The sequence below is a fragment of the Citrobacter braakii genome, assembly GCF_002075345.1.
GTDB lineage: Bacteria > Pseudomonadota > Gammaproteobacteria > Enterobacterales > Enterobacteriaceae > Citrobacter > Citrobacter braakii.
On the sequence record NZ_NAEW01000008.1, the window covers coordinates 57672 to 114777 of the forward strand.

Below are 57106 nucleotides of genomic sequence, written 5' to 3' on the forward strand. Positions count from 1 at the left end.
CGGATACCGTAGGGTTTATCCGTCATTTGCCGCACGACCTGGTGGCGGCGTTTAAGGCCACCCTGCAGGAAACGCGTCAGGCGACATTGCTGCTGCATGTTATTGATGCTGCAGATTTTCGTGTGCAGGAAAACATCGAGGCCGTCGACACGGTGCTCGAAGAGATCGATGCGCATGAGATCCCGACTCTGCTGGTGATGAATAAAATCGATATGCTGGATGATTTTGAACCACGTATCGACAGAGATGAAGAGAATAAACCCATTCGCGTTTGGGTTTCAGCGCAAACGGGAATAGGTATACCACAGCTTTTTCAGGCTTTGACTGAGCGACTTTCCGGTGAGGTGGCGCAGCATACGTTGCGTTTGCCGCCGCAGGAAGGGCGTCTGAGAAGCCGGTTTTACCAACTTCAGGCAATAGAAAGAGAGTGGATGGAGGAGGACGGCAGCGTAGGTCTGCAGGTTCGTATGCCGATCGTAGACTGGCGTCGCCTCTGTAAACAAGAACCGGCACTGGAAGACTATATTGTCTGACCTGACGGATATGGCCTGAAGATTTTTTCGCCTCTATACCTTGTGGGTTTTGTGCAGCATGAAGGTGGCAAGTCCTGAAATCTTCAGGAGCATAGTCAACTATGTGACTGAGATTAAAGGGCGTAGCCAACGCATCGGCAGCGCAAAATACGCAGGTATAGCATCGCATAACAAATATGGAGCACAAAAATGGCGTGGAATCAGCCCGGTAATAACGGACAAGACCGCGACCCGTGGGGAAGCAGCAAACCTGGCGGCAACCCTGAGGGAAATGGAAACAAAGGTGGTCGCGATCAGGGACCTCCCGATCTGGATGATATCTTCCGCAAACTGAGTAAAAAGCTCGGTGGTCTGGGTGGCGGTAAAGGTGCTGGTTCTGGCGGCGGTAGCTCATCGCAAGGCCCTCGTCCGCAATTGGGTGGTCGAGTCTTTACTATCGCAGCGGCAGCTATCGTCATTATCTGGGCGGCCAGCGGTTTCTACACCATTAAAGAAGCGGAACGCGGCGTGGTGACACGCTTCGGTAAATTCAGCCATTTGGTTGAACCGGGTCTGAACTGGAAACCGACCTTTGTCGACGAAGTGACTCCGGTCAACGTGGAAGCCGTGCGTGAACTTGCCGCATCCGGCGTGATGCTGACCTCTGACGAAAACGTCGTACGCGTTGAAATGAACGTGCAGTACCGCGTGACCGATCCGCAGCGTTACCTGTTTAGCGTAACCAGCGCGGATGACAGTCTGCGTCAGGCAACCGACAGCGCCCTGCGTGGGGTTATCGGTAAATACACCATGGACCGTATCCTGACCGAAGGGCGTACCGTTATTCGTAGCGATACCCAGCGTGAACTGGAAGAAACGATCCGTCCGTACAACATGGGTATCACCCTGCTGGACGTCAACTTCCAGGCAGCACGTCCGCCGGAAGAAGTAAAAGCCGCGTTTGACGATGCCATTGCAGCACGTGAAAACGAGCAGCAGTACATCCGTGAAGCAGAAGCGTACACCAACGAAGTTCAGCCACGTGCTAACGGTCAGGCGCAGCGTATTCTGGAAGAAGCGCGTGCTTACAAAACGCGAACCATCCTGGAAGCACAGGGTGAAGTGGCTCGTTTCGCAAAAATTCTGCCGGAATATAAAGCCGCACCGCAAATTACTCGCGAGCGTCTGTATATCGAAACCATGGAAAAAGTGCTGAGCAATACCCGCAAAGTCCTGGTTAACGATAAGGGCAGCAATCTGATGGTTCTGCCGCTGGATCAAATGCTGAAAGGCGGTAGTGCGCCAGCAGCAAAGAGTGACAGCAGTTCAAACCTGCTGCGTCTGCCGCCAGCAACGACGTCCGGCACTGGAGCAAGCAATACCTCGTCCACCAGTCAGGGCGATATTATGGACCAACGCCGCGCGAACGCGCAGCGTAACGACTACCAGCGTCAGGGGGAATAACGATGCGTAAGTCAGTTATTGCGATTATCATCATCGTTCTGGTAGTTCTGTTCATGTCTGTCTTTGTGGTCAAAGAAGGCGAGCGCGGGATTACTCTGCGCTTTGGTAAAGTTCTGCGTGACGATGAAAACAAGCCGCTGGTTGTGGCACCAGGCCTGCACTTCAAGATTCCGTTTATTGAATCTGTGAAGATGCTGGATGCGCGTATTCAGACCATGGACAACCAGGCCGATCGCTTTGTTACCAAAGAGAAGAAAGACCTGATCGTTGACTCCTACATTAAGTGGCGCATCAGTGACTTTAGCCGTTACTACCTGGCAACGGGCGGTGGCGATGTTTCTCAGGCGGAAGTCCTGCTGAAACGTAAGTTCTCTGACCGTCTGCGTTCTGAAATTGGTCGTCTGGACGTGAAAGACATCGTTACCGATTCCCGCGGTCGTCTGACGCTGGAAGTTCGTGATGCGCTAAACTCCGGTTCTGCTGGCACGGAAGATGAAGTCGCGACTCCGGCGGCAGATAGCGCGATTGCCGAAGCGGCTGAGCGTGTTCAGGCTGAAACAAACGGTAAAGTACCGGTCATCAACCCGAACAGTATGGCGGCATTGGGCATCGAAGTGGTTGACGTGCGTATCAAGCAAATCAACCTGCCTGCTGAAGTGTCTGAGGCTATCTACAACCGTATGCGCGCTGAGCGTGAAGCGGTAGCGCGTCGCCATCGTTCACAAGGTCAGGAAGAAGCGGAAAAACTGCGTGCCACGGCGGATTATGAAGTGACTAAAACGCTGGCAGAATCTGAGCGTCAAGGCCGCATCATGCGCGGTGAAGGCGATGCAGAAGCCGCTAAACTGTTTGCCGATGCGTTCAGCCAGGATCCTGACTTCTACGCCTTCATCCGTAGCCTGCGTGCTTACGAGAAGAGCTTCGAAGGCAACCAGGACGTGATGGTCATGAGCCCGGACAGCGATTTCTTCCGCTACATGAAGACACCGAGCACTACGACACGCTAATAAAGTTCCAGCGGTTTTAAACCAGCAAAACCACCGGCATCCCCAGGGATGCGGTGGTTTTCTTTTTATAAAAGGACGATGGATGAATTCAACAATTTTGCTGGCGCTCGCGCTGGTTTTGGTGCTGGAAGGCCTGGGCCCTATGCTTTATCCCCGCGCGTGGAAGAAAATGATTTCCGCAATGGCGCAACTTCCCGAAAATACTTTGCGTCGTTTTGGTGGAGGTCTTGTGGTTGCGGGCGTTGTGGTCTACTACATGTTGAGGAAAACGATTGGCTGATCAATAAGTAGCCTATTTTGCGGATTTTCGCATGCAAAAAGTGCTGTATATCTGAAAAAGCGGTGGTAGAATCCATTTTTAAGCAAACGGTGATTTTGAAAAATGGGTAACAACGTCGTCGTACTGGGCACCCAATGGGGTGACGAAGGTAAAGGGAAGATCGTCGATCTTCTGACTGAACGGGCTAAATATGTTGTGCGCTACCAGGGTGGTCACAACGCAGGCCATACTCTCGTAATCAACGGTGAAAAAACCGTCCTCCATCTTATTCCATCAGGTATTCTTCGCGAGAATGTCATCAGCATCATCGGTAACGGTGTTGTACTGTCTCCGTCCGCGCTGATGAAAGAAATGAAAGGACTGGAAGATCGTGGCATCCCGGTTCGCGAGCGCCTGCTGTTGTCTGAAGCTTGTCCGCTGATCCTTGATTATCACGTTGCGTTGGATAATGCTCGTGAGAAAGCGCGTGGCGAGAAAGCGATCGGTACTACCGGTCGTGGCATCGGTCCGGCTTATGAAGACAAAGTAGCTCGTCGCGGTCTGCGCGTTGGCGATCTGTTTGATAAAGCAACCTTCGCTGAAAAACTGAAAGAAGTGATGGAATATCACAACTTCCAGCTGGTGAATTTCTATAAAGTTGAAGCAGTTGACTACCAGAAAGTGCTGGATGATGTGATGGCGATTGCCGACATCCTGACCTCTATGGTTGTTGATGTTTCCGATCTGCTGGACCAGGCGCGTAAGCGTGGCGATTTCGTCATGTTCGAAGGCGCACAGGGTACCCTGCTGGATATCGACCACGGTACCTATCCGTACGTAACGTCTTCCAACACCACCGCAGGTGGCGTGGCGACCGGCTCCGGCCTGGGTCCACGTTATGTGGATTACGTTCTGGGTATCATCAAAGCTTACTCTACACGCGTAGGCGCGGGTCCGTTCCCGACTGAGCTGTTTGATGACGTTGGCGAGTTCCTGTGCAAACAAGGTAACGAGTATGGCGCGACCACCGGTCGTCGTCGTCGCACCGGTTGGCTGGACTCCGTTGCGGTACGCCGTGCAGTACAGATTAACTCCCTGTCTGGCTTCTGCCTGACCAAACTGGACGTACTGGACGGTTTGAAAGAGGTGAAAATCTGTGTCGCTTATCGTATGCCGGATGGCCGTGAAGTAACGACTACCCCGCTGGCTGCAGACGACTGGAAAGGTATCGAGCCGATCTACGAAACCATGCCGGGCTGGTCTGAATCCACCTTCGGTGTGAAGGAACGTAGCGGTCTGCCGCAGGCAGCACTGAACTACATCAAGCGTATTGAAGAACTGACCGGTGTGCCGATTGATATTATCTCAACTGGCCCAGACCGTACTGAAACCATGATCCTGCGCGACCCGTTCGACGCATAATTCTGGTTATAGCGTGGCGTCGAATGGCGCTGCGCTTGCATTATCTTAGGCCGGATGAGGCACTTTGCATCATAATCCGGCTTAAAATCACGTAAGTTCCTCGCTTTTTTCCTTCCTGAACTGAAATAAATTAGCGACCTGGCTGGTGGCTGGTTTATCATCAATGTAATTAATACCACCAGGTTTATCCGTTTTATCCCTTTTCCTGAGGTTGATGTGCAGTTAACAAGTTTCACCGATTACGGATTACGTGCGCTAATCTACATGGCGTCACTTCCCGAAGGACGTATGACCAGTATTTCTGAGGTGACAGAAGTCTACGGCGTGTCCCGTAATCATATGGTCAAAATAATCAATCAACTTAGCCGTGCGGGCTTCGTTACTGCTATTCGAGGAAAAAATGGCGGTATCCGCCTGGGTAAACCAGCTAAGGATATTGGTATTGGTGATGTGGTTCGCGAGCTGGAACCACTATCGTTGGTCAATTGTAGCAGCGAGTTTTGCCACATTACCCCAGCCTGTCGACTTAAACAGGCGCTTTCTAAGGCAGTGCAAAGTTTTCTCACGGAACTGGACAACTACACACTTGCTGATTTGGTTGAAGAGAATCAACCGCTTTATAAATTATTGCTGGTGGAGTGACGAAAATCTTCATCAGAGCTGACAATGGAGGAACCTCGATGTCACAAGATCCTTTCCAGGAACGCGAAGCAGAAAAATACGCGAATCCTATCCCGAGCCGGGAATTTATCCTCGAACATTTAACTAAACGTGAAAAACCGGCCAACCGCGATGAGCTGGCCGCTGAACTCAACATTGAAGGTGAAGAGCAGCAAGAAGCGCTGCGTCGCCGCCTGCGCGCCATGGAGCGTGACGGGCAACTGGTCTTCACTCGTCGTCAGTGCTATGCGCTGCCGGAGCGTCTTGACCTGCTGAAAGGTACCGTTATTGGCCACCGTGATGGCTACGGCTTTCTGCGCGTTGAAGGCCGCAAAGATGACCTGTACCTGTCCAGCGAGCAGATGAAAACCTGTATTCATGGCGATCAGGTGTTGGCACAGCCGCTGGGAGCGGACCGTAAAGGTCGTCGCGAAGCGCGTATTGTGCGCGTACTGGTACCGAAAACCAGCCAGATTGTCGGTCGCTACTTCACCGACGCTGGCGTTGGGTTTGTCGTCCCTGACGACAGCCGCCTGAGCTTTGATATCCTGATCCCGCCGGAAGAGGTGATGGGTGCTCGTATGGGTTTCGTGGTCGTGGTTGAGCTGACCCAGCGTCCGACGCGTCGCACTAAAGCGGTGGGTAAAATTGTTGAAGTCCTGGGCGACAACATGGGAACCAGCATGGCCGTTGATATGGCGCTGCGTACTCATGAAATCCCGTATATCTGGCCTCAGGCGGTCGAAAAACAGGTCGCCGGACTGAAAGAAGAAGTGCCGGAAGAAGCGAAAGCCGGGCGTGTCGATCTGCGCTCCCTGCCGCTGGTCACTATCGATGGCGAAGATGCGCGTGACTTCGATGATGCGGTTTACTGCGAGAAGAAGCGCGGCGGCGGCTGGCGTTTATGGGTGGCGATTGCTGACGTAAGCTATTACGTTCGCCCGCCGACTCCGCTGGACCAGGAAGCGCGCAGCCGTGGCACATCCGTCTACTTCCCATCGCAGGTTGTTCCGATGCTACCGGAAGTGCTGTCTAACGGATTGTGTTCGCTCAACCCGCAGGTGGACAGGCTGTGTATGGTCTGTGAAATGACCATTTCGTCGAAAGGCCGCTTAACAGGCTTTAAATTCTACGAAGCGGTTATGAGCTCCCATGCGCGTCTGACCTACACCAAGGTCTGGCACATGCTGCAGGGCGATCAGGAACTGCGTGAGCAGTACGCGCCGTTGGTTAAACACATTGAAGAGCTGCATAACCTCTACAAAGTGCTGGATAAAGCGCGTGAAGAGCGTGGCGGTATCTCGTTTGAAAGTGAAGAAGCGAAGTTTATCTTCAATGCTGAACGCCGTATTGAGCGTATTGAGCAGACGCAGCGTAATGACGCGCACAAACTGATTGAAGAGTGCATGATCATGGCGAACATCTCAGCGGCGCGATTCGTTGAGAAAGCCAAAGAGCCGGCACTGTTCCGCATTCACGATAAGCCGACGACCGAAGCGATTAATTCGTTCCGTTCGGTGTTGGCGGAGCTGGGGCTGGAGCTGCCCGGCGGTAATAAACCCGAGCCGCGTGATTACGCCGAACTGCTGGAGTCGATTGCTGACCGTCCTGACGCAGAAATGCTGCAAACTATGCTGCTGCGTTCAATGAAGCAGGCGATTTACGATCCGGAAAACCGCGGTCACTTTGGCCTTGCGTTGCAATCTTATGCACACTTCACCTCGCCGATCCGTCGTTACCCGGATCTCTCCTTGCACCGGGCGATTAAGTATCTGCTGGCGCAGGAGCAGGGCCATAAAGGCAACACCACGGAAACGGGGGGCTACCATTATTCGATGGAAGAGATGCTGCAGCTGGGTCAACACTGTTCGATGGCCGAGCGCCGTGCTGACGAAGCCACACGCGACGTCTCTGACTGGCTGAAGTGCGACTTCATGCTGGATCAGGTAGGTAATGTCTTCAAAGGCGTGATCGCCAGCGTTACCGGGTTTGGTTTCTTCGTCCGTCTTGATGAGCTGTTTATCGACGGTCTGGTGCATGTCTCCTCCCTGGATAACGACTACTATCGTTTTGACCAGGTTGGGCAGCGTCTGACGGGGGAATCCAGCGGTCAAATGTATCGCCTGGGCGATCGCGTGGAAGTTCGCGTGGAAGCGGTCAACATGGACGAGCGTAAAATTGACTTCAGTTTGATCTCCAGCGAACGTGCACCACGCAATGAAGGTAAAACCGCGCGTGAAAGAGCGAAAAAAGGCGATGCGGGTAAAAATACCGGTAAGCGTCGTCAGATGGGCAAAAAAGTGAATTTCGAGCCGGATAGCGCTTTCCGCGGCGAGAAGAAAGGCAGAGCCAAACCTCAGGCGGATAAAAAAACGGCTGAGAAGAAAGGCGATAAAAAAGCGAAAAAACCATCGGCAAAAACGCTTAAAATCGCTGCCGCCACCAAAGCTAAACGCGCGACGAAAAAGAAAGTCGCGCAATAACAGCCATAAACAGTAAGTCGGGCAACCTCGCGTTGCCCGCGTTACGCATAAACTATTAACGAGTACATTCATGAGTGAAATGATTTACGGCATCCATGCGGTGCAGGCTCTGCTGGAACGTGCGCCTGAGCGCTTCCAGGACGTCTTTATTCTCAAAGGTCGTGAAGATAAACGCCTGCTGCCGCTGATCCACGCACTGGAAGCACAGGGTGTTGTCATTCAGCTGGCTAACCGCCAGTTCCTGGATGAGAAAAGCGAGGGTGCGGTACATCAGGGAATTATTGCTCGCGTGAAGCCGGGTCGTCAGTATCAGGAAAACGATCTGCCGGATCTGATTGCTACGCTCGATCAGCCGTTCTTTTTGATCCTCGATGGTGTTACCGATCCGCATAACCTGGGGGCATGCCTGCGTAGCGCCGATGCTGCTGGCGTCCATGCTGTTATCGTACCGAAGGATCGTTCTGCGCAGTTGAATGCAACGGCGAAAAAAGTGGCTTGCGGCGCGGCAGAAAGCGTACCGCTGATCCGTGTGACCAACCTGGCGCGCACTATGCGTATGCTGCAGGAAGAGAATATCTGGATCGTCGGAACCGCAGGTGAAGCTGACCATACTCTCTACCAGAGCAAAATGACCGGACGTCTGGCGCTGGTGATGGGCGCAGAGGGTGAAGGTATGCGTCGTTTGACCCGCGAACACTGTGACGAACTGATCAGCATCCCGATGGCTGGGAGCGTTTCGTCGCTGAACGTTTCAGTTGCGACGGGCATCTGCCTGTTTGAGGCTGTACGCCAGCGCGGCTAAACTATCTCCCTCATTTCTCTCTTCTCTCAAGCCATCCTTCGGGATGGCTTTTTTGTGACCGTTGTCCCATGCGTGCAGCCCTCTGCCTGACCATACTTAAGGTGACGGCCATTGACGGAGGGAGACACAATGCACTGGCAAACGCATACCGTTTTTAACCAACCTGTACCGCTCAATAACAGCAACTTATATCTGTCCGATGGCGCGCTGTGTGAAGCGGTTATCCGTGAAGGCGCTGGCTGGGATAGCGATCTTCTCGCCAGTATTGGTCAGCAGCTAGGGACTGCCGAGTCGCTTGAGCTTGGCCGTCTGGCCAATGCTTTTCCACCCGAGTTGTTGCGCTACGACTCGCAGGGTCAGCGGCTGGATGATGTGCGTTTTCATCCTGCCTGGCATTTGCTGATGCAGGGATTGTGCGCCAATCGAGTACATAATCTGGCCTGGGAAGAAGACGCGAGGCAGGGAACATTTGTTGCCCGGGCGGCCCGTTTCATGCTGCATGCGCAGGTGGAAGCGGGCACGTTGTGTCCGGTTACCATGACTTTTGCCGCCACGCCGTTGTTACTTCAGATGTTACCTGCCCCCTTTCACGACTGGTTTACGCCGCTGCTAAGCGACCGTTATGACTCGCATTTACTGCCAGGAGGGCAAAAGCGTGGGTTATTGATCGGCATGGGAATGACCGAGAAGCAGGGGGGGTCAGATGTGCTGAGCAATACCACTCAGGCAGAACGTCTTACAGACGGCTCGTATCGGCTGGTGGGACATAAGTGGTTTTTCTCCGTGCCGCAAAGCGATGCCCATCTGGTGCTGGCTCAGGCAAAGGGAGGTTTATCCTGCTTTTTTGTACCGCGATTTTTACCCGACGGGCAGCGTAATGCTATTCGTCTGGAGCGGCTGAAAGATAAGTTAGGCAATCGCTCCAACGCCAGCTGCGAGGTTGAATTCCACGATGCGATTGGCTGGCTATTGGGTGAAGAAGGGGAAGGTATACGTCATATCCTGAAAATGGGTGGGATGACGCGTTTTGACTGTGCGCTCGGCAGTCATGGCATGATGCGACGTGCTTTTTCTGTCGCGATTTACCATGCGCACCAGCGACAGGTTTTTGGCAAACCATTGATTGAACAACCGATGATGCGCCAGGTATTAGGTCGGATGGCGCTCCAACTGGAAGGTCAGACGGCGTTACTGTTCCGACTGGCGCGGGCCTGGGACCGTCGCGCTGATGCCCAAGAATCTCTGTGGGCCAGGTTGTTCACACCAGCAGCGAAATTCTCTGTTTGCAAGGCCGGTATGCCGTTTGTTGCAGAGGCGATGGAAGTGCTCGGCGGGATTGGCTACTGCGAGGAGAGTGAATTGCCGCGCCTGTATCGTGAGATGCCGGTAAACAGTATCTGGGAGGGCTCTGGCAACATTATGTGCCTCGATGTATTGCGGGTGCTGACAAAACAACCCGGCATATACGATATGCTCAGCGAAGCCTTTGCTGAGGTAAAAGGGCAAGACCGACATTACGATCGAAGGGTACGTCAACTACAGCAGCGTTTACGTAAACCCAGCGAGGAGTTGGGACGGGAGATTACACAGCAGCTTTTCCTGCTCGGTTGCGGGGCGCAGATGTTGCGCTATGCCTCTCCGCCAGTGGCGCAGGCCTGGTGTCAAATGATGATCGATACGCGTGGTGGACTACGATTGTCCGAGCAGGTGCTGAACGACTTGCTCCTGCGGGCAACGGGGGGATTACGGTAATAATATGCCTGATGGCGACGCTGGCGCGCCTTATCATGCCTACATTCAATGTAGGCCGGATAAGTTTACGCCATCCGGCAATCTGTTAAGCATAGAGAATGGCCTGTACGCGCCAGTTGTCGGGCTGCTGGTCTTCGTACATCTGAATGATCCGATACCATGAGGCACCCTGTTCATCCGCTTTTAACGCGACTACTCGTTCTACATCCTGCGGATTCCCTGCAATGTTACTGACAGATATCAGGCCAATTTCGTTCAGGCCTGTAACGCAGTCAGCACTGGCGAACTCGGCAGACTGCGCCGTAGTACCTACCAGTCCGGCAGAAAGCAGCAGTGAGGATAAGGCAAGTGATTGTTTCATCGTCAGCTCCATTATTCGTACCCCTACACACGGCAGGGCATTCCATCGCGATCATAAACCTCAAGCTTCCTGCTGTTGGTTTATTGTGCACAGGTAAACGCATAGCGGCGCAAAGCAATGTAAAGCTGACTAAATTCCAACCCAATGTTATTTACGATACAAAATAGCTTGTGAATACCATTGGCCTGTCACGATGGTTTCATCCACTAATAAAACCACGTAGTAATCAGCTTTAGCCGCGACGGCTTTGTCACGGATCTCTGCCAGCGCATCATCCGGAGAGCCTCTTACCAGCGAGCTGACCGTTCCTATTCGCTGTAACCCATTACTCTGGTCACGGCGGATCTCCTGCGGGTGGTCGGCAACGGGCGGTGCGGGTTGGGGCGTTCCCTGTAGCACGCTACAGGCGCTTAAAAGCATCACCAGCAATAAAGAGGCAAACCGACGCATAACTCTATCTCGTTTCCTGATAGCCATAGTGTAGTGCCTTATTAATTTCCCTTTAGGGGAATGTTCCCGAAGTGTTATCTCTCACGCGATTTTCGAATGAAAATGTTGCGAAAGCGTAACCCAGTTCTCAACATTATGAATCATTGCCGAACACATTCGCTTGCGTTAAGTATTGCTGCATGGCATACCAGAAAAAAAGAGGCGACAAATGATCGAAATTGAAACACGACAGTTGGCTGGTATCCCTGTCTTGCACGCCGTTCCGGCTGGCAAACGCGAGTGTTCACTCCCTTGCATTATTTTCTATCACGGGTTTACATCTTCAAGTCTGGTCTATAGCTATTTTGCCGTTGCTCTGGCTCAGGCCGGATTCCGGGTTGTCATGCCAGATGCGCCCGACCATGGTGCCCGCTTCAAAGGTGATGCTCAGGAGCGAATGTTCCGCTTCTGGCATATATTGCAGCAAAACATGCAGGAGTTTACGACGTTACGTGCGGCGCTGGTGGCGGAAAATTGGCTATCAGATGAAAGACTTGCTGTTGCGGGGGCGTCGATGGGAGGCATGACGGCGTTGGGCATTATGGCCCGCCATTCCGAGGTTAAATGTGTAGCCAGCCTGATGGGTTCGGGCTATTTTACCCGTCTTGCACAGACGCTTTTTCCCCCTTTACGAGTCCAGACGCCAGAGCAGCAGGCGGAGTTCGATGCCGTTATCGCACCGCTCGCCGAATGGGACGTTACGCATCAACTACAACGCCTGGCCGACAGACCGTTGCTGTTGTGGCATGGACAGGAGGACGATGTGGTGCCCGCGGTTGAAACCTTCCGCTTACAGCAGGCGCTGATTCAGGCAGGGCTGGATAACAATTTAACCTGCCTGTGGGAAGCGGGCGTACGCCACCGCATCACGCCAGAGGCGCTGGCAGCGACGGTAACGTTTTTTCGCCAGCACCTTTAAACGCGCACGATGCTTACGCCCTGAGCTTCAAGTTGTTGCAGAATCTCAGGGTTAGCATTTTTGCCGGTAATGAGCATATCGATTTGATCGGCGCGACTGAACAGCATCCCCGCGCGTTCACCGACCTTACTGCTATCGACCAGCACCACCAGTTTACCCACTACGTTAAGCATCTTCTGCTCAGCCATCGCGGTTAGCATATCGGTTTTATACAATCCGTCCGCGGTCAACCCTTTACCGCTGGTAAACATCCAGTGTCCGGCATACAGGCTATTTTCGCTGCCTTGCGGACTAAGCGTGATGGACTGGCTTTTGTTGTATTGCCCTCCCATGATGATCACGCTGTCATGCTCCTGGTCGATCAGATAGTTCGCCAGCGGCAGATAATTGGTGATGATCTGCACCGGCTTGCCGCACATTTCACGACCAAGCAGGAAGGCGGTTGATCCGCAGTTGATCACCACGCTTTCACCCGCATTTACAAGTTGGGATGCGGCCTTGGCAATGCGAACTTTTTCATCGTGGTTCTGCGCCTGATGCAGATTCATAGGTGTCCAGCGCGGACGTTGCTGGGTAATGGCTTCTGCGCCATTGCGGACTTTCTTGAGTTTGCCGCTTTCGTCGAGTTTATTGATGTCCCGGCGTGCTGTGGCTGGTGAAATCCCCAGACGCTCAATCACGTTCTCAACGGTAACAAAGCCCAACTGCGCCAGCATATCCAGCAATATTTGATGTCTTTGTGCTTCAGTCATGAGCTATTCCGATACAAATTGATTTGAAAAGATGATATTTGAAATAGCCTGGAAATACTAAAGTAAATGGGAAAAAATGCCGGAATAGCCCGGCATTTTGTAGGGGTCACAAGAAGGATTTAAACGGCAGATCCGGTTCAATCGTGAAGCAGTCATCAAAGCCGCGCGGATAATGATATTCAAAGTTATCTTTGTCCAACGGCCAGGTGAACTTACCGCCCACCTGCCAGATAAACGGCTTAAAGCCATACTTCAGTCGATCTTTTTTCATCTCCCACAGTACGCGGATCTCCTGAGGGTCGGCCTGGAAGTTTGACCAGATGTCATGATGGAAAGGGATCACCACTTTCGTATTCAACGCTTCCGCCATGCGCAGCATGTCGGAGCTGGTCATTTTGTCCGTAATCCCGCGCGGATTCTCACCATAGGAGCCGAGCGCAACATCGATCTGGTGCTCGTTGCCATGCTTTGCGTAGTAGTTAGAGTAGTGCGAGTCTCCGCTGTGGTACAGCGTTCCGCCCGGTGTTTTGAACAGGTAGTTTACCGCACGTGCATCCATACCATCCGGCAGCACACCTGCCGCTTTTTGATCGGCAGGTAGCGTGATTAATGCCGTACGATCAAACGCGTCAAGCGCATGAATTTCAATATCTTTCACTTTCACCACATCGCTTGGTTTTACCACGATGCAGCGCTCTTTTGGCACACCCCAACCGATCCACAGATCCACACAGGTTTGCGGCCCGATAAATGGTACGTCATCGGCGCAGTTTTGCATGACGGCGGCCGCGACATTCACGTCGATGTGATCGTTATGATCGTGTGTCGCCAGCACCGCATCGATCTGTCGAATTGCAAACGGATCAAGAACAAACGGCGTGGTGCGCAGGTTTGGCTGCAGTTTCTTCACCCCAGCCATGCGTTGCATCTGGTGGCCGGTTTTCATTAGCGGGTTACCGTGACTCTGTTTACCCGTCCCGCACCAGAAATCGACGCAGATGTTCGTCCCGCCTTCCGACTTCAGCCAGATGCCGGTACAGCCAAGCCACCACATAGCGAATGTGCCCGGGGCGACCTGCTCCTGTTCGATCTCTTCATTCAGCCAACTTCCCCACTCCGGGAATGTGCTCAGGATCCATGATTCACGCGTGATGCTTTTTACTTTACTCATCGCATTTACCTTCATATTTATTCAGATTAAGTCAATTTGTGATTTGTTTTGATTGATATTGACATCATTTTTTCAAGAAGGCAATGCGTTGATTTTTGGTGTTCAGCGGGGAAATGTGAGCAAATCACAGCGTGACAGGATGGTTTACTTGAGTGTTTGTTTTGTATTTTATTGTTTTAATAGAGTTTATTTTGGAAATGATGAATTAGAAGTAAAGCCACTCCACAAGTGTGTGAATTATTTGCGTACTGCATCACATTTAATCAAATTCAATCTTGTTGTGATTACTTTTGAAAATTAGAGTGAGGGCACAACATCCTGGGCATCTGTAATGAATGTTCAGCAACTTCGTCTACTGGAGATCGTTATGGAGATCCTCTACAACATCTTTACCGTCTTTTTTAATCAGGTTATGACCAACGCGCCCTTGCTGTTGGGTATTGTGACCTGTCTTGGTTACATCCTGCTGCGTAAAAGCGTCAGCGTTATTATCAAAGGCACGATCAAAACGATTATCGGTTTTATGTTGCTGCAAGCGGGATCGGGCATTCTGACCAGCACGTTTAAACCGGTGGTGGCGAAGATGTCCGAAGTTTACGGTATCAATGGTGCGATTTCCGATACCTATGCCTCCATGATGGCAACCATCGAACGTATGGGCGATGCCTATAGTTGGGTGGGTTATGCTGTGCTGTTGGCGCTGGCGCTGAATATTTGTTACGTACTGCTACGGCGTATTACCGGCATTCGCACCATCATGCTGACCGGCCACATTATGTTCCAGCAGGCGGGCTTGATTGCCGTCTCTCTCTTCATCTTCGGTTACCCGATGTGGACCACCATCATCTGCACCGCGGTGCTGGTGTCCCTCTACTGGGGTATTACCTCCAATATGATGTACAAGCCGACGCAGGAAGTGACCGACGGCTGCGGTTTCTCCATCGGTCACCAGCAGCAGTTCGCTTCATGGATTGCCTACAAAGTCGCGCCTTATCTGGGTAAGAAAGAGGAGAGTGTTGAAGATCTGAAGCTGCCGGGCTGGCTGAATATCTTCCATGACAACATCGTTTCTACCGCGATTGTTATGACCCTCTTCTTCGGCGCGATCCTGCTCTCTTTCGGCATTGATGTGGTTCAGGCGATGGCGGGTAAAACCCACTGGACGGTCTATATTCTGCAGACCGGTTTTTCGTTTGCCGTCGCTATTTTCATCATCACTCAGGGCGTACGTATGTTCGTTGCTGAGCTTTCAGAAGCGTTCAACGGTATCTCTCAACGTCTGATCCCGGGTGCAGTGCTGGCTATCGACTGCGCGGCGATTTATAGCTTTGCGCCCAACGCGGTGGTCTGGGGCTTTATGTGGGGCACCATCGGCCAACTGATTGCGGTGGGCATCCTGGTGGGTTGCGGCTCTTCTATTCTGATTATCCCTGGCTTTATTCCGATGTTCTTCTCGAACGCGACTATCGGCGTGTTTGCTAACCACTTTGGCGGCTGGCGCGCGGCGCTCAAGATTTGCCTGGTGATGGGGATGATTGAAATCTTCGGCTGCGTCTGGGCGGTGAAGCTCACCGGGATGAGCGCCTGGATGGGCATGGCGGACTGGTCAATTCTGGCGCCGCCGATGATGCAGGGCTTTGCCTCCATCGGCATCGTGTTTATGGCCGTTATTATTCTGATTGCACTGGCTTATATGTTTTTCGCAGGACGCACCTTGCGCGCTGAGGAAGACGCAGAAAAACAACTGGCAGAACACTCTGCTTAATAAGGAGTTCCGATTATGACCGTACGTATTTTGGCTGTATGTGGCAATGGGCAGGGGAGTTCCATGATCATGAAGATGAAGGTGGATCAGTTTTTAACCCAGTCAAATATTGACCATACGGTAAACAGTTGCGCAGTAGGTGAATACAAAAGTGAACTGAGCGGCGCGGATATCATCATCGCTTCTACCCATATCGCCGGTGAGATTACCGTATCGGGCAATAAATATGTTGTTGGCGTACGCAACATGCTGTCTCCCGCCGATTTTGGACCAAAACTGCTGGAAGTGATCAACGCGCATTTCCCTCAGGACGTGAAGTAAGGAGGCGGCCTATGAAATTACGTGATTCGCTGGCAGACAATAACGCCATCCTTTTACAGGCCGAGGCCAGCTCCTGGCAGGAAGCGGTAAAGCTGAGCGTGGATCTGCTGGTTAAGGCTGATGTGGTTGAACCACGCTACTACCAGGCCATCCTCGACGGAGTCGAACAGTTCGGCCCGTATTTTGTGATTGCGCCCGGCCTGGCAATGCCGCACGGCCGTCCGGAGGAAGGAGTCAAGAAAACCGGTTTTGCGCTGGTGACGCTGAAAACACCGCTGGTGTTTAACCACGAAGATAACGACCCGGTCGACATCCTGATCACCATGGCGGCAGTAGACGCCAACACACATCAGGAAGTCGGCATCATGCAGATCGTGAATCTCTTTGACGACGAAGCCAATTTCGACCGTTTACGTGCCTGCCGTACCGCGCAGGAAGTGCTGGATTTAATTGATAACGCCACTGCGGCGGCTGTTTAAAAGGATACCAAAATGTCATTACCTATGTTGCAGGTTGCGCTGGATAACCAATCAATGTCTTCCGCCTATGAAACGACGCGTCTGATTGCCGAAGAGGTCGATATCATTGAGGTGGGCACGATTCTTTGCGTGGCTGAGGGGGTGCGCGCCGTACGCGATCTGAAGGCGCTTTATCCGCATAAAATTGTGCTGGCGGATGCCAAAATCGCCGACGCGGGTAAAATCCTCTCGCGCATGTGTTTCGAAGCCAACGCTGACTGGGTTACCGTCATCTGCTGCGCGGATATCAACACCACCAAGGGGGCGCTGGAGGTGGCGAAAGAATTTAATGGCGACGTGCAGATTGAACTGACTGGTTACTGGACCTGGGAGCAGGCGCAGGAGTGGCGTGACGCGGGCATTGGGCAAGTGGTATATCACCGCAGCCGTGACGCGCAGGCGGCGGGTGTGGCGTGGGGAGAGGCAGATATCAGCGCCATCAAACGCCTTTCTGATATGGGCTTTAAGGTCACCGTCACCGGCGGCCTGGCGCTGGAGGATCTGCCGCTGTTCCAGGGGATCCCTATCCACGTCTTTATTGCCGGACGCAGCATTCGCGATGCTGCCTCTCCGGTAGACGCTGCGCGTCAGTTCAAACGTTCCATCGCCCAACTGTGGGGATAAGGAGCGACTATGTTGTCGAAACAGGTCCCGCTCGGTATCTATGAAAAAGCGCTCCCCGGCGGGGAGTGCTGGCTGGAACGCTTGCAGCTGGCGAAGGAACTGGGCTTTGATTTTGTCGAAATATCGGTTGATGAGACCGACGATCGCCTGGCGCGTCTTGACTGGCGCCGCGAGCAGCGACTGGCGCTGGTGGCCGCTATCGCCGAGACAGGGATACGCGTACCGTCCATGTGCCTGAGCGCTCATCGTCGTTTCCCGCTTGGCAGTGAAGATGATGCGGTGCGCGAACAGGGGCTGGAGATCATGCGTAAAGCCATTCAGTTTGCGCAGGATATCGGTATTCGCGTTATTCAACTGGCGGGTTACGACGTCTATTACCAGCAGGCCAATAACGAAACGCGTCGTCGGTTTCGCGATGGGCTGAAAGAGAGCGTGGAGATGGCGAGCCGCGCGCAGGTGACGCTGGCGATGGAAATCATGGATTATCCGCTGATGAATTCGATCAGCAAGGCACTGGGTTATGCCCACTATCTCAACAATCCGTGGTTCCAGCTGTATCCCGATATTGGCAATTTGTCGGCGTGGGATAACGACGTGCAGATGGAGCTGCAGGCTGGGATGGGTCATATCGTTGCCGTACACGTGAAGGATACCAAACCCGGTGTATTCAAAAATGTGCCGTTTGGTGAAGGGGTTGTTGAGTTCGAACGTTGTTTTGCGACGCTCAAACAGAGTGGGTACTGCGGACCATACCTGATTGAGATGTGGAGTGAAACGTCGGACGACCCGGCACGTGAAGTCGCGAAGGCGCGCGACTGGGTGAGGGCGCGAATGGCCAGCGCAGGTCTGGTGGAGGCGGTGTAATGCAAAAACTTAAACAGCAGGTTTTTGAGGCCAATATGGATTTGCCGCGCTACGGGCTGGTGACGTTCACCTGGGGGAACGTCAGCGCCATTGACCGCGAGCGCGGTCTGGTGGTGATTAAGCCTAGCGGCGTCGACTACCAAACGATGCAGGTAGATGACATGGTGGTTGTGGATCTGGCCGGCAACGTAGTGGAAGGGCGCTATCGTCCTTCTTCTGATACCGCCACCCATCTGGAGCTGTATCGCCGCTATTCTTCTCTCGGCGGCGTGGTGCACACCCACTCAACCCACGCGACGGCATGGGCGCAGGCGGGTCTGGCAATTCCCTCTTTCGGCACGACGCATGCGGATTACTTCTTTGGCGATATTCCCTGCACCAGGGCGTTAACTGAAGCTGAAGTTCAGGGCGAGTATGAGCTAAATACCGGCAAGGTGATTGTCGAAACGCTGGGGGAGGTGGAACCTTTGCATACGCCTGGCGTAGTGGTGTACCAGCATGGCCCGTTTGCCTGGGGCAAGGATGCTCACGATGCGGTACATAACGCCGTGGTGATGGAGGAAGTGGCAAAAATGGCATGGATTGCGCGTGGTATTAATCCGGCTCTTAGCCCCATCGACTGTTATCTGATGAATAAGCATTTCATGCGTAAGCACGGTCCAAACGCCTATTACGGACAGAAGTAACGACTAAGTCCTGGAGCCCAATCATTCAGGGGATGTTATTGATCTGGCTGTGGGACTTTGTTGCAAAAAAAGCCCCCTGTGAAGGGGGCAAATTAAACTGCGGCAATGTTCTCGTTGGTTATTTCTGGTGCTAGCGGTAAATATCTGCACTGGCGTGCATATTTCCGTTACTACCGGGTTCCCTGGTGAGGATCACGTGGTAGTAGGTTGCGCCTTGCGCATCGGTCTCTTCATTCAGGGCCTGAGTGGCTTCACTTTCAGTGGCGAAGTTATGATTTATGTAAATGACGCCTAAGCTCTGCACATCATCCATATTCCTGGCCTGATGATTGTCAATTTTGATGGCTGCCGTTGCATTTGCACTAAGCAAAAGCATAGCCAGAAGGGTCAAAACACGGGCTCGCATATGTACCTCCTCGACTGCGGTCTCTGGTTGCCTCTCTCCTGTGAGTGATTAGCTTCTGATGTAATTTTAACCGTTACCGGCGCAGTCGATAGCGACCATTTCTGATGCAGTTGTTCAAAAAATTACCGCATGACCATCTTTTCTTTTATTAACAGGCCGCTGGTGTGTACCGCGCGGTGAAAAATACCTGTCTTTCGCGCATAAGCACTTACCAAATAGTCAATTTAATCGGGTGAGTACGCCGTTTATAGTGAGCCGGATAATTAATATAACTTTATGATAATAAGGCAAAAACTTATGGATACTTCATTCATGGATTTCAGCTACTTTGTGACCATGTTTATGGTCGCGCTGGTGGCAGGCTTTATTAACGTGGTGTCGGGCGGCGGTGGTTTTCTCTCGATTGGCGCACTGTTAATTTCTGGTTTACCCCCGGCGAATGCGCTGGCAACCAATAAAATTCAGGCGCTGGGCAGCTCGCTGACCTCCGGGATTTATTTTTTACGCCGGGGGCATATCAACGTGCAGGAGCACAAGTATGTGTTTTTATCTGCCTTTATCGGTTCTGCGATGGGAACGACGCTTATCCAGTTCATTGAACCGGAGCTGCTGAAGAAACTGCTCCCGATCCTGATTATCGCGGTCGCTATCTACTTTATTTTTGCGCCAAATCTCAGCGAACCGAAAAGAAAGCAGCAGGTATCCCTGTTTCTCTTCTCGTTGATCGGCGGGGGATTCATTGGCTTTTATGACGGCTTTCTCGGTGCCGGGGCTGGCTCCTTTTATACCCTCAGCTATATCCTGCTGTGGGGATACAGCATCGATAAGGCGCAAATTCACTCGAATTTTATTAACCTGGCGTCCAACATCGCCTCGATATTGTTCTTCATTTTTGGCGGTAAAATGATCTGGTCACTGGGGCTGGTGATGTTTGCCGGGCAGTCCCTCGGCGCACGTCTTGGCGCGACGGTCGTACTAACGCGCGGCAAGAAAGTTATCCGACCCATGATTGTCATTGTCTCCATTTGCATCAGCGTCAAAATGCTGCTGGATATGTATTAATGGCGACATGATAAATAATCGTACAATTACCTTGAGTTTAGTGGCAGGCGCCAGTATTATGACGCGTCAATTTTTCAGCCGACCTTTAACACGTTCCTTGCCTCCCCGGGCCTCGGCTGACCCAGACAGGAGGCTGAATAATCCGTAAGGAGCAATTCGATGCGTCATTACGAAATCGTTTTTATGGTCCATCCTGACCAGAGCGAACAGGTTCCGGGTATGATCGAACGCTACACTGCTGCCATCACTGGTGCAGAAGGCACGATCCACCGTCTGGAAGACTGGGGCCGCCGTCAGCTGGCTTACCCGATCAACAAACTGCACAAAGCTCACTACGTTCTGCTGAACGTTGAAGCGCCGCAGGAAGTGATCGATGAGCTGGAAACTACCTTCCGCTTCAACGATGCCGTTATCCGCAGCATGGTTATGCGTACTAAACACGCTGTTACCGAAGCATCTCCGATGGTTAAAGCGAAAGACGAGCGTCGTGAACGTCGCGATGATTTCGCTAACGAAACCGCAGATGATGCTGAAGCTGGGGATTCTGAAGAGTAATTTCTGATGACCAACCGTCTGGCGTTGTCCGGCACCGTGTGCAGGGCTCCCCTTCGAAAGGTCAGTCCATCAGGAATTCCTCATTGCCAGTTCGTGCTTGAGCATCGTTCTGTGCAGGAGGAAGCCGGGTTTCACCGGCAGGCGTGGTGCCAAATGCCCGTTATTATTAGCGGACACGAAAACCAGGCCATTACTCACAGTATAACGGTCGGTAGCGCAGTGACCGTTCAGGGGTTCATCTCTTGCCACAAGGCAAAGAACGGCCTGAGCAAAATGGTTCTGCATGCCGAGCAGATTGAATTGATAGATTCTGGAGACTAGCCATATGGCACGTTATTTCCGTCGTCGCAAGTTCTGCCGTTTCACCGCGGAAGGCGTTCAAGAGATCGACTATAAAGATATCGCTACGCTGAAAAACTACATCACCGAAAGCGGTAAGATTGTCCCAAGCCGTATCACCGGTACCCGTGCAAAATACCAGCGTCAGCTGGCTCGCGCTATCAAACGCGCTCGCTACCTGTCCCTGCTGCCGTACACTGATCGTCATCAGTAATCGGTCACGGTCCATTAATACGACTTTGAGAGGATAAGGTAATGCAAGTTATTCTGCTTGATAAAGTAGCAAACCTGGGTAGCCTGGGTGATCAGGTTAACGTTAAAGCGGGCTATGCTCGTAACTTCCTGGTACCACAGGGTAAAGCTGTTCCTGCTACCAAGAAAAACGTTGAATTTTTCGAAGCGCGTCGCGCTGAGCTGGAAGCTAAACTGGCTGACGTTCTGTCCGCTGCTGAAGCTCGTGCTGAGAAAATCAACGCACTGGAAACCGTAACCATCGCGTCTAAAGCTGGCGACGAAGGTAAACTGTTCGGTTCCATCGGTACTCGCGACATCGCTGACGCTGTAACTGCAGCTGGCGTTGAAGTAGCTAAGAGCGAAGTTCGTCTGCCGAACGGCGTTCTGCGTACCACTGGTGAGCACGAAGTGAGCTTCCAGGTTCACAGCGAAGTGTTTGCTAAGCTGACTGTAAACGTAGTTGCAGAATAAGTTTTTATTCTGATTACCGCGTAAAAGCGCCGGCCTTGTGTCGGCGTTTTGCTTTTCTGTTCCCTCCGCTTTTCGCTCTGGCTATTCTTTATCCTTTTCGGGATAATCATAAAAATAAAACATTATTTTAAAATGGTGATGGAATGGAACCAACGCACCAACCTCTGTTTGCGCGTAAAAATGTTGTCTACCTGAGCGCAGCGTTCTGCTGTCTGCTGTGGGGGAGCGCCTATCCGGCGATCAAAAGCGGATATGAGATCTTCCAGATTGCCACGGATGACATTCCCTCAAAAATTGTCTTTGCCGGCTATCGCTTCCTGTTTGCTGGATTATTGCTGCTATTGCTGGCGGTGGCGCAGCGTAAACCGATTGGCCGGTTAAGCCCGCGTCAGTACGGTCAGCTCACGCTGTTGGGACTGACGCAAACCTCGCTGCAATACATCTTCTTCTATATTGGCCTGGCGTTCACGACGGGGGTGAAAGGGTCGATCATGAACGCGACCGGCACCTTCTTCAGCGTGCTTCTGGCCCATTTTATCTATCAGAACGACAAGCTGAGCTACAACAAAGTGCTGGGCTGTATCCTGGGCTTTACCGGCGTAATGGTGGTGAACTTTAGCAGCGGACTGGATTTTAACTTCAGCCTGTTAGGGGACGGTTCAGTGGTGATGGCGGCCTTTATTCTTTCTGCCGCCACGTTATACGGTAAACGCATTTCTCAGACGGTAGACCCGACGGTAATGACAGGATATCAGTTGGGTGTCGGCGGTCTGGCGCTGGTTATCGGCGGCTACGCTTTTGGTGGCACGCTGACCGTACACGGCGCGTCTTCAGTGGCGATTCTGGGCTACCTGACATTACTCTCTTCGGTCGCTTTTGCGTTGTGGAGTATTCTGCTCAAGCATAACCGCGTGGGGATGATTGCGCCGTTTAACTTCCTGATCCCGGTTTCGGGGGCGGTTCTGTCGGCGATATTCCTCGGCGAAAACATTCTCGAATGGAAATATGCGCTGGCGCTGGTGCTGGTCTGTTCCGGGATCTGGTGGGTGAACAAGGTGAAGCGCTGACGCTTCACCTTGATATCTGATGCGCTGTGTTTATCAGGTCTACAGGTGTGCCGGTTAACGGGCGCGAATAAAACTGCCGTTAGGTTGTCGAGTAAACAGTACCTGCTGACCATTACCGGTATCAATGGTTAATCCCGTTACCACGCCGTTGGCATTCTGCCTGATTTGTACCATCTGGCCGTCTTTCAGGTTGCTCAGCGGTTTTCCGGCACCTTCAACCTGCGCCATTGCGTATACATCGGTTGGCGGGAGGTTATGGTCGCGGAATACCTGCGCCAGTGTTTTGCCCGAGTCTACGCGATAGGAGCGCCACTGTTGCTCAATTCCACTATCCTGTTGGAAAGGTTGCGTCTGCGGCTGAGATTGCTGAGCCTGCGGCTGCGCGTCTGGTTCTCCTTCCTGGATTGGCTCAGGCGCAAGCGGAGCGACCTGGCCCGGATCGTTTTGCGGGGCGACCAACTGTGCCTGCAGTTGAGCTTCGGTCGGCGGCTGCGACTGTGACTGTAAATCCAGCTGGGCAGTACGCGTAACCACAGGGGCATCGCTGGTGTCACTGGAGGGCAGCAGGAAGCCTATCACCAGCACGATAGCAGCAATTATAATGCCGCGTCGGTGCATAGGCGGTAGCGGATCCATAATGCGAAAATTGTCCGGTGCATGCCAGATTTTCGCCAGGGTTGGTTTTAATTCAAAGCGCCCGGGCATGGCTTTCCTCCTGCTCCGCGTCTCGTTCCTCGATCATAGAGTATAGATGGCTAATGCTATGATGTTCGTCATATTACCCGCTTTCGTGACGTCAACGCGGGGTATTCCTATTGTTTATGTTTCCTCGCGATTTGTCATCTGTTCCCGAGACAAAGTTTTACCGGATGCGGCATGGCTGATATGCTGCCCGCTACTTTACATCCGATGAAAGGAAATATGATGGCTAACCCGACTTTTGACACTATCGAAGCGCAAGCAAGCTACGGCATTGGTTTGCAGGTAGGACAACAGCTGAGTGAATCCGGACTGGAAGGACTGTTGCCTGAAGCGCTGGTAGCGGGTATCGCTGACGCGCTGGAAGGTAAGCACCCGGCAGTGCCGGTTGATGTTGTGCATCGCGCACTGCGTGAAATCCACGAACGCGCTGATGCAGTTCGTCGCGAGCGTTTCCAGGCTATGGCGGCTGATGGCGTCAAATATCTGGAAGAAAACCGTGAGAAAGACGGTGTGAACAGCACTGAATCCGGTTTGCAGTTCCGTGTGCTGACTCAGGGCGAAGGTGCTATTCCAGCGCGTACTGACCGCGTTCGCGTGCACTACACCGGTAAACTGATCGACGGTACCGTGTTTGACAGCTCTGTCGCACGCGGCGAACCGGCTGAATTCCCGGTTAACGGCGTGATCCCTGGCTGGATTGAAGCGCTGACCCTGATGCCGGTAGGTTCCAAATGGGAACTGACTATTCCTCAGGAACTGGCTTACGGCGAGCGTGGCGCTGGTGCGTCCATTCCTCCGTTCAGCACGCTGGTGTTCGACGTTGAGCTGCTTGAGATCCTGTAAGCAGTGACTTCTGTTCCCTCCGAGGCCGGGGGGAACAAAAAAATAGCGTGAAAAGCTATAGTTACGTGGTTGTCGATATTTTATTTTGCAAATGCCTCGTTAGCGTGTATTTTTGTGAGCTGATTCGCGCTATCAGAGTGATATGACACTCACTTTAAACATTAAATTAACATTATATCTAAATCTTAGTATTCATCCCGCCAATTCTTACCTAATATCGATGAGTCCTGATAATCAGGAACGTCGTATCATAGACACACTAAAGGCCGTAGAGCCTGAACAACACAGACAGGTACAGGAAGAAAAAACATGGTAGATCAGGTAAAAGTCGACGCCGCTGAAGAGGCTTCGTCTGAACAGTCGCTACGGCGCAATCTCACAAACCGTCATATTCAACTTATTGCCATTGGTGGTGCTATTGGTACCGGCCTGTTTATGGGCTCTGGTAAAACCATCAGCCTCGCCGGACCGTCGATCATCTTTGTGTATATGATTATCGGTTTTATGCTGTTTTTCGTGATGCGTGCAATGGGTGAATTGCTGCTCTCGAATCTGGAGTACAAATCTTTTAGTGATTTCGCCTCTGATCTGCTCGGGCCATGGGCCGGGTATTTTACCGGCTGGACTTACTGGTTCTGCTGGGTTGTTACCGGGATGGCAGACGTTGTCGCCATTACGGCGTATGCGCAATTCTGGTTCCCCGAACTTTCAGACTGGGTCGCCTCGCTGGCGGTGATCGTGCTGCTGCTGAGCCTCAACCTTGCCACTGTAAAAATGTTCGGTGAGATGGAGTTCTGGTTTGCGATGATCAAAATCGTCGCCATCATCGGCCTGATTGTCGTTGGTCTGGTGATGGTGCTGACGCACTTCCAGTCGCCAACCGGCGTTCAGGCATCGTTCACGCATCTGTGGAATGACGGTGGCTGGTTCCCGAAAGGTCTGAGCGGCTTCTTTGCTGGCTTCCAGATAGCCGTGTTCGCGTTTGTGGGTATTGAGCTGGTGGGAACGACCGCAGCGGAAACCAAGGACCCGGAGAAATCTCTACCGCGCGCCATTAACTCGATTCCGATCCGTATCATCATGTTCTACGTTTTTGCGCTGATCGTGATTATGTCCGTAACACCGTGGAGCTCGGTAGTGCCAACCAAGAGCCCATTCGTTGAACTGTTTGTGCTGGTCGGTCTGCCTGCCGCGGCGAGCCTGATCAACTTTGTGGTGCTGACTTCAGCAGCCTCTTCCGCAAACAGTGGCGTGTTCTCTACCAGCCGTATGCTGTTCGGCCTGGCACAGGAAGGCGTAGCGCCTAAAGCGTTTGCCAAACTGTCTAAACGCGCAGTTCCGGCGAAAGGTTTAACCTTTTCCTGTATCTGTCTGCTGGGCGGCGTGGTGATGCTTTACGTGAACCCGAGCGTGATTGGCGCGTTCACCATGATCACTACCGTGTCGGCGATTCTGTTCATGTTCGTCTGGACCATCATTCTTTGCTCGTACCTGGTGTACCGCAAGCAGCGTCCGCACCTGCATGAAAAATCAATCTACAAGATGCCGCTAGGCAAGCTGATGTGCTGGGTATGTATGGCGTTCTTCGTCTTCGTACTGGTACTGCTGACGCTGGAAGATGATACCCGCCAGGCGCTGATCGTGACGCCGCTGTGGTTCATCGCGCTGGGTCTGGGTTGGTTGTTTATCGGTAAGAAACGTATGGCAGGTATGCGTTAATTTTAGTGCCCGGTAGCGCGATGCTTACCGGGCCTGAATTCCGTAGGCCGGATACGCGTTAGCGCTATCCGGCGATATCTTTACTCCCCGGCGAGAGCTCGCGGGAACAACACATTATTTTCCAGACTGATGTGTTCCATCAAGTCGTCGATCATCTCGTTAATGCCGTTATACATGGCTTTCCAGGTGGTGCAGGCTTCTGGCGGCGGCGTCACGTTATGGGTGATGTGTTTGATCACTTCGACCAGTTCACCGGCATCGTCATGTTCGCTTTCCATCACGCTGATTGGTCCCATCGCCTGGCTACCCATGCCCTGTTTGATCATCGGGAACAGGATCTGCTCTTCTTTCATCATGTGGCTGGACAGCTCTTCATGCAGCATGGTCAGGTTTTTCGCCAGACCGCGTGGTACGTTCGGTTTATCTGCGTGAACGCGTTCAACTTTCGTGGCCTGCAGAATCAGTTCCGGCAGCTGTTCGCGGTGTCTGTCGTGATAACGCACGATGATATGATCGATGATTTCAGCCAGTGCCACGGTACGCCAGTCTTTCTCCAGCGGCTGTTCAGCCAACTGCGCGAGCTGTGCCTCAATAACGTCTAAATCCAGCTCTTTACGCGCAGCAGCGCGTGCCAGCGTTTGCTTACCGCCGCAGCAGTAATCCATATCGTATTTACGAAACAGGGCCGAAGCGCGAGGAATAGAGAGCGCCAGTTCACCTAAAGGTTGATCGCGATAAGACATTGCCGTTACCTCATTCTCAATAATATAAGATGTATATTAAATGCAACTTATAGCGAAGGATATAACCCTTTCGGGGTGGGGTGTTTTGTAAGGAATGTCACGAAAATTTCTTGTTTCGTTAAGGTGCTGAATCTTATTAGAAAGGAGAGGGGCGGCGAAAAAAGCCGCGCGACAGGATTAAATAAGCGCACGCCGCTGCCGATAGTTAGACCTCAGACAATACCTGCATAATAAAAGGCTACAGATGTTTAAACGAATCAAAGTGATAACCTTACTTATCACCGTGTTACTCGCCCTGGGCGCGATGCAGCTCATCTCCGCGGGCGTCTTTATTGGCGCGCTCAATAACGATAAGCAAAACTTTAACGTCTCTCAGCTTTCCAGCCAGAACGTGGCCGAGTTTACCGATGCGTGGATTAGCCTGAACCAGGCTCGCGTCACGCTCAACCGGGGCATGTTGCGTTTACAGGGAACGATGGCTAGCGAGATTAACGGCGGTCAGTTGAAGGAACTGGTGAACACGGCAAATCGCCTGTTGGCCGAATCGAAAGAGCATTACGATAAATACTACGCCCTGCCGGAAACGCCGGGGCTTGATGAACATCTGGCCGATCGACTGGAAGAGCAGTACGGCATCTATTCTGCGACGCTGGCTAAAATGAACGCGCTGCTGGCTGAAGGTAAGCTGGAAGAGATGTTCAAGCAGAATGCCGAGCAAAAGCAAACGGCCATGCAGGAAGTCTATCGGGAATGGCGTAGCGCGCAAACGGCGCTGGCCACTGCCGGAGTGCAGGACAATGAGAGTGATTACCAGAAGATAATCTGGCTGTTATCCGCCGTGATGCTGATTGTCGTCACCGTGATTATCGCCAGCTGGCTGGCAATGCAGCGAGTGCTGCTCAAGCCTCTCCACGAAGTGATGGGGCATATTCGCCACATTGCTGCGGGTGATTTGACGCACAGCATCAACGCCGATGGCAGCAATGAGATGGCGCTGCTGGCAGTCAACGTTCGCGACATGCAGCAGGCGCTGGCGAACACAGTCAGCGTGGTGCGTGACGGGGCTGACACCATCTATACCGGCGCAGGTGAAATTGCCGCCGGCAGTAACGATCTCTCTTCACGTACCGAGCAGCAGGCCGCCTCTCTGGAAGAGACTGCTGCCAGCATGGAACAGCTCACCGCTACCGTGAAGCAGAACGCGGATAACGCGCGTCAGGCGACCAGTCTGGCAAAAAATGCCTCACAGACGGCGCAGAAAGGCGGAACCGTGGTTGATGGCGTAGTGCGTACGATGGATGAAATTGCCACCAGTTCCAGCAAAATCGCGCAAATTACCAATGTTATCGACGGCATTGCCTTCCAGACCAATATTCTGGCGCTGAACGCGGCAGTAGAAGCGGCGCGTGCGGGCGAGCAGGGGCGCGGGTTTGCCGTGGTCGCTGGCGAGGTCCGTACACTGGCACAGCGTAGCGCTCAGGCGGCGAAAGAGATTAAGGCGCTGATTGATGACTCGGGGAATCGGGTAAATGCCGGTACGGCGCTGGTGCATGAAGCGGGTGAAACGATGGCGGAAATTGTGAGCGCCGTGACCCGTGTGACCGACATCATGGGCGAGATAGCCTCGGCCTCTGATGAACAGAGCCGGGGTATCGATCAGGTAGGTCAGGCGGTTGCCGAGATGGATCGCGTGACGCAGCAAAACGCCTCGCTGGTGGAGGAGTCCGCTTCCGCCGCCGCTGCGCTCGAAGAGCAGGCAGCACGACTGAATCAGACCGTAGCGGTGTTTAAAGTTTAACGTCTAATCCGACCTACAAAATAATATCTTGTAGGTCGGATTAGCGCAGCGCCGTTCGGGCCATTATGATTGTGGAACCACGACGACGCTTGGTTTCTGTGGTTTGGCTCTGACGGCTATCACCACCCCAACAATCAGCAGCGCAATGCCGCTTACCGTCAGCAGCGGCGGGAATTCCTGGCGCAGGATAAAGGTGTACACCAGGCCAGCCAGCGTTTCGAAGACAATCAGCGGGCCGAGGATCACCGTCGGCAATTTTTGGCTGGCGACGTTCCAGCACAGTGCGCCAACCCACGAACACAATACCGCAATCGCTATCATCAGGCCGATAAACACGCCCGGACGTGGGCCGAAGGGCAGGGCAAAGTCCGGCGTTTGCCCGTTCAGCCACAGGCAGGCTGCAATATAACCGAGCAGAGAAACAGGTAACGTTACCAGTGCCTGGGCCGTCGCCCACATCATCGGGTGCTTATCTGGATTCTCGCGCAGCCAGCGGGCATTACGCAGCGCATACCACGCCCAACACACTACCGAGATCAGCGCCAGCGCGATTCCAGAACCATAACGCCAGCCGCTAAAGTCGGGTAAGCCTTGATTCAGCTCCGAGATATTCACGCACAGCAGACCGATACCAATCAGCACCAGCGCAGGCGACAGACGCCACCATGATAATTTGCCGTCGCGCTGGCTGTAGAGCAGGTTAGCGAAGACCGGGATCACAACCGGCAATGTACCAATAATCATCGTTGAAACCGGCGCGCCAGTGCGCTGGATGGCGCTTGCCAGGCAAACGTAATAAATCAGATTACCCATCATCGTTAGCGCCAGCGCAGTGACCCAGTCTTTGCGCGTCAACTGACGCAAGCGCACACGCCCCAGCCAGGCAATCGGCAACGCTATTAGCCCCAGCGCCAGATAGCGCCCCATCGACTGCAATACCGCCGGATATTCCGGTACGATCAGCGGCCCAACAAAAATTAATCCCCACATCAGCCCAGCCAGCAGGGCATACAACACGCCGCTAATCATTTTTGACATCCACATCGCTTAACAATAAGTCGAGTGTAGGCAGGAAAAATGCAGCCGTATTGTATGAGATTGCTGTTCAACGCCGGACGACTTGTTTCTGATAACGTACCGGCGTAATACCGTAGCGATGGGTAAACGCGCGGGTGAGATGCGACTGGTCGGTGAGGCCGGTTGCGGCAGCGACCTCCGCGGCGGGCATTCCGTGAGTGAGAAAACCTTTGGCTCGCCACAGGCGGATCGCCATCAGCATCTGGTGCGGCGTGACGTGGAAATGAGATTTAAACTGGCGCTGAAAATGCCAGGGACTCAGCGCTGCAACCCGCGCCAGTTCGTCGAGCGTGACCGGGTGCATATAATTATCGTGCAAATACTCACGTACCCGCTCAAAGCGATGCGCTCCCTCCGGTAATACCGGCGCATGGCGGGCCAGCGGCTGGAACGTGTCGATCAGATCGAGTAATAACCCTTTTTGCGCCAGCGGATCCTCAGTGTTCCACAGGCCATGGATCAGCGAGCAGATCTGGCGCGAGCGTAGCGGATCGTGACGCGTTACGTCATGAAACCACCAGTGGCGGATCCCGGTGACTTCTTCCAGAAGATCGGGCTCAAGATAGATCATCCGATAGCGCCAGCCGTCGGCGGTTTCCGCTTCGCCGGTATGTAGCTCATCGGGATTCATGGTGACGACGGAATGGGCGGGGGCCACGTACTGCGTGCCGCGATAGCGAAAACGTTCGGCTCCGGCTTCTATCGCGCCAATACCAAATGCTTCATGGGTGTGGGGTTCAAAGGCGTAACGCGAGATGTGCGCATGATACAGCTCAACGCCCGGCACCTGTGCCAGATGGCGAAAGCGGGCGCTGTCTTTCTCATCAATAAACTGCTCAGGTACACCTTGCACGTATTCTCTCCCCACGCATCATCATGTCATTATCAGAGAGGATGCGCGGGGATGCCACCACAATTAACTAATTTTTAACACTTACACGATGCCTTTGACGCTGTCTGCCAGCGACGTGGTTGGACGACCAATCAGTTTGCTCAGCGTATGGCTGTCGTCGAAGAGGCCACCTTTAGAGGCACCAACGTCTGAGTCAGCCAGCATGTCCGCCAGTCCGGCAGGCAGACCAACACCTTTCAGCGCGGCCGCAAAATCAGCTTCGCTCAGGTTTTGATACACCACTTTTTTACCGCTCTGTTTTGCCAGTTCGGCCGCCAGTTGGCTCAGGGTCCAGCCTGCGTCGCCCGCCAGTTCATAGATTTTACCGGCATGACCGTCTTCACTGATGACGCGCGCGGCGGCGGCGGCATAGTCGGCACGGGTCGCCGAGGCGATTTTGCCTTCTCCCGCCGCCCCAATAAACACGCCGTGTTCCAGCGCGGCTGGTGCGCTGGCGAGATAGTTTTCGGTGTACCAACCGTTACGCAGCAGCGCGTACGCGATACCGGATTCAGCCAGCATCTTCTCGGTTGCGACATGCTCATCAGCCAGCCCCAGCGGGGAGCGATCGGCGTGCAGCAGGCTGGTGTAGGCGATAAATTTCACGTGGGCCGCTTTCGCCGCGTTAATCACGTTGCGATGCTGCGGGGCACGTTGTCCCACTTCGCTGGAGGAGATTAGCAGTAACTTGTCTATCCCCTGTAAGGCCGTGGTAAAGGCAGCTTCATCGCTGTAATCCGCCTGACGAACGGTAATGCCCTGCTGGCTAAGCGCCGTCGCTTTAGCAGGATTACGCACAATAGCCACAATCTGGCTGGCAGGAACGGTTTTCAGTAGCGTTTCAATAACGTGTTGGCCCAGTTGGCCAGTGGCACCAGTAATCGCGATCATAGGATAACTCCTTTGGTATTGGTCTTGTGTTTAATCACATTAACACCTAAACTTACTTTTAGTAAGTACGTACAAAAAGGTTAGTATGAAAATGACAGCTTTGACGCTCTCCCAGCAATTACGTGATGGCAACTTGTTTGCCGAGCAGTGTCCCTCCCGCGAGGTGTTAAAACACGTCACCAGCCGCTGGGGTGTATTGATTCTGGTGGCGCTGCGCGACGGTACGCACCGTTTCAGCGATTTGCGCCGTAAGATGGGCGGCGTCAGTGAAAAAATGCTGGCGCAATCCCTGCAGGCGTTAGAACAGGACGGGTTTATCAATCGGGTGTCATATCCAGTGGTACCGCCGCATGTGGAGTATAGCCTGACACCGTTGGGTGAGCAGGTGAGCGAAAAAGTCGCAGCGCTGGCGGACTGGATAGAGGTGAATTTGCCGCAGGTTTTGGCAAATCATACCGTTAAGAACGAAGACGTCCCGGCATCAGCGTAAACGACCCGGTCGGGCTTGCCGGATGGCGCAGCGCCACCCGGCGTGGTCTTACTTACTCAAATCCAACTGATAAATGGCGAAGCCGATGTCATCGGTAGCGACTTTCTTCAGTGGATACTGGCCTTTCTCTTTGATAAACGCAGCGGCTTTATCAGACGGTGATGTTTCAAAGCGAATATCCAGTTGTGTCTCGCTGTGAATCGGCGCCAGACGCCAGTTGTTATCTGCCGCTGGATGAATTTCGCCTGCGCTCTTTGTCTGGGAACCTATCCATGCTGCCAGCACCGAGCGGTTTTCATCTGGTGATGCAAACGCGATGTGGCTGTCGCCGGTCCCGGCAAACTTACCGCCGTAGGCGCGGTAGTTGTTGGTCGCGACGAGGAAGGTTGCGTTCGGATCGATCGGTTTGCCGTTAAAGGTCAGATTTTTAATACGCTCCGCTTGCGGGTTAATCGTCTGGCATTCACCGTCATAGCGAGCGGGTTGTGAAACATCAATCTGATAATTCACGCCGTCAATCACGTCGAAGTTATAGGTACGGAAGCCATCCCAGTTAATTAACGACTGCGGTTTGCTGCTGTGGATATCAATCTGATTAAACTGCCCGGCAGAACATTCCAGCCACTCTTTCACCTCTTTACCGCTGGCTTTCACCACGACCAGGGTATTGGGATAGAGATACAAATCAGCGGCGTTACGGAAGGTAAGCTGACCTTTTTCGACTTCGACAAAGCTGGCCGGATCGTTCTTGCGTCCACCGACTTTAAACGGCGCAGCGGCGGAAAGTACCGGTAGTTTTGCCAGGTCCGGATCGCCCTGGATAAAATGTTCCACATAGGCTTTCTGCGCGTTATTCACCACCTGCACGGTCGGGTCGTCCTGAACCAGCGCCAGATAGCTGTACATGTTGTCGGCAGATTTACCGATTGGTTTGCTGACAAATTCACGCGTGGCATCGTGATCGGCTTTTAGGATCTCAACGATTTTTTGGTCTTCGCCAGCCAGTGATTTTTTGGCCGCGGCGTCATAAATCGGGCGCGCCTGCGCTTTCCCCTGCGTAACCTGCCATTTACCGCTATCGTTATTCAGCACTAAATCTACTACGCCCAGGTGATCGCCCCACATGCCCGGCATCACCGCAGGAACGCCATTGAGCGTACCTGTTGTGATATCTGCGCCTTTGATGTTGGCAAAGTCTTTCCCCGGGAAAACGGCGTGAGCGTGACCAAACATAATGGCATCCACGCCCGGAACTTCACTGAGGTAGTAAACGGAGTTTTCCGCCATCGCCTGGTATGGGTCGGCAGAAAGCCCGGAGTGAGCAACCACCACCACGACATCGGCACCTTTGGCTCGCATTTCCGGCACGTATTTACGTGCGGTTTCCGTAATGTCATTCACGGTCACTTTGCCGCTGAGGTTGGCTTTATCCCAGGTCATGATCTGCGGCGGCACAAAACCGATATAGCCAATTTTCAGCGTCTGCTTGTTTCCTTCCTGATCGACAACCTCAGTCTCTTTGATCAGATAAGGAGTAAACAGCGGCTTTTTGGTCTTAACGTCGATGATATTGGCGTTAACGTAAGGGAACTTCGCCCCGGCTAGCGCGTTGTGCAGATACTCAAGACCGTAGTTAAATTCATGGTTGCCAAGGTTACCGACTGCGTAATCCAGCGTATTCAGTGCCTTATATACCGGATGCGTTTCGCCCGCTTTCAGCCCCTTGGCCGCCATATAATCCCCGAGCGGGCTGCCCTGAATCAGATCACCGTTATCAACCAGCACGCTGTTTTTGACTTCACCACGTGCTGCGTTGATCAGGCTTGCCGTACGAACCAGGCCAAATTTTTCAGTCGGCGTATCTTTGTAATAATCGAAATCCATCATATTGCTATGTAAATCAGTGGTTTCCATTATGCGCAGATCGACGGTCGCGGCATTGACGCTGGCTGCAATCAGCGTGGCCAGAAACGTTGCACTAAACTTAATCATCAGGGGCATCCTTTTAAGATCTAAGCCACAAAAGAAAATGTATATAAATCTTCTTGCTTACAGAACTGTGAATCATGACATGAATATAGCGTTTAAAACCGCAGACGCTATCACAGTTGGCGGATCCTTTGGCGATCGGGTATAAGTAAAACAACGAGTTAACACCACGACAGAAACGAGGTGGAGAATGTTAGAACATGTATGCCAGCTTGCACGGAATGCGGGCGATGCCATTATGCAGGTCTACGATGGAATCAAACCAATGGAGATTACCAGCAAGCAGGACGATTCTCCGGTCACGGCGGCGGATATCGCCGCGCATACGGTGATCCTCGAAGGATTACTGGCGCTGACGCCGGATATTCCGGTCCTGTCTGAAGAAGCGCCTCCTGGCTGGGATGTTCGCCAGCACTGGCAGCGCTACTGGCTGGTAGACCCGCTGGACGGTACCAAAGAGTTCATTAAGCGTAACGGTGAATTCACCGTCAATATTGCGCTTATCGAGCAAGGAAAGCCGGTACTGGGCGTGGTTTACGCGCCGGTGATGAAAGTGATGTACAGCGCGGCAGAAGGTAAAGCGTGGAAAGAAGAGTGCGGCGTGCGCAAACAAATCCATGTTCGTGACGCGCGTCCGCCGTTGGTGGTGATTAGCCGCTCGCATGCTGACAATGAGTTAAAAGAGTATCTGCAACAGTTGGGTGAGCACCAGACCACGTCGATTGGCTCATCGCTGAAGTTCTGCCTGGTGGCGGAAGGGCAGGCACAGCTGTACCCACGTTTTGGGCCAACTAACGTATGGGACACTGCCGCTGGCCACGCCGTTGCCGCCGCAGCCGGGGCGCACGTTCACGACTGGCAGGGGAAATCTCTGGATTACACCCCACGTGAATCATTCCTCAACCCCGGCTTCCGCGTCGCTATTTACTGAGTAATTTGTGCAGCAGGGCAATAACCTGCTGCACCTCTTCCTGCGTCAACGCACCATCTTTTGCCCACTGAACGCGTCCGTCCTTATCAAGTACGGCGATAGCGGAGCTCTCTTCATCCAGTTGCCAGGCTTTACGCGCAATGCCATTGCTGTCGACGATAAATTGTGACCACGGGTAGAGCTTCTTATTGCTCTCCAGACTGCTGCGCACAAACATACCGGAGCCAGGAATGGCGTCATCGGTGTTGACGATCGTGGTGGTCTGGTATTTGTCGTGCGGCAGGTTGGCCGCCTTGATTGCCTCGATCAGCGTAGCATTTTTCTCTTTGGCGGAGGTGCGTCCGGCAATGTGTTGCACAATTCGCACTTTCCCTGGCAGCTGCGCGCTATTCCAGCTTTTGTAGCTAAACTTATCGTTATCGAGAATCAGTTCGCCACGATCGGCGATCCCCACCGGCGGTACGCGCTGGTTGGTCTCAAACGAATGCGCACAGGCAATCATCGGCAGCAGCAGGCATGACAGCGCCAGCAGTTTTTGTAAGGTCATAGGTTTTCCTTCTTTCTTTATTTTGCAGGTGATCCGACCACTTGGGTCTGGAATTTAATCATATGTGCGATTGATGCTTTTTCCCGCAAGCGCGATGCCAGTTTGCGGACGGGCGCACAAATCCTGCGAAAAATGAAGGCTTATACTGAAGACAGCGAAGCGTTGAAAAGATAATTCTGAATATTTGTAACCTGAAGGTAAATAAACTTATACACGCTGGAAACATGAGCGAGATAGTCTATAGTCATAGGGCATTAAAATTTGCGCCTGAGGATTGTCGGACCGATTGTGGTACCGCAAAGGCGTAATGCTCAGCAGGAGACAACAATGAAAATTTTCCAACGATACAACCCGCTGCAGGTGGCGAAGTACGTGAAGATCCTGTTTCGTGGACGGTTATATATCAAGGATGTAGGCGCTTTTGAATTTGATAAGGGTAAGATTCTTATCCCAAAAGTGAAGGACAAACTGCATTTTTCCGTGATGTCCGAAGTTAACCGTCAGGTCTTGCGTCTGCAAACTGAGATGGCTTGATCAAAGTGCTATGCGGTAGTTAAAAAAACGGCTCCTGGATGGGAGCCGTTGATGTTTCTGCAGGACGTTAAGACGCCTTTGCCTCTTCTTTTGCATCCGGCAGTTTCGGTACCAGTACGGTAGGTTTACTGTCCAGACGCGTCACCAGCAGCTGATCGATCTTGTAGTTATCGATATCCACCACTTCAAATTTGTAGCCTGAATACTTCACCGAGTCGGTGCGTTTCGGGATTTTACGCAGCATGAACATCATAAAGCCGCCGATGGTTTCATAGTTGCCGGACTGCGGGAACTCATCGATATCCAGGACGCGCATAACGTCATCAATCGGCGTACCGCCATCGACTAACCATGAGTTTTCATCGCGCGCCACGATCTGCTCTTCCAGACCCTGACCGACTAAATCGCCCATCAGCGTAGTCATAACGTCGTTGAGCGTGATAATCCCCACCACCAGCGCGTACTCGTTCATGATGACGGCAAAGTCTTCGCCTGCGGTTTTGAAGCTTTCCAGCGCTTCAGAGAGCGTCAGCGTATCCGGCACAATCAGCGTATTGCGGATCTGTACGCCACTGTTCAGCGCCATGCTTTGGTTCGCCAGTACGCGGTTGAGGAGATCCTTTGAATCGACATAGCCAATGATGTGGTCGATATCTTCGTTACACACCAGGAATTTGGAGTGTGGATGTTCCGCCACCTTGTTCTTCAGGCTTTGCTCATCTTCGTGGAGATCGAACCAGATAATATTCTCGCGCGAGGTCATGGAAGACGGTACGGTACGGGATTCCAGTTCGAACACATTTTCAATCAGCTCATGTTCCTGCTTACGCAGAACCCCAGCTAACGCACCCGCTTCGACCACGGCGTAAATATCGTCCGAGGTGATGTCGTCTTTACGCACCATCGGGATCTTAAACAGACGGAAGATGTTATTTGCCAGACCGTTAAAGAACCACACCAGCGGGCGGAAGACGAGCAGGCAGAAGCGCATCGGGTTGATGATACGCAAAGCCACAGCTTCTGGCGCAATCATACCGATGCGTTTCGGAGTTAAATCCGCGAACAGGATGAACAGGCCAGTAACCAGCGAGAACGACAGAATAAAGCTTAACTGTTCGGACAGCTCTGGAGTGAAGTACTTCGAGAAAAGGCTGTAAAACGCCGGGGAGAATGCCGCATCACCGACAATACCACCGAGAATAGCGACCGCGTTAAGGCCAATTTGCACGACGGTAAAAAACATGCCGGGGTTTTCCTGCATCTTCAAAACACGTTGTGCGTTTACGTTGCCTTCATCGGCAAGCAGTTTAAGTTTTATTTTGCGTGATGCAGCAAGCGAGATCTCGGATATCGAGAAAAACGCACTCACGGCGATCAGGCAGAGAATGACTAAAATACTGTTTAACATATCTTATCCGACCGTTAAGGCCAGATCCTCGGAAGGGAGAAGTTGATAAATCCGTGTGAAATACACATTGAAAACCGGTCCGAAGGGAGTGGACCGGCAATTTCAGGAGCTAGTATAGCGTAAGGTACTGTAAAGCCGCCAGAGGGTGGCGATTATCCTTGTGGCGGCAGACAAACGCCAATCCCGCCAATGCCACAGTACCCATAAGGATTTTTATGCAGATACTGCTGGTGGTCGTCCTCGGCATAGTAGAACGGGGTTGCGGTAGTGATTTCCGTTGTAATGGTGCGCTCGTCGCCAGCGGCGGTCATTGCTGCCTGAAAACGCTCAAGGCTTGCCTGTGCCGCGACGTTTTGCTCCGGCGTTAACGGGTAAATGGCGGAGCGATACTGCGTCCCCTGGTCGTTCCCCTGACGCATGCCCTGCGCCGGGTCGTGATTTTCCCAGAACACCTGCAGCAGTTGCTCGTAGCTGATAACATGCGGATCATAGACGACGCGTACCGCTTCGGCGTGTCCGGTATCGCCGGAACACACTTCCCGATAGGTTGGGTTAGGGGTGTAGCCGCCGGTATATCCGGCCGCTGTGCTGTATACCCCGGGTAATGACCAGAATAAACGTTCAACGCCCCAGAAACATCCCATGGCGAAAAAGGCTATCTCCATACCGTCGGGCACGTTGGTCATCGAATGTTGGTTAACCGCATGCAGCGTTGCCACTGGCATCGGGGTGTTGCGTCCAGGTAGGGCATCTGCTTGAGTAACAAGATGCTTTCTATCAAATAAACTCATGGCCGTTCTCCCGAAATCAGTCATTTGGGTTAAGGTTGTAACGAGACGCGTCTTTGCCCACAATAAACGGCGTGAATACGTCTAGAGTTAAACATAAGAAATATTTGGGTTGTCGTCTGTTTTTCAACTCTTATTGTTGATTTTTTGTTAAGCCGAGGAACGGCATAGTATTTTTTTCCAGGGGTGGGAAAAAAGGATATTCAGGAGAAAATGTGCCACATATCCGTCAGTTATGTTGGGTGGGATTACTGTGCTTAAGTGGCTCCGCCGCCGCAGCGAATGTTCGCTTACAGGTCGAGGGATTATCAGGACCGCTGGAGAAAAACGTCCGTGCGCAGCTATCCACGATTCAAAGTGATGAAGTCACTCCAGACCGACGCTTTCGTGCGCGCGTTGATGATGCCATCCGCGAAGGGCTAAAAGCGCTGGGCTACTTTGAGCCCACCATTGATTTTGAGCTGCGTCCGCCGCCGGCGAAAGGACGCCAGGTGTTGATTGCCAAAGTGACCCCTGGTGAGCCGGTGCTGATTGGCGGAACCGAAGTGATTCTGCGCGGTGGCGCACGTACGGATAAAGATTACCTCGATCTGCTGAAAACGCGACCGGCAATCGGCACCGTGCTGAATCAGGGGGACTATGATAACTTCAAAAAATCACTCACCAGCGTGGCGCTGCGCAAAGGCTATTTCGACAGTGAATTTAATAAAAGCCAGCTTGGGATAGCGCTCGAACGCCGCCAGGCATTCTGGGATATCGATTACAACAGCGGTGAACGCTATCGCTTTGGCCATGTCACTTTTGAAGGCTCGCAAATTCGCGATGAGTACCTGCAAAATCTGGTGCCCTTTAAAGAGGGTGAAGAGTACGAGTCGAAAGATTTGGGCGAACTGAACCGTCGTCTGTCGGCGACCGGATGGTTTAATTCCGTGGTCGTCGCACCGGAATTTGATAAAGCCCGTGAAACCAAAGTGCTGCCGCTGAAAGGTGTGGTGTCGCCGCGAACAGAAAACACCATCGAAACCGGGGTCGGTTACTCAACTGACGTCGGTCCACGGGTGAAGACCTCGTGGAAAAAGCCGTGGATGAACTCCTATGGCCACAGCCTGACCACCAGCGCCAGCATCTCTGCGCCAGAGCAGGTTCTTGATTTCAGTTATAAAATGCCGCTATTAAAGAACCCGCTGGAGCAGTATTACCTGGTGCAGGGGGGCTTTAAGCGTACCGATTTAAACGATACCGAGCAGGACTCCACTACGCTTGCGGTTTCCCGCTACTGGGATCTCTCCAGCGGCTGGCAGCGCGCGATCAACCTGCGCTGGAGCCTCGACCACTTTACCCAGGGTAACGTCACTAACACCACCATGCTGCTCTATCCGGGCGTGATGATCAGTCGGACGCGCTCGCGCGGCGGTCTGATGCCAGTTTGGGGCGACTCCCAACGTTATTCCATCGATTACTCCAACACGGCCTGGGGTTCAGACGTTGATTTCTCCGTCTTCCAGGCGCAAAACGTCTGGATCCGCACGTTGTACGATCGTCATCGCTTTGTGATGCGCGGCAACCTCGGCTGGATCGAAACCGGGGACTTCGACAAAGTACCGCCGGATCTGCGTTTCTTCGCCGGGGGCGATCGCAGCATTCGCGGCTACAAATACAAATCTATTTCGCCTGAAGGCAGCGACGGCAAGCTGAAAGGGGCCTCGAAGCTGGCAACCGGCTCGCTGGAATATCAGTACAACGTGACCGGAAAATGGTGGGGTGCGATGTTTGTCGATAGCGGCGAAGCGGTCAGCGATATCCGCAGAAGCGATTTCAAAACCGGTGCCGGGGTCGGCGTACGCTGGCAATCGCCAGTGGGACCCATCAAGCTCGACTTTGCTGTCCCTGTGGGCGACAAAGATGAACATGGTTTACAGTTTTACATCGGTCTGGGGCCTGAATTATGAGTTTATGGAAGAAGATAAGCCTCGGCGTGCTGATTTTTATCCTGCTGTTGTTAGGCACGGTGGCGTTCCTCGTCGGCACCACTTCGGGCCTGCATCTGATCTTCAAAGCGGCGAATCGTTGGGTTCCGGGGCTGGAGATTGGTCAGGTCACCGGCGGCTGGCGGGATTTATCGCTCAAAAATATTCGTTATGACCAACCTGGCGTGGCGGTGAATGCTGGCGAAGTGCATCTGGCCGTGGGGCTTAACTGCCTGTGGGACAGCAGCCTGTGCGTCAACGATCTGTCGCTGAAAAATATCAACGTGGCGATCGACAGCAAAAAGATGCCGCCATCAGCGCCGGTTGAAGAGGAAGAGAGCGGTCCGCTTAACCTTTCCACACCTTACCCAATCACGCTTTCGCGCGTGGCGCTGAACAACATCAATATCAAAATCGATGACACCACGGTTTCGGTGCTGGAATTTACCTCCGGCCTGAACTGGCAGGAAAAAACGCTAACCCTGAAGCCAACGTCATTACAGGGGCTGCTGATTGCCCTGCCTAAAGTGGCGGAAGTGGCGCAGGAAGAGGTTGTCGAACCAAAGATTCAAAATCCGCAACCGGATGAAAAACCGCTCGGCGAAACGCTAAAAGATCTGTTCTCAAAGCCGGTGCTGCCGGAAATGACCGATGTCCATCTGCCGCTCAATCTCAACATTGAAGCGTTTCGCGGCGAGCAGCTGCGCGTGACCGGGGATACGGATTTAACGGTACATAACATGCTGCTGAAAGTGAGCAGCATTGACGGCAACATGAAACTCGATGCACTGGATATCGACTCGAATCAGGGGACGGTAAAAGCCAGCGGCACGGCGCAACTGACCGACACGTGGCCGGTCGATATTACGTTAAACAGCACGCTCAACGTCGACCCGTTAAAAGGCGAAAAGGTGAAGCTGAAGGTCGGCGGCGCGCTGCGTGAACAGCTGGAAGTCGGCGTAAATCTGTCTGGTCCGGTGGATATGGACCTGCGGGCGCAGGCGCGTCTGGCGGAAGCCGGATTGCCGCTCAACCTTGAGGTGGTGAGTAAGCAGGTTTACTGGCCGTTTACTGGCGACAAGCAGTTCCAGGCTGATGACATCAAGCTCAAACTGACCGGTAAGATGACCGACTATACGCTGTCGATGCGTACCGCTGTGAAAGGGCAGGATATTCCTCCGGCTACCATCACGCTGGACGCCAAAGGCAACGAACAGCAGATCAATCTCGACAAACTCAGCGTTGCGGCGCTGGAAGGGAAAACTGAGCTGAAAGCGCTGGTGGACTGGCAGCAGGCGATCAGCTGGCGCGGGCAGCTAACGCTGGATGGCATCAACACGGCGAAAGCGATCCCGGAGTGGCCATCAAAACTGAATGGCCTGGTGAAAACTCGCGGCAGTCTGTACGGCGGAAGCTGGCAGATGGAGGTGCCCGAGCTGAAGCTGACCGGCAACGTGAAGCAGAACAAGGTTAATGTACACGGTTCGCTGAAGGGTAACAGCTACCTGCAGTGGACGATCCCGGGCCTGCATCTGGAACTGGGACGCAACAGCGCGGATGTGAAAGGGGAACTGGGGGTCAAAGACCTCAATCTCGACGCGACGATTGATGCCCCGAGCCTGGATAACGCGCTGCCGGGACTGGGCGGTACGGCGAAAGGGCTGGTAAAAGTTCGCGGTACGGTTGAAGCGCCACAGCTGCTGGCGGATATCACCGCTCGGGGTCTGCGCTGGCAGGAGCTGTCCGTCGCTCAGGTGCGTGTCGAAGGCGACGTGAAATCGGCAGAGCAAATCGCTGGTAATCTCAACGTTCGCGTAGAGCGGATTGTACAGCCTGACGTGAATATTGGCCTGGTGACGCTCAATGCCAAAGGTAGCGAAAAGCAGCATGAGCTGCAGCTGCGCATTCAGGGGGAACCGGTCTCCGGGCAGCTCTCCCTGGCAGGTAGCTTTGATCGCAAAGAGCAGCGCTGGAAAGGTGCGTTAAGCGATACCCGCTTCCAGACGCCGGTCGGTCCGTGGTCCCTTAACCGCCCTGTCGCGCTGGATTATCGCAATCAGGAACAGAAAATCAGCATTGGGCCGCACTGCTGGAACAACCCGAATGCGGAACTGTGCGTACCGCAAACCATTGATGCCGGTGCACAAGGACGCGCGGTGGTGAACCTTAACCGCTTTGACCTGGCGATGCTAAAACCGTTTATGCCGGATACAACCCAGGCCAGCGGCGTTTTCACTGGCAAAGCTGATGTGAGCTGGGACACCACCAAAGAGGGGCTGCCGCAGGGGCAGGTTACGCTGAGCGGACGTAATGTGAAGGTCACGCAAAGCGTGAACGATGCGCCGCTCCCTGTGGCGTTTGAAACGCTGAATCTGACCGCCGACCTGCACAATAACCGTGCCGAGCTGGGCTGGCTGATTCGCCTGACCAACAACGGGCAGTTTGACGGCCAGGTGCAGGTGACGGATCCGCAAGGACGCCGCAGTCTCGGCGGCAACGTCAACATCCGCAACTTCAATCTGGCGATGGTGAACCCCATTTTCTCGCGCGGTGAAAAAGCGGCTGGGGTGATCAACGCCAACCTACGTCTGGGCGGTGATGTGCAAAGCCCGCAGCTGCTCGGACAGCTGCAGCTGAGCGGTCTGGATGTCGACGGCAACTTTATGCCGTTTGACATGCAGCCAAGCCAGTTAGCCGTTAACTTCACCGGAACACGCTCAACGCTGGCGGGCGTGGTGCGTACGCAGCAGGGCGAAATTAACCTGAGCGGCGATGCCGACTGGAGTCAGATAGACAACTGGCGGGCGCGCGTTGCGGCTAAAGGCAGCAGGGTTCGTATTACCGTGCCGCCGATGGTCCGCCTGGACGTATCGCCGGACGTGGTCTTTGAAGCCACGCCGAGCCTGTTTACCCTCGATGGCAACGTGGATGTGCCGTGGGCGCGTATCGTGGTACACGACCTGCCGGAGAGCGCGGTAGGGGTTTCCAGCGATATGGTCATGCTTAACAACAATCTGCAACCGGAGAAACCACAGACAGCAGGTATTCCGATCAACAGCAACCTGAACATCCACGTCGGTAACAACGTGCGTATTGACGCCTTTGGTCTGAAAGCGCGTCTGACGGGCGATCTGAAAGTGGTGCAGGATAAGCAGGGGCTGGGGCTGAACGGACAAATTAATATTCCGAGCGGGCGTTTCCATGCCTATGGTCAGGATCTGATTGTGCGTAAGGGCGAGCTGTTGTTCTCCGGTCCGCCGGATCAACCGTTACTCAACATCGAAGCAATTCGTAACCCGGAAGCCACCGAAGACGACGTGATCGCCGGGGTTCGCGTCACGGGCACCGCCGATGAACCGAAGGCGGAGATCTTCTCCGACCCGGCGATGTCGCAGCAAATGGCGCTTTCCTACCTGCTACGCGGACAAGGGCTGGATAGCGAACAGAGCGACAGCGCGGCAATGACTTCAATGCTTATTGGTCTGGGGGTTGCACAAAGTGGTCAGGTTGTGGGTAAAATCGGGGAGACATTTGGCGTAAGCAATCTGGCACTGGACACACAAGGGGTGGGTGATTCATCTCAGGTGGTTGTCAGCGGATACGTACTGCCAGGTCTGCAGGTGAAATATGGTGTGGGTATATTTGACTCCTTAGCGACACTCACGCTACGTTATCGTCTGATGCCTAAGCTATATCTGGAAGCAGTGTCTGGCGTAGATCAGGCACTTGATTTGCTCTATCAGTTCGAGTTTTAGCAATGCGAATATTTGTCTACGGCAGTTTACGAACCAAACAAGGCAACAGCCACTGGATGACCAATGCCCTGTTGCTGGGAAATTTCAGTATCGACAACTACCAGTTGTATAGCCTGGGCCACTATCCAGGCGCCGTTCCAGGAGAGGGAACAGTACACGGGGAAGTTTATCGTATTGATAACGCCACGCTGGCAGAGCTTGATGCTCTGCGTACCCGCGGCGGTGAATACGCACGCCAGTTAATTCAAACGCCGTACGGAAGTGCATGGATGTACGTGTACCAACGTCCGGTTGATGGCTTAACGCTGATTGAAAGCGGTAACTGGTTAGACCGAGACCAGTACTGATATGAACACGCCACCCTCGGGTGGCGTTGTTTTATTCTGGATTTAAAACTCCACGCGCGCGCCGAGGTTATAGCGGCGTCCTTCCACCTGTGCGGATTCGTTCCACGCGGTTGTCAGTTTCGGATCTTCATCCAACACGTTGTAGACCCCAGCCATCAGTTGCGTGTGCTTATTGAGCTGATAACGTACGCCTACGTCCACCATCGTGTAGTCATCGTATTTATAGTTATTGCCGCTGTTGCGGTTACTGCTGCGATAATTCACCGTACTCCATACGTCCAGGCTTTGCGTTGCCGCCCAGTTCAGCGACAGATTCGCCATATGGCGCGGATAATCGTTTAGCGCGTAGCCTTTGTTAACGCCGCTTTTTTGTTCGCTGTGGTTCCAGGTGTAGTTAGCGTTGGCTTTTACAGCGGCGGTAATCTGCCAGTCGGCATTCAGTTCTATACCGTATACATCCGCCTCGCTGACGTTGAAGTATTTACTGACGGAATCCGCGTTGTAGCCGTTGACGGAGCACTGGTTCGTCAACGTGGTTTCACAAATAGTTTGTTCAGCAATTTTGTCTTTGAACTGCGTATAGAAGACGGTGCTGTCGAGCGATAGCGCATCTCCCGTCCAGTAGAGGCCCAGTTCAGAGTTAACGCTTTGTTCAGGTTTCAGGTCGTCGTTACCAACGGTGAGGAAGGGATAAGGTACGGTTGAGCCGTAAGGGGTTACGAAGTTGCTGGACGTCGCGCGCAGCTCCGGTTTTTTATAGCCTGCGGAAACGCCGCCTTTCAGCGCCCAGTCATTGCTAAAGGCCCAGTTACCGTACATTTTCGGCGTAATATGTGTGCCAAAATTGTCATCCTGGTCCATCCTCGCTGACGTGGTCAGGATGAAATCGCCAATGCTCCAGCCGTCTTCAGCAAACAATGCCCAACCGTTACGGCTGATTTTGGTCACCGGGTCAGATCCGGGCAGCGTTTTGTTGGCCACATCAAAGCGGTCATTCAGCTCTTCGCGCGTGAAATTCGCCCCAACGGTCAGTTTATGGGTGTCGAGCGTGAAAGTGGTTTGCGAATTGGCGACGTAGTTCTCCATCTGCACATACTGCGGGGACTGTCCGTCATAAACGTACTTCGAACGGCCTTTTTCATAGTTTATGTAGTTGGTCGTCGCGATGGTGTCGTCTGCATACCAGCCGGTATGCGTCAGGGTGGCGGCGTTACGATCGAACAGCCATGACCACGGCGCACCGCGTTTCTGGGTACGGTTTTTTTCCTGCTCACCGGTGACCACGTTGAGATCGAACAGGTTATTCTCGCTGGCGGCCAGGCCCAATGTCATATCAACGGATTTACGATTGTGTTTGCCAAAATAGTTATTGCGATCGTCATCGCGACGGTCAAGCCAGTCGGCCGCCACGCTAAGACCGAGAACATCGGGCACAATCGGCCCCATGGTAAATAAATTCATCTGGCTGGTATTACCTAAATACTGGTGTTCCTGCAGCCAGGTATTGGCAGCAATTGCCGTGGTCCACTCTTTTGCGCCGTACGGTTTTTTGGTAATGACGTTAACCACACCGCCGATGGCGTCTGAACCGTACAGCGAGGACATCGGCCCACGGATAACTTCAATACGCTCAATGGCCTCCATTGGCGGTAAGAAGTTGGCTTCAGTACCAATATCATGTCCGTAAGGGCGAGATTCACCGGTATTTTGTTTGACGCTGTTGACCATAAAAGCGGTATAGGACGGGTCCATGCCGCGGATCATAATGCTGCCGGCGTTCATACCGCTGCTGTTGGTGACCGAGACGCCGGGAAGGTTTTTAATGGCTTCACCGATGCTACGGTCCGGCTGAATATCCAGCGTGTTACGATCGATAACTGAAATAGTGGCCGGCGCTTCGCGTTTTTGCTGCGAGAATCCGGATGCGGTGATCACCATTTCATCTTCGCTAGTGCGTGAGGTCTCGGTGAGTTCTTCTGCCTGGGTGGGGAAAATAACACCGCCTGAGAATGCAACGATCCCTGTCAGCGTAATAAGTTGACGCGTTTTCATAATATAGACACCTGAAAAGTAAAAAATAAAAACATCACCTTGCAGCTCAAAAAAGCTGCAAGGTGCAGATAGTTTTTTAATTATTAATATTTAGAGAGATCGATTTTCAGCACGTAGTCGGGCTTCACACCTGTCATTTTTTCCGACTGTTTGACGCTGACGTACAGGGTGTTAGCATCTGCCGAGAGCGCCAGACTGTTAGGTAATGCATTGGTTTCAATGCTTTGTTTTACCTGATAGGTCTTGCTGTTCACAATGCTGATGCGTTTAGCATTACGGTGGGTGATATAAACTTCCTGGCGTTTTTCGTTATATATCACTGCCAGCGAGTTAATAACCTTAATTGGTGCAATAACCTTACCGGTATTAAGATCAACAACCAGTACGTCCGCTAAATCCGGATCGGTCAGGAATGCACGGTTATTTTTTGCATCCAGGGCAATATTCAGGAAAAAATGTTTTTTATCTGGCTCAATGGTAAAGCGATTAATAATTTGATGGTTGGTGGTATCCAGCGTAATAAGTTCGTTTCGGCCATTCACAACATACAGGCGGTTCTTATTTGCATCCACGGCCATGCCGGTCGGGTACTGGCCCATGTTCTCGAGGGTGGCGATTTTCTCGCGCTTTTGTGTGTCCACCACCCAGACTATGCCCTTTTCAGCCACGCCGGAAACGTACAGACGGTGGTGCTGTTTATCGAGCACCATTTCACGCGTATGAACAATATCTTTCGGGTTTTTGGCTTCGCTCAGTTGCAGTATCGCCAGCTCTTTACCGCTGCGGGTATCGACTAGCGTTACTGAACCTTCCAGCGTGTTGCCGACATACAGCACCTGGTTTTCTTCATCCAGCGCGGTGGCAAAGGCACGACGGCTGGTGTCGATGACTTCAGTCGTCGTGAGTTTCTCTAGATCGAGTTTATAGATAAGCCCGCTGGTTTTATCTTTATCAAACGACGGCGACGAGGCGACAAAAAGCGCATTCTGCTGGCTATCAACCGCCAGCTCATACACGCCGTTACCGACATCGCGAGTCAGAAAATCTTTCTCAGGTAGCGTCTGCGCCACGCTGGACAGGCTGGTAAATAACAGCGCTGTGGCGAGTGCCACGCAGGAATAGCGTTTCAGGGACTTCACATTGTGGAGGTTCATTGACTTTTATTCACATTTATTTACATGCTGAGAATGATAATGAGATCTAATATCATTCGCAATTAAGATAAATGAAATGTGACTACCCATTCTGGTAGGTCAAAAAGAAAACAGCGAAGGGGAGAGGTGGTAGAACGTAGAAATTTAAAAACCCTTACTAACCAGAGACTGGCGTTCAGGGTTTTAAGCTAACGCGAACTTACTTCTTCGCGCGCTCGAAAGAAGCAACGATTTCAGCTTTAGCGGCTTCAGCGTTGTCCCAACCGTCAACTTTTACCCATTTGCCCGCTTCGAGATCTTTGTAGTGTTCGAAGAAGTGGGTGATCTGCGCTTTCAGCAGTTCCGGCAGGTCGGTCACATCTTTGATGTGATCGTATTCTTTGCTCAGCTTAGTGTGCGGAACCGCAACCAGTTTCGCATCTTCACCGGATTCGTCAGTCATTTTCAGCACGCCAACCGGACGGCAGCGGATCACTGAACCTGGCTCCAGCGGGTACGGAGTCGGGACAAGAACGTCTACCGGGTCACCGTCCAGAGACAGGGTGTGGTTGATGTAACCGTAGTTGCACGGATAGAACATCGCGGTGGACATGAAGCGGTCAACGAACAGGGCGCCGCTCTCTTTGTCAACTTCGTATTTGATCGGATCTGCATTGGCAGGGATCTCGATAACAACGTAGATATCTTCCGGCAGGTCTTTACCGGCAGGGACGTTGAGTAAGCTCATGTCTGTTTCCTTTAAATAAGCTATGGCAAACAAGTGGCGGGTATTATAGCCAACTCGCGCTGAATGTCTCCGCTTGTTTTCGCTTTCTCTGCGCTCATTTTCTTCTTTTTACCTCTCTCTCGTGACAGAAAAATCCATATCTTCAGCCGCATTTTTCATAGCGGGATGAAAGCGATTACAAAGTTGTGATTAACGTTTTATTTACTTTTTTGAAGTGTGATGTAACGCAATTCGTTACATGCTCAATTGTCTATAGTTTTTTCGCGACGGTTTATTAACCAACAATAATCACCCTACGAGGACGCACTTATGTGGAAGCGCTTACTTTTAGTCACAGCAGTTTCGGCAGCCATGTCGTCTATGGCAATGGCAGCCCCTTTAACCGTAGGATTTTCGCAAGTTGGCTCTGAATCCGGCTGGCGCGCCGCAGAAACCAACGTTGCGAAAAGCGAGGCTGAAAAGCGTGGTATTACGCTGAAAATCGCTGACGGCCAGCAAAAGCAGGAAAACCAGATTAAAGCAGTTCGCTCATTTGTTGCGCAGGGCGTTGACGCCATCTTTATTGCGCCGGTCGTGGCAACGGGTTGGGAACCGGTTTTAAAAGAAGCTAAAGATGCCGACATTCCGGTCTTTTTGCTCGATCGTTCCATCGATGTAAAAGACAAATCTCTCTATATGACCACGGTCACCGCCGACAACGTGCTGGAAGGTAAATTGATCGGCGACTGGTTGATTAAACAAGTGAACGGCAAGCCGTGTAACGTCGTTGAGCTGCAAGGGACCGTCGGGGCCAGCGTGGCCATCGATCGTAAAAAAGGGTTTGCTGAAGCCATCGCCAGCGCACCAAACATTAAGATTATCCGCTCACAGTCCGGCGACTTCACCCGCAGTAAAGGGAAAGAAGTGATGGAGAGCTTTATCAAAGCGGAAAACAATGGCAAGAACATCTGCATGGTTTACGCCCATAACGATGACATGGTGATCGGGGCGATCCAGGCGATTAAAGAAGCGGGCCTGAAACCCGGCAAAGATATTCTGACCGGTTCCATCGACGGCGTACCGGATATCTACAAAGCAATGATTGACGGTGAAGCCAACGCCAGCGTCGAGCTGACGCCGAATATGGCAGGCCCGGCATTCGACGCGCTGGAGAAATTCAAAAAAGACGGCACGATGCCTGAAAAGCTGACCATTACCAAGTCGATCCTCTATCTGCCGGATACGGCGAAAGAAGAGTTAGAGAAGAAGAAAAACATGGGCTACTAGTTTTGCTGCCGGTCTTCCGTCGGCCTGATGGCGTTGCGCTTATCAGGCCGACGAAAAGGCCGTGATTTCGTACCGGAGGAATGCCATGACCACCGACCCCCATCAGGAAATCCTCCGCACCGAAGGATTAAGCAAATTCTTTCCCGGCGTCAAAGCGCTGGATAACGTGGATTTCAGCTTGCGTCGCGGTGAGATTATGGCGTTGCTGGGAGAAAACGGAGCCGGTAAATCGACGCTGATCAAAGCGCTGACCGGCGTTTACCATGCAGATCGCGGCATGATCTGGCTCGAAGGCCAGCCTATCTCCCCCAAAAATACCGCCCATGCCCAGCAGTTGGGGATCGGTACCGTGTATCAGGAAGTGAACCTGCTGCCCAATATGTCGGTAGCGGATAACTTGTTTATTGGCCGTGAACCGCGGCGTTTTGGCCTGCTGCTGCGCAAGCAGATGGAAAAACGCGCGACGGAGTTGATGGCGTCATACGGTTTTTCCCTCGACGTGCGCGAGCCGCTGAACCGCTTTTCCGTGGCGATGCAGCAGATCGTCGCCATCTGTCGGGCGATAGATCTCTCCGCGAAAGTGCTGATCCTCGATGAGCCCACCGCCAGTCTTGATACCCAGGAAGTAGAAATGCTGTTCGGCCTGATGCGGCATCTGCGCGATCGGGGCGTCAGTCTGATCTTCGTTACCCATTTCCTCGATCAGGTCTATCAGGTCAGCGATCGCATTACCGTTCTGCGTAACGGCGGCTTCGTTGGCTGCCGTGAAACCCGCGAACTGCCACAGATCGAACTGGTCAAAATGATGCTGGGTCGCGAACTGGATACCCATGCGCTACAGCGTGCGGGCCGTACGCTGCTGAGTGATAAACCAGTGGCGGCCTTTAGCGACTTTGGCAAGAAAGGCACCATTGCGCCGTTTGATCTACAGGTGCGCCCTGGTGAGATCGTCGGTCTCGCTGGACTGCTGGGATCCGGGCGAACGGAAACGGCGGAGGTGATCTTCGGTATTAAACCCGCCGACAGCGGCAGTGCGCTGATCAAAGGCAAAGCGCAGACCTTGCGATCGCCGCATCAGGCTTCGTGTCTGGGGATCGGCTTCTGTCCGGAGGATCGCAAAACGGATGGCATTATCGCCGCCGCCTCGGTGCGGGAAAACATCATTCTGGCATTACAGGCGCAGCGTGGCTGGCTGCGGCCTATTCCGCGGAAAGAACAAAATGAGATTGCCGAGCGTTTTATCCGCCAGCTCGGAATTCGCACCCCCAACGCTGAACAGCCGATCGAGTTTCTCTCTGGCGGCAATCAGCAAAAAGTATTGCTCTCGCGCTGGTTACTGACCAAACCGCAGTTCCTGATCCTCGATGAACCCACGCGTGGGATCGACGTCGGCGCGCATGCCGAGATCATCCGCCTGATCGAAACGCTGTGCGCGGATGGTCTGGCGCTGCTGGTGATTTCATCCGAACTGGAAGAGTTAGTGGGCTATGCCGATCGGGTCATTATTATGCGCGATCGCAAACAGGTGGCCGAGATCCCGCTGGCTGAACTGTCCGTACCGGCGATCATGAACGCCATTGCGGCCTAAGGAGACTATGGTGATGCCTCAATCTCTCCCTCAATCCACTCCGCCGCAACGGCGATTCCGCTGGCCAAAAGGCATGCCACAACTGGTGGCGCTACTGCTGGTGCTGCTGGTGGATAGCCTGGTCGCACCGCACTTTTATCAGGTGATTTTGCAAGATGGTCGGCTGTTCGGTAGCCCGATTGATATTCTCAACCGTGCCGCCCCCGTGGCGCTGTTAGCGATTGGCATGACGCTGGTGATTGCCACCGGCGGCATCGACCTTTCCGTTGGCGCCGTCATGGCCATTGCCGGTGCCACCACCGCGGCGATGACGGTGGCCGGGCACAGTTTGCCGGTGGTGCTGCTTGCCGCCTTAGGCTCCGGCATTCTGGCAGGGTTATGGAACGGGATTCTGGTGGCAATCCTCAAGATCCAACCGTTCGTTGCCACGCTAATCCTGATGGTGGCCGGACGCGGAGTGGCGCAGCTTATCACCTCCGGGCAGATCGTCACCTTCAATTCGCCCGAACTGTCGTGGTTTGGCAGCGGTTCGCTCTTACTGTTCCCCACGCCAGTGATCATTGCCCTGCTAACGCTGGTGGTGTTCTGGCTACTGACGCGTAAAACGGCGCTGGGGATGTTTATTGAAGCGGTAGGCATCAACATTCGTGCGGCAAAAAACGCCGGGGTGAACACGCGCATTATCGTGATGCTCACCTATGTGCTGAGCGGTCTGTGTGCGGCTATCGCCGGCATTATCGTCACGGCGGATATCCGCGGGGCAGATGCCAATAACGCCGGATTGTGGCTGGAACTGGATGCCATCCTGGCGGTAGTCATCGGCGGCGGCTCGCTGATGGGCGGGCGCTTTAATCTGCTGCTGTCGGTGGTCGGGGCATTGATTATTCAGGGCATGAACACCGGGATTTTACTGTCGGGCTTCCCGCCAGAACTAAATCAAGTGGTCAAAGCCGTGGTGGTGTTGTGTGTGCTGGTCGTGCAATCACAACGCTTTATCAGCCTGATAAAAGGAGTGCGTGGTCATGATAAAACGTAATTTACCGCTGATGATCACCCTCGGCGTGTTTGTGCTGGGTTACCTCTACTGCCTGACACAGTTTCCGGCCTTTGCTTCAACCAGAGTTATCTGCAATATCCTGACCGATAACGCTTTTCTGGGCATCATCGCCGTGGGCATGACTTTCGTGATTCTCTCTGGCGGGATCGACCTGTCCGTTGGCTCGGTGATCGCGTTTACCGGCGTATTTCTGGCGAAGGCCATTGGCTACTGGGGTATATCTCCGCTGCTGGCGTTTCCCCTGATTCTGCTGATGGGCTGTGCGTTTGGCGCGTTTATGGGGTTACTGATTGATGCGCTGAAGATCCCGGCATTCATTATTACCCTGGCGGGAATGTTCTTCCTGCGCGGCGTCAGCTATCTGGTGTCTGAAGAGTCGATCCCAATTAACCATCCGGTTTATGACATGCTCTCAAGCCTGGCATGGAAAATTCCCGGCGGCGGTCGCCTGAGTGCAATGGGATTGCTGATGTTGGCGGTAGTCGTCATTGGCATATTCCTGGCGCACCGTACGCGCTTTGGTAATCAGGTTTACGCAATTGGCGGCAACGCCACCTCTGCCAACCTGATGGGGATCTCAACCCGGAGCACGACCATCCGTATCTATATGCTGTCGACCGGGCTTGCGACGCTTGCCGGCATTGTCTTTTCAATTTACACCCAGGCGGGTTATGCGCTGGCGGGCGTCGGCGTTGAGCTGGATGCGATTGCCTCAGTCGTGATTGGCGGAACCCTGTTGAGCGGTGGGGTCGGTACGGTGTTAGGAACGTTGTTTGGTGTCGCCATTCAGGGGTTGATCCAGACCTACATTAATTTTGACGGCACATTAAGTTCCTGGTGGACGAAGATCGCGATTGGCATTTTATTGTTTATTTTTATTGCCTTACAGCGCGGTCTGACGGTACTTTGGGAAAATCGTCAAAGCTCGCCAGTAACCAGAGTGGGGACGGTGGCAACACCAAAGTAACATCCTGATTTTTCAATAAACATTTAAATACCTAAACTTTTTCCGGTTGTAGTCGATAGGTTCTGTACAGGTCTGTTTTAACCCTACAACCGGAAATATAACGATGCCAAAATCCCTTTCAATTCGATCAAGTTTGTTGGTGTTATTGTCTCTGCTGACGTTCCTTCTGTTGCTGACCGGCGGTATGGGGCTATATGCCTCTACCCGTATCATTACTTCGTTGATTTACCACGGTATTATGAGTGCCTCGATGTTGGCTGCCCTCGCATTGCTGGCGGTGATTTGGTTCATGCTGCGAAATAAGTTTCTCAAGCCGCTGGATAATATGGTTGAGCAACTGGAACGCCTGGCGACGGGGGATTTGTCGCCGGTTACCGCGCTGTCGGCCAGCGCCGAATTCAACCGTCTGAACGCGGCAATGGATGAAATGCGCCATGCGTTGGGCGACTCGGTACAGCGTGTCCGCGATGCCAGTTTACAAATTGATATTGGTAGCCGTGAGCTGACGGCCGGGAACCAGCATCTGGCGCAACGTACTGAATCGACAGCCACTTCGCTGGAGCAGACCGCCGCCAGTATGGAAGAACTCACGGCGACCGTGAAACAGAATGCGCAGAACGCGGAACAGGCACACCAGTTGGCAAAATCGGTGTCGGATACCGCCGATCGCGGCAGTGAGATGGTGTGCTATGTGATTGAGAAAATGCGCGATATTTCCGGCAGTTCCAGCCGAATCGCCGACATCCTCAGCGTAATCGACGGTATTGCTTTCCAGACCAATATCCTGGCGCTCAATGCTTCTGTTGAAGCGGCACGTGCCGGTGAGCAAGGGCGGGGCTTTGCGGTCGTTGCAGGTGAAGTGCGTAATCTGGCCAGCCGCAGCGCCGAGGCGGCAAAAGAGATCCGCACGTTAATCAGCGATTCACACACCCACGTGGGAGAAGGCAGCGAGCTGGCGCAGCAGGCGGGCGAAACCATGGATGAGATTGCCAATGAAGTGATGCGCATGACCAAACTGATGCGTGAAATTGCCAGCGCGTCGCAGGAACAGAGTCGCGGCATTGAGCAGGTGAATATCGCGGTGATTCAGATGGATGAAACGGCGCAGCAAAATGCGGCGCTGGTACAGCAATCTTCAGCGGCTACCCGCTCGCTGGAAGAGCAGTCACATGCGCTGCTCGAAGCAATGGCGGCGTTTAAAGTACAAACGGCGTAGGGGATAAATTTGCCGGATGATGGCGTTAACACGTCTCATCCGGCAAAGCGTATTACGCGTCCGGGAATTCGCGGATAAAGCGTTCTACATCTTCAACCATATGGTCGTTACCTACGAAGAAGGAGCGACGCTGGTGCAGGCTTTCCGGGGTGATATCCAGAATGCGATCCTTACCATCGCTCGCTTTGCCGCCCGCCTGCTCGGCCAGGAAGGCCATCGGATTGCATTCGTACAGCAGACGCAGCTTCCCTTGCGGGTGGCTGGCTGTGCTTGGGTACAGGTAGATCCCGCCTTTGAGCAGATTACGATGGAAATCCGCAACCAGAGAGCCAATGTAGCGCGAGGTGTACGGGCGCTGAGTTGACTTATCTTCTTCCTGGCAGAATTTAATGTACTTCTTCACGCCGTTCGGGAATTTAATGTAGTTGCCTTCGTTAATGGAGTACGTGCTGCCTTTCGCCGGGAAGCGCATACGTTCCTGGCTGAGGCAGAATACGCCCAGAGAAGGATCGTAGGTGAAGGCGTGTACGCCACAGCCGGTGGTATACACCAGCATGGTGGAAGAACCATAAACAACGTAGCCCGCAGCAACCTGCTTGTTGCCTGGTTGCAGGAAATCCTCTTCCGTGACCGGCGTGCCGACTGGGGTTACGCGGCGATAAATAGAGAAAATAGTACCGACAGAGACGTTAACATCGATGTTGGATGAGCCATCCAGAGGATCCATCAGCACAACATATTTTGCGTGTTCACAGCCTTCAAAGACGACGATTTCATCTTCTTCTTCCGAGGCAATGCCCGCCACAATGTCGCGCGCCTTCAGTGCAGCTTTCAGTTTTTCGTTCGCGAACAGATCGAGTTTTTGCTGAACCTCTCCCTGCACGTTCTCAGCACCGCTGGCACCCAGGATATCGACCAGACCGGCCTTGTTGATATCGCGGTGGATGATCTTGGCGCCCAGCTTTATTGCCGACAACAAAGCAGTGAGTTCACCGGTAGCATGAGAAAACTCGTGCTGCTTTTCGACAATAAATTCACCTAACGTTTTCATAACACTTTCCCTGCAATTTATGTGGAGTAAAGCGACCGCAACAATATTAACAAATATTTCCATTGCCGCGCTTAGGTGAATCGCGCCAGCAAACTACGGAATATCCTGAAATGCGTTTCTCACTTGCCGGACATGTGCGTAAAATGGCCCCCAGATTAAAAAAGGATAGTGACGTATGCGCATTCATATTTTGGGAATTTGTGGCACTTTCATGGGCGGTCTGGCGATGCTGGCGCGCTCACTCGGTCATGAAGTAACCGGTTCGGACGCCAATGTGTATCCGCCGATGAGTACCTTACTTGAGAAGCAAGGCATTGATCTGATTCAGGGTTACGATGCCAGCCAGCTCGATCCGCAGCCGGACTTGGTGATCATTGGCAATGCCATGACCCGGGGTAATCCGTGTGTGGAAGCAGTGCTGGAAAAGAACATTCCGTACATGTCCGGCCCGCAGTGGCTGCATGACTTTGTACTGCGCGATCGTTGGGTACTGGCGGTTGCGGGGACGCACGGCAAAACCACCACCGCCGGAATGGCGACCTGGATCCTCGAAGCCTGCGGCTATAAGCCTGGCTTTGTGATCGGCGGCGTACCGGGTAATTTTGAGGTTTCCGCGCGCCTGGGTGAGAGCGACTTCTTCGTGATTGAAGCGGATGAGTACGATTGCGCCTTCTTCGATAAGCGTTCTAAATTCGTACATTACTGCCCGCGTACGCTGATCCTCAACAACCTTGAGTTCGATCACGCTGATATCTTTGACGATCTGAAAGCGATCCAGAAACAGTTCCACCACCTGGTGCGTATCGTGCCGGGCCAGGGACGCATTATCTACCCGGAAAACGACATCAATCTGAAACAGACGATGGCGATGGGCTGCTGGAGCGAACAAGAGCTGGTTGGTGAACAAGGTCACTGGCAGGCGAAAAAGCTGACCACTGATGCATCCGAATGGGAAGTGTGGCTGGACGGTGAAAATGTTGGCGTGGTGAAGTGGGGCCTGGTAGGTGAGCACAACATGCACAACGGTCTGATGGCGATTGCTGCCGCGCGCCATGTTGGCGTCGTGCCTGCAGATGCAGCTAATGCGCTGGGCTCGTTCATCAACGCCCGTCGCCGTCTTGAGCTGCGCGGCGAAGCCAATGGCGTGACGGTGTATGACGATTTCGCCCATCACCCAACGGCCATTCTGGCAACGCTTGCGGCGCTGCGCGGTAAAGTGGGTGGCACGGCGCGCATCATCGCGGTGCTGGAACCACGCTCGAACACCATGAAAATGGGCCTGTGCAAAGATGACCTGGCGCCGTCGTTAGGGCGTGCGGACGAAGTGTTCCTGCTGCAACCCCCGCATATTCCGTGGCAGGTAGCAGAAGTCGCTGAAGCCTGCGTTCAGCCTGCGCACTGGAGCGGCGATGTGGATGCACTGGCAGATATGGTGGTGAAAACTGCACAGCCTGGCGATCACATCCTGGTGATGAGTAACGGCGGGTTTGGTGGCATCCATCAAAAACTGCTGGATGGCCTGGCGAAGAAAGCCCAGGCAGAAGAAGAGTAAAAAAATGCCCGGTGGCGCTACGCTTACCGGGCTTACGATCCGTTGTGGGCCGGATAAGGTGTTTACACCGTTATCCGGCACTTTCTCAGG

The 57106-nt window shown here is 53.1% G+C and carries 55 protein-coding genes (1 of these 55 running past the window's edge); 37 read left to right on the forward strand and 18 right to left on the reverse strand.

Features of this window, described 5'->3' with window-relative positions; genetic code table 11:
* From hflX to BZK42_RS17625, 9 genes are all read left to right on the forward strand, one after another.
* A protein-coding gene (gene hflX / locus BZK42_RS17585; protein ID WP_016151415.1) for a ribosome rescue GTPase HflX crosses the window boundary here: on the forward strand, window positions 1–533 show its end. The gene continues 748 nt to the left of window position 1, outside the view; only the last 533 of its 1281 coding nucleotides appear in the window; its start codon lies off the left edge, out of view; the stop codon is at window positions 531–533.
* Window positions 534–722: 189 nt separating this feature from the next.
* Window positions 723–1976 (forward strand): FtsH protease activity modulator HflK, encoded by a 1254-nt coding sequence (gene hflK / locus BZK42_RS17590; RefSeq protein ID WP_016151416.1) that lies wholly within the window; start codon window positions 723–725, stop codon window positions 1974–1976.
* A gap of 2 nt (window positions 1977–1978) precedes the next feature.
* A complete protein-coding gene (hflC, locus tag BZK42_RS17595; RefSeq protein WP_016155510.1) occupies window positions 1979–2983 on the forward strand; it encodes a protease modulator HflC in 1005 nt (334 codons plus the stop codon).
* Between the two features lie 82 nt (window positions 2984–3065).
* On the forward strand, window positions 3066–3263 hold the full coding sequence (locus BZK42_RS17600) for a DUF2065 domain-containing protein (protein WP_019078201.1): 198 nt from the start codon (window positions 3066–3068) through the stop codon (window positions 3261–3263).
* 102 nt (window positions 3264–3365) lie between these two features.
* On the forward strand, window positions 3366–4664 hold the full coding sequence (gene purA / locus BZK42_RS17605; protein ID WP_003025606.1) for an adenylosuccinate synthase: 1299 nt from the start codon (window positions 3366–3368) through the stop codon (window positions 4662–4664).
* Between the two features lie 216 nt (window positions 4665–4880).
* Window positions 4881–5306, forward strand: coding sequence for a nitric oxide-sensing transcriptional repressor NsrR (gene nsrR, locus BZK42_RS17610; RefSeq protein ID WP_003025609.1), 426 nt, complete (start codon window positions 4881–4883; stop codon window positions 5304–5306).
* A 38-nt stretch (window positions 5307–5344) separates the two neighbouring features.
* Window positions 5345–7807 carry a ribonuclease R gene (gene rnr / locus BZK42_RS17615; protein WP_019078203.1) on the forward strand — a complete coding sequence of 821 codons (2463 nt, stop codon included), beginning with the start codon at window positions 5345–5347 and terminating at the stop codon, window positions 7805–7807.
* A gap of 70 nt (window positions 7808–7877) precedes the next feature.
* On the forward strand, window positions 7878–8609 hold the full coding sequence (gene rlmB, locus BZK42_RS17620; RefSeq protein ID WP_003830482.1) for a 23S rRNA (guanosine(2251)-2'-O)-methyltransferase RlmB: 732 nt from the start codon (window positions 7878–7880) through the stop codon (window positions 8607–8609).
* Between the two features lie 129 nt (window positions 8610–8738).
* Window positions 8739–10361 carry an isovaleryl-CoA dehydrogenase gene (locus tag BZK42_RS17625; RefSeq protein WP_080859599.1) on the forward strand — a complete coding sequence of 541 codons (1623 nt, stop codon included), beginning with the start codon at window positions 8739–8741 and terminating at the stop codon, window positions 10359–10361.
* 85 nt (window positions 10362–10446) lie between these two features.
* Here the strand turns inward: BZK42_RS17625 and yjfN are convergent, their stop codons facing one another.
* Window positions 10447–10722 carry a DUF1471 family protease activator YjfN gene (gene yjfN, locus BZK42_RS17630; protein WP_016151420.1) on the reverse strand — a complete coding sequence of 92 codons (276 nt, stop codon included), beginning with the start codon at window positions 10720–10722 and terminating at the stop codon, window positions 10447–10449.
* A 147-nt stretch (window positions 10723–10869) separates the two neighbouring features.
* Window positions 10870–11199, reverse strand: coding sequence for a biofilm peroxide resistance protein BsmA (gene bsmA / locus BZK42_RS17635; RefSeq protein ID WP_080859602.1), 330 nt, complete (start codon window positions 11197–11199; stop codon window positions 10870–10872).
* A gap of 181 nt (window positions 11200–11380) precedes the next feature.
* On the opposite strand from bsmA, the gene yjfP reads away from it, so the two are divergent.
* The gene (yjfP, locus tag BZK42_RS17640) at window positions 11381–12130 is read left to right on the forward strand and encodes an esterase (RefSeq protein WP_080859604.1); all 750 of its coding nucleotides are present in this window, start codon (window positions 11381–11383) and stop codon (window positions 12128–12130) included.
* Here the strand turns inward: yjfP and ulaR are convergent.
* Both ulaR and ulaG read right to left on the reverse strand, forming a co-directional pair.
* Window positions 12127–12882, reverse strand: coding sequence for an HTH-type transcriptional regulator UlaR (ulaR, locus tag BZK42_RS17645; protein ID WP_016151423.1), 756 nt, complete (start codon window positions 12880–12882; stop codon window positions 12127–12129). The genes yjfP and ulaR overlap by 4 nt on opposite strands.
* Window positions 12883–12988: 106 nt before the next feature.
* Window positions 12989–14053, reverse strand: a complete 1065-nt coding sequence (gene ulaG / locus BZK42_RS17650; RefSeq protein WP_080859606.1) for an L-ascorbate 6-phosphate lactonase — start codon at window positions 14051–14053, stop codon at window positions 12989–12991.
* 367 nt (window positions 14054–14420) lie between these two features.
* Here ulaG and ulaA point away from each other — a divergent pair, with 367 nt between their 5' ends.
* From ulaA to BZK42_RS17680, 6 genes are read left to right on the forward strand one after another with little or no spacing between them, the layout of a single operon-like run.
* Entirely contained in the window at window positions 14421–15818 is a 1398-nt protein-coding gene (gene ulaA / locus BZK42_RS17655) for a PTS ascorbate transporter subunit IIC (RefSeq protein WP_047358895.1), read from the forward strand.
* 15 nt (window positions 15819–15833) lie between these two features.
* Window positions 15834–16139, forward strand: a complete 306-nt coding sequence (gene ulaB, locus BZK42_RS17660; protein ID WP_016151426.1) for a PTS ascorbate transporter subunit IIB — start codon at window positions 15834–15836, stop codon at window positions 16137–16139.
* An 11-nt stretch (window positions 16140–16150) separates the two neighbouring features.
* Window positions 16151–16618, forward strand: coding sequence for a PTS ascorbate transporter subunit IIA (ulaC, locus tag BZK42_RS17665; RefSeq protein WP_016151427.1), 468 nt, complete (start codon window positions 16151–16153; stop codon window positions 16616–16618).
* A 12-nt stretch (window positions 16619–16630) separates the two neighbouring features.
* Window positions 16631–17281 carry a 3-keto-L-gulonate-6-phosphate decarboxylase UlaD gene (ulaD, locus tag BZK42_RS17670; protein WP_047358893.1) on the forward strand — a complete coding sequence of 217 codons (651 nt, stop codon included), beginning with the start codon at window positions 16631–16633 and terminating at the stop codon, window positions 17279–17281.
* 9 nt (window positions 17282–17290) lie between these two features.
* Window positions 17291–18145, forward strand: a complete 855-nt coding sequence (locus BZK42_RS17675; protein ID WP_080859608.1) for an L-ribulose-5-phosphate 3-epimerase — start codon at window positions 17291–17293, stop codon at window positions 18143–18145.
* Entirely contained in the window at window positions 18145–18831 is a 687-nt protein-coding gene (locus BZK42_RS17680; protein WP_080859610.1) for an L-ribulose-5-phosphate 4-epimerase, read from the forward strand. The genes BZK42_RS17675 and BZK42_RS17680 overlap by 1 nt, the downstream gene beginning before the upstream one ends.
* A 130-nt stretch (window positions 18832–18961) precedes the next feature.
* Here the strand turns inward: BZK42_RS17680 and yjfY are convergent, their stop codons facing one another.
* Window positions 18962–19237, reverse strand: a complete 276-nt coding sequence (gene yjfY / locus BZK42_RS17685; RefSeq protein ID WP_016155520.1) for a DUF1471 family protein YjfY — start codon at window positions 19235–19237, stop codon at window positions 18962–18964.
* A 297-nt stretch (window positions 19238–19534) separates the two neighbouring features.
* Between yjfY and BZK42_RS17690 the strand changes: the two genes are divergently transcribed.
* From BZK42_RS17690 to BZK42_RS17715, 6 genes are all read left to right on the forward strand, one after another.
* Window positions 19535–20299: a TSUP family transporter gene (locus tag BZK42_RS17690; protein WP_080859612.1), complete on the forward strand. Its 765-nt coding sequence runs from the start codon at window positions 19535–19537 to the stop codon at window positions 20297–20299.
* A gap of 159 nt (window positions 20300–20458) precedes the next feature.
* Complete coding sequence (gene rpsF / locus BZK42_RS17695) at window positions 20459–20854, forward strand: 30S ribosomal protein S6 (protein WP_016151433.1); 396 nt, start codon at window positions 20459–20461, stop codon at window positions 20852–20854.
* A 6-nt stretch (window positions 20855–20860) separates the two neighbouring features.
* Window positions 20861–21175 (forward strand): primosomal replication protein N, encoded by a 315-nt coding sequence (gene priB, locus BZK42_RS17700; RefSeq protein ID WP_003025674.1) that lies wholly within the window; start codon window positions 20861–20863, stop codon window positions 21173–21175.
* Window positions 21176–21179: 4 nt separating this feature from the next.
* The gene (gene rpsR, locus BZK42_RS17705; RefSeq protein ID WP_000135199.1) at window positions 21180–21407 is read left to right on the forward strand and encodes a 30S ribosomal protein S18; all 228 of its coding nucleotides are present in this window, start codon (window positions 21180–21182) and stop codon (window positions 21405–21407) included.
* A 41-nt stretch (window positions 21408–21448) separates the two neighbouring features.
* Window positions 21449–21898 (forward strand): 50S ribosomal protein L9, encoded by a 450-nt coding sequence (gene rplI / locus BZK42_RS17710; RefSeq protein ID WP_003025676.1) that lies wholly within the window; start codon window positions 21449–21451, stop codon window positions 21896–21898.
* A 143-nt stretch (window positions 21899–22041) separates the two neighbouring features.
* Complete coding sequence (locus tag BZK42_RS17715; RefSeq protein ID WP_016151434.1) at window positions 22042–22965, forward strand: DMT family transporter; 924 nt, start codon at window positions 22042–22044, stop codon at window positions 22963–22965.
* A 54-nt stretch (window positions 22966–23019) separates the two neighbouring features.
* On the opposite strand, the gene BZK42_RS17720 is transcribed toward BZK42_RS17715, so the two are convergent.
* A complete protein-coding gene (locus BZK42_RS17720; RefSeq protein ID WP_016151435.1) occupies window positions 23020–23670 on the reverse strand; it encodes a LysM-like peptidoglycan-binding domain-containing protein in 651 nt (216 codons plus the stop codon).
* A gap of 219 nt (window positions 23671–23889) precedes the next feature.
* Here BZK42_RS17720 and bamJ point away from each other — a divergent pair, with 219 nt between their 5' ends.
* Window positions 23890–24510, forward strand: coding sequence for a BamJ family beta-barrel-assembly machinery protein (bamJ, locus tag BZK42_RS17725; RefSeq protein ID WP_029139741.1), 621 nt, complete (start codon window positions 23890–23892; stop codon window positions 24508–24510).
* Between the two features lie 309 nt (window positions 24511–24819).
* Entirely contained in the window at window positions 24820–26229 is a 1410-nt protein-coding gene (gene cycA / locus BZK42_RS17730; RefSeq protein ID WP_016151437.1) for a D-serine/D-alanine/glycine transporter, read from the forward strand.
* 80 nt (window positions 26230–26309) lie between these two features.
* On the opposite strand, the gene ytfE is transcribed toward cycA, so the two are convergent.
* Window positions 26310–26972, reverse strand: a complete 663-nt coding sequence (ytfE, locus tag BZK42_RS17735) for an iron-sulfur cluster repair protein YtfE (protein WP_003025690.1) — start codon at window positions 26970–26972, stop codon at window positions 26310–26312.
* 244 nt (window positions 26973–27216) lie between these two features.
* Here ytfE and BZK42_RS17740 point away from each other — a divergent pair, with 244 nt between their 5' ends.
* Entirely contained in the window at window positions 27217–28770 is a 1554-nt protein-coding gene (locus BZK42_RS17740) for a methyl-accepting chemotaxis protein (protein WP_046275835.1), read from the forward strand.
* A 63-nt stretch (window positions 28771–28833) separates the two neighbouring features.
* Here BZK42_RS17740 and BZK42_RS17745 read toward each other — a convergent pair whose 3' ends face one another.
* The 3 genes from BZK42_RS17745 to BZK42_RS17755 form a co-directional block, all read right to left on the reverse strand.
* Window positions 28834–29799, reverse strand: a complete 966-nt coding sequence (locus BZK42_RS17745; protein WP_016151440.1) for a DMT family transporter — start codon at window positions 29797–29799, stop codon at window positions 28834–28836.
* Between the two features lie 76 nt (window positions 29800–29875).
* Complete coding sequence (locus tag BZK42_RS17750; RefSeq protein ID WP_016155523.1) at window positions 29876–30700, reverse strand: AraC family transcriptional regulator; 825 nt, start codon at window positions 30698–30700, stop codon at window positions 29876–29878.
* Between the two features lie 81 nt (window positions 30701–30781).
* Window positions 30782–31630 (reverse strand): SDR family oxidoreductase, encoded by an 849-nt coding sequence (locus tag BZK42_RS17755; RefSeq protein WP_046275833.1) that lies wholly within the window; start codon window positions 31628–31630, stop codon window positions 30782–30784.
* Window positions 31631–31715: 85 nt separating this feature from the next.
* Between BZK42_RS17755 and BZK42_RS17760 the strand changes: the two genes are divergently transcribed.
* Window positions 31716–32120 carry a winged helix-turn-helix transcriptional regulator gene (locus BZK42_RS17760; protein WP_016151443.1) on the forward strand — a complete coding sequence of 135 codons (405 nt, stop codon included), beginning with the start codon at window positions 31716–31718 and terminating at the stop codon, window positions 32118–32120.
* Window positions 32121–32168: 48 nt separating this feature from the next.
* Here the strand turns inward: BZK42_RS17760 and cpdB are convergent, their stop codons facing one another.
* Entirely contained in the window at window positions 32169–34112 is a 1944-nt protein-coding gene (gene cpdB / locus BZK42_RS17765) for a 2',3'-cyclic-nucleotide 2'-phosphodiesterase (RefSeq protein ID WP_016155525.1), read from the reverse strand.
* Window positions 34113–34299: 187 nt separating this feature from the next.
* Here cpdB and cysQ point away from each other — a divergent pair, with 187 nt between their 5' ends.
* The gene (gene cysQ, locus BZK42_RS17770; protein ID WP_016151445.1) at window positions 34300–35040 is read left to right on the forward strand and encodes a 3'(2'),5'-bisphosphate nucleotidase CysQ; all 741 of its coding nucleotides are present in this window, start codon (window positions 34300–34302) and stop codon (window positions 35038–35040) included.
* Here cysQ and BZK42_RS17775 read toward each other — a convergent pair.
* The gene (locus BZK42_RS17775) at window positions 35030–35587 is read right to left on the reverse strand and encodes a YtfJ family protein (RefSeq protein ID WP_016151446.1); all 558 of its coding nucleotides are present in this window, start codon (window positions 35585–35587) and stop codon (window positions 35030–35032) included. The two genes, cysQ and BZK42_RS17775, sit on opposite strands and share 11 nt — an antisense overlap.
* A gap of 327 nt (window positions 35588–35914) precedes the next feature.
* On the opposite strand from BZK42_RS17775, the gene BZK42_RS17785 reads away from it, so the two are divergent.
* Window positions 35915–36121: a DUF1107 domain-containing protein gene (locus tag BZK42_RS17785; RefSeq protein WP_003025710.1), complete on the forward strand. Its 207-nt coding sequence runs from the start codon at window positions 35915–35917 to the stop codon at window positions 36119–36121.
* Window positions 36122–36188: 67 nt separating this feature from the next.
* On the opposite strand, the gene paeA is transcribed toward BZK42_RS17785, so the two are convergent.
* The gene (gene paeA / locus BZK42_RS17790; RefSeq protein WP_003830418.1) at window positions 36189–37529 is read right to left on the reverse strand and encodes a polyamine export protein PaeA; all 1341 of its coding nucleotides are present in this window, start codon (window positions 37527–37529) and stop codon (window positions 36189–36191) included.
* 152 nt (window positions 37530–37681) lie between these two features.
* Window positions 37682–38320, reverse strand: coding sequence for a peptide-methionine (S)-S-oxide reductase MsrA (gene msrA / locus BZK42_RS17795; RefSeq protein ID WP_080859613.1), 639 nt, complete (start codon window positions 38318–38320; stop codon window positions 37682–37684).
* 212 nt (window positions 38321–38532) lie between these two features.
* Between msrA and tamA the strand changes: the two genes are divergently transcribed.
* From tamA to BZK42_RS17810, 3 genes are read left to right on the forward strand one after another with little or no spacing between them, the layout of a single operon-like run.
* A complete protein-coding gene (tamA, locus tag BZK42_RS17800; protein WP_016155528.1) occupies window positions 38533–40266 on the forward strand; it encodes an autotransporter assembly complex protein TamA in 1734 nt (577 codons plus the stop codon).
* Window positions 40263–44039, forward strand: coding sequence for an autotransporter assembly complex protein TamB (gene tamB, locus BZK42_RS17805; protein WP_080859614.1), 3777 nt, complete (start codon window positions 40263–40265; stop codon window positions 44037–44039). The genes tamA and tamB overlap by 4 nt, the downstream gene beginning before the upstream one ends.
* Window positions 44040–44041: 2 nt before the next feature.
* The gene (locus BZK42_RS17810; protein ID WP_016151451.1) at window positions 44042–44386 is read left to right on the forward strand and encodes a gamma-glutamylcyclotransferase family protein; all 345 of its coding nucleotides are present in this window, start codon (window positions 44042–44044) and stop codon (window positions 44384–44386) included.
* A gap of 42 nt (window positions 44387–44428) precedes the next feature.
* On the opposite strand, the gene BZK42_RS17815 is transcribed toward BZK42_RS17810, so the two are convergent.
* From BZK42_RS17815 to ppa, 3 genes are all read right to left on the reverse strand, one after another.
* Window positions 44429–46438 (reverse strand): TonB-dependent receptor domain-containing protein, encoded by a 2010-nt coding sequence (locus BZK42_RS17815; RefSeq protein WP_080859618.1) that lies wholly within the window; start codon window positions 46436–46438, stop codon window positions 44429–44431.
* Between the two features lie 83 nt (window positions 46439–46521).
* Window positions 46522–47592 (reverse strand): 7-bladed beta-propeller protein YncE, encoded by a 1071-nt coding sequence (yncE, locus tag BZK42_RS17820; RefSeq protein WP_016155531.1) that lies wholly within the window; start codon window positions 47590–47592, stop codon window positions 46522–46524.
* 199 nt (window positions 47593–47791) lie between these two features.
* Window positions 47792–48319 carry an inorganic diphosphatase gene (ppa, locus tag BZK42_RS17825; protein ID WP_003025726.1) on the reverse strand — a complete coding sequence of 176 codons (528 nt, stop codon included), beginning with the start codon at window positions 48317–48319 and terminating at the stop codon, window positions 47792–47794.
* Window positions 48320–48628: 309 nt separating this feature from the next.
* On the opposite strand from ppa, the gene ytfQ reads away from it, so the two are divergent.
* The 5 genes from ytfQ (at window position 48629) to BZK42_RS17850 (ending at window position 54413) form a co-directional block, all read left to right on the forward strand.
* Complete coding sequence (ytfQ, locus tag BZK42_RS17830) at window positions 48629–49585, forward strand: galactofuranose ABC transporter substrate-binding protein YtfQ (protein ID WP_016155532.1); 957 nt, start codon at window positions 48629–48631, stop codon at window positions 49583–49585.
* 85 nt (window positions 49586–49670) lie between these two features.
* The gene (gene ytfR, locus BZK42_RS17835) at window positions 49671–51173 is read left to right on the forward strand and encodes a galactofuranose ABC transporter, ATP-binding protein YtfR (RefSeq protein ID WP_080859619.1); all 1503 of its coding nucleotides are present in this window, start codon (window positions 49671–49673) and stop codon (window positions 51171–51173) included.
* A 13-nt stretch (window positions 51174–51186) separates the two neighbouring features.
* A complete protein-coding gene (ytfT, locus tag BZK42_RS17840; protein WP_016155534.1) occupies window positions 51187–52209 on the forward strand; it encodes a galactofuranose ABC transporter, ATP-binding protein YtfT in 1023 nt (340 codons plus the stop codon).
* On the forward strand, window positions 52196–53197 hold the full coding sequence (gene yjfF / locus BZK42_RS17845; RefSeq protein ID WP_080859621.1) for a galactofuranose ABC transporter, permease protein YjfF: 1002 nt from the start codon (window positions 52196–52198) through the stop codon (window positions 53195–53197). The genes ytfT and yjfF overlap by 14 nt, the downstream gene beginning before the upstream one ends.
* A 103-nt stretch (window positions 53198–53300) precedes the next feature.
* Complete coding sequence (locus tag BZK42_RS17850) at window positions 53301–54413, forward strand: methyl-accepting chemotaxis protein (protein ID WP_016155535.1); 1113 nt, start codon at window positions 53301–53303, stop codon at window positions 54411–54413.
* Between the two features lie 52 nt (window positions 54414–54465).
* Here BZK42_RS17850 and fbp read toward each other — a convergent pair whose 3' ends face one another.
* Window positions 54466–55464: a class 1 fructose-bisphosphatase gene (fbp, locus tag BZK42_RS17855; RefSeq protein ID WP_016151459.1), complete on the reverse strand. Its 999-nt coding sequence runs from the start codon at window positions 55462–55464 to the stop codon at window positions 54466–54468.
* A 175-nt stretch (window positions 55465–55639) separates the two neighbouring features.
* Between fbp and mpl the strand changes: the two genes are divergently transcribed.
* A complete protein-coding gene (mpl, locus tag BZK42_RS17860) occupies window positions 55640–57016 on the forward strand; it encodes a UDP-N-acetylmuramate:L-alanyl-gamma-D-glutamyl-meso-diaminopimelate ligase (RefSeq protein WP_016151460.1) in 1377 nt (458 codons plus the stop codon).
* Window positions 57017–57106 lie beyond the last annotated feature (90 nt).

Coding starts and splice junctions, on each gene's coding strand:
- hflK (WP_016151416.1), top strand. CDS start 723: ATGGCGTGGAATCAGCCCGGTAATAACGGACAAGACCGCGACCCGTGG.
- hflC (WP_016155510.1), top strand. CDS start 1,979: ATGCGTAAGTCAGTTATTGCGATTATCATCATCGTTCTGGTAGTTCTG.
- BZK42_RS17600 (WP_019078201.1), top strand. CDS start 3,066: ATGAATTCAACAATTTTGCTGGCGCTCGCGCTGGTTTTGGTGCTGGAA.
- purA (WP_003025606.1), top strand. CDS start 3,366: ATGGGTAACAACGTCGTCGTACTGGGCACCCAATGGGGTGACGAAGGT.
- rnr (WP_019078203.1), top strand. CDS start 5,345: ATGTCACAAGATCCTTTCCAGGAACGCGAAGCAGAAAAATACGCGAAT.
- rlmB (WP_003830482.1), top strand. CDS start 7,878: ATGAGTGAAATGATTTACGGCATCCATGCGGTGCAGGCTCTGCTGGAA.
- BZK42_RS17625 (WP_080859599.1), top strand. CDS start 8,739: ATGCACTGGCAAACGCATACCGTTTTTAACCAACCTGTACCGCTCAAT.
- yjfN (WP_016151420.1), bottom strand. CDS start 10,722: ATGAAACAATCACTTGCCTTATCCTCACTGCTGCTTTCTGCCGGACTG.
- bsmA (WP_080859602.1), bottom strand. CDS start 11,199: ATGGCTATCAGGAAACGAGATAGAGTTATGCGTCGGTTTGCCTCTTTA.
- yjfP (WP_080859604.1), top strand. CDS start 11,381: ATGATCGAAATTGAAACACGACAGTTGGCTGGTATCCCTGTCTTGCAC.
- ulaR (WP_016151423.1), bottom strand. CDS start 12,882: ATGACTGAAGCACAAAGACATCAAATATTGCTGGATATGCTGGCGCAG.
- ulaG (WP_080859606.1), bottom strand. CDS start 14,053: ATGAGTAAAGTAAAAAGCATCACGCGTGAATCATGGATCCTGAGCACA.
- ulaA (WP_047358895.1), top strand. CDS start 14,421: ATGGAGATCCTCTACAACATCTTTACCGTCTTTTTTAATCAGGTTATG.
- ulaB (WP_016151426.1), top strand. CDS start 15,834: ATGACCGTACGTATTTTGGCTGTATGTGGCAATGGGCAGGGGAGTTCC.
- ulaC (WP_016151427.1), top strand. CDS start 16,151: ATGAAATTACGTGATTCGCTGGCAGACAATAACGCCATCCTTTTACAG.
- ulaD (WP_047358893.1), top strand. CDS start 16,631: ATGTCATTACCTATGTTGCAGGTTGCGCTGGATAACCAATCAATGTCT.
- BZK42_RS17675 (WP_080859608.1), top strand. CDS start 17,291: ATGTTGTCGAAACAGGTCCCGCTCGGTATCTATGAAAAAGCGCTCCCC.
- BZK42_RS17680 (WP_080859610.1), top strand. CDS start 18,145: ATGCAAAAACTTAAACAGCAGGTTTTTGAGGCCAATATGGATTTGCCG.
- yjfY (WP_016155520.1), bottom strand. CDS start 19,237: ATGCGAGCCCGTGTTTTGACCCTTCTGGCTATGCTTTTGCTTAGTGCA.
- BZK42_RS17690 (WP_080859612.1), top strand. CDS start 19,535: ATGGATACTTCATTCATGGATTTCAGCTACTTTGTGACCATGTTTATG.
- rpsF (WP_016151433.1), top strand. CDS start 20,459: ATGCGTCATTACGAAATCGTTTTTATGGTCCATCCTGACCAGAGCGAA.
- priB (WP_003025674.1), top strand. CDS start 20,861: ATGACCAACCGTCTGGCGTTGTCCGGCACCGTGTGCAGGGCTCCCCTT.
- rpsR (WP_000135199.1), top strand. CDS start 21,180: ATGGCACGTTATTTCCGTCGTCGCAAGTTCTGCCGTTTCACCGCGGAA.
- rplI (WP_003025676.1), top strand. CDS start 21,449: ATGCAAGTTATTCTGCTTGATAAAGTAGCAAACCTGGGTAGCCTGGGT.
- BZK42_RS17715 (WP_016151434.1), top strand. CDS start 22,042: ATGGAACCAACGCACCAACCTCTGTTTGCGCGTAAAAATGTTGTCTAC.
- BZK42_RS17720 (WP_016151435.1), bottom strand. CDS start 23,670: ATGCCCGGGCGCTTTGAATTAAAACCAACCCTGGCGAAAATCTGGCAT.
- bamJ (WP_029139741.1), top strand. CDS start 23,890: ATGGCTAACCCGACTTTTGACACTATCGAAGCGCAAGCAAGCTACGGC.
- cycA (WP_016151437.1), top strand. CDS start 24,820: ATGGTAGATCAGGTAAAAGTCGACGCCGCTGAAGAGGCTTCGTCTGAA.
- ytfE (WP_003025690.1), bottom strand. CDS start 26,972: ATGTCTTATCGCGATCAACCTTTAGGTGAACTGGCGCTCTCTATTCCT.
- BZK42_RS17740 (WP_046275835.1), top strand. CDS start 27,217: ATGTTTAAACGAATCAAAGTGATAACCTTACTTATCACCGTGTTACTC.
- BZK42_RS17745 (WP_016151440.1), bottom strand. CDS start 29,799: ATGATTAGCGGCGTGTTGTATGCCCTGCTGGCTGGGCTGATGTGGGGA.
- BZK42_RS17755 (WP_046275833.1), bottom strand. CDS start 31,630: ATGATCGCGATTACTGGTGCCACTGGCCAACTGGGCCAACACGTTATT.
- BZK42_RS17760 (WP_016151443.1), top strand. CDS start 31,716: ATGAAAATGACAGCTTTGACGCTCTCCCAGCAATTACGTGATGGCAAC.
- cpdB (WP_016155525.1), bottom strand. CDS start 34,112: ATGATTAAGTTTAGTGCAACGTTTCTGGCCACGCTGATTGCAGCCAGC.
- cysQ (WP_016151445.1), top strand. CDS start 34,300: ATGTTAGAACATGTATGCCAGCTTGCACGGAATGCGGGCGATGCCATT.
- BZK42_RS17775 (WP_016151446.1), bottom strand. CDS start 35,587: ATGACCTTACAAAAACTGCTGGCGCTGTCATGCCTGCTGCTGCCGATG.
- BZK42_RS17785 (WP_003025710.1), top strand. CDS start 35,915: ATGAAAATTTTCCAACGATACAACCCGCTGCAGGTGGCGAAGTACGTG.
- paeA (WP_003830418.1), bottom strand. CDS start 37,529: ATGTTAAACAGTATTTTAGTCATTCTCTGCCTGATCGCCGTGAGTGCG.
- msrA (WP_080859613.1), bottom strand. CDS start 38,320: ATGAGTTTATTTGATAGAAAGCATCTTGTTACTCAAGCAGATGCCCTA.
- tamB (WP_080859614.1), top strand. CDS start 40,263: ATGAGTTTATGGAAGAAGATAAGCCTCGGCGTGCTGATTTTTATCCTG.
- BZK42_RS17810 (WP_016151451.1), top strand. CDS start 44,042: ATGCGAATATTTGTCTACGGCAGTTTACGAACCAAACAAGGCAACAGC.
- BZK42_RS17815 (WP_080859618.1), bottom strand. CDS start 46,438: ATGAAAACGCGTCAACTTATTACGCTGACAGGGATCGTTGCATTCTCA.
- yncE (WP_016155531.1), bottom strand. CDS start 47,592: ATGAACCTCCACAATGTGAAGTCCCTGAAACGCTATTCCTGCGTGGCA.
- ppa (WP_003025726.1), bottom strand. CDS start 48,319: ATGAGCTTACTCAACGTCCCTGCCGGTAAAGACCTGCCGGAAGATATC.
- ytfQ (WP_016155532.1), top strand. CDS start 48,629: ATGTGGAAGCGCTTACTTTTAGTCACAGCAGTTTCGGCAGCCATGTCG.
- ytfR (WP_080859619.1), top strand. CDS start 49,671: ATGACCACCGACCCCCATCAGGAAATCCTCCGCACCGAAGGATTAAGC.
- ytfT (WP_016155534.1), top strand. CDS start 51,187: ATGCCTCAATCTCTCCCTCAATCCACTCCGCCGCAACGGCGATTCCGC.
- yjfF (WP_080859621.1), top strand. CDS start 52,196: ATGATAAAACGTAATTTACCGCTGATGATCACCCTCGGCGTGTTTGTG.
- BZK42_RS17850 (WP_016155535.1), top strand. CDS start 53,301: ATGCCAAAATCCCTTTCAATTCGATCAAGTTTGTTGGTGTTATTGTCT.
- fbp (WP_016151459.1), bottom strand. CDS start 55,464: ATGAAAACGTTAGGTGAATTTATTGTCGAAAAGCAGCACGAGTTTTCT.
- mpl (WP_016151460.1), top strand. CDS start 55,640: ATGCGCATTCATATTTTGGGAATTTGTGGCACTTTCATGGGCGGTCTG.